This is a genomic window from Pseudomonas sp. B12(2026) (assembly GCF_057767015.1).
Genome location: NZ_CM173430.1, coordinates 3,387,636 through 3,442,696, shown reverse-complemented (window position 1 = coordinate 3,442,696; position 55,061 = coordinate 3,387,636). Strand labels below are relative to the sequence as shown.

The 55,061-nt window shown below is 66.5% G+C and carries 53 protein-coding genes (2 of these 53 cut by a window edge); 36 read left to right on the top strand and 17 right to left on the bottom strand.

Annotated features, from left to right (window positions below; genetic code table 11):
• The 3 genes from AC3B6A_RS16035 to AC3B6A_RS16025 form a co-directional block, all read left to right on the top strand.
• Positions 1-1,319, top strand: partial view of a glycoside hydrolase family 15 protein gene (locus AC3B6A_RS16035; protein WP_488398196.1) — the 3' portion only. Its footprint begins 481 nt before the window's first position; only the last 1,319 of its 1,800 coding nucleotides appear in the window; its start codon lies off the left edge, out of view; its stop codon occupies positions 1,317-1,319.
• Positions 1,301-2,713, top strand: a complete 1,413-nt coding sequence (otsA, locus tag AC3B6A_RS16030; protein ID WP_488398195.1) for an alpha,alpha-trehalose-phosphate synthase (UDP-forming) — start codon at positions 1,301-1,303, stop codon at positions 2,711-2,713. The genes AC3B6A_RS16035 and otsA overlap by 19 nt, the downstream gene beginning before the upstream one ends.
• Positions 2,714-4,061: 1,348 nt before the next feature.
• Positions 4,062-4,271 carry a cold-shock protein gene (locus tag AC3B6A_RS16025; RefSeq protein WP_017518411.1) on the top strand — a complete coding sequence of 70 codons (210 nt, stop codon included), beginning with the start codon at positions 4,062-4,064 and terminating at the stop codon, positions 4,269-4,271.
• 65 nt (positions 4,272-4,336) lie between these two features.
• On the opposite strand, the gene AC3B6A_RS16020 is transcribed toward AC3B6A_RS16025, so the two are convergent.
• Entirely contained in the window at positions 4,337-5,857 is a 1,521-nt protein-coding gene (locus AC3B6A_RS16020; protein WP_488398194.1) for a sensor domain-containing diguanylate cyclase, read from the bottom strand.
• Positions 5,858-6,256: 399 nt separating this feature from the next.
• Here AC3B6A_RS16020 and AC3B6A_RS16015 point away from each other — a divergent pair, with 399 nt between their 5' ends.
• Both AC3B6A_RS16015 and AC3B6A_RS16010 read left to right on the top strand, forming a co-directional pair.
• The gene (locus AC3B6A_RS16015; protein WP_488398193.1) at positions 6,257-6,877 is read left to right on the top strand and encodes an FMN-binding negative transcriptional regulator; all 621 of its coding nucleotides are present in this window, start codon (positions 6,257-6,259) and stop codon (positions 6,875-6,877) included.
• Between the two features lie 350 nt (positions 6,878-7,227).
• On the top strand, positions 7,228-8,157 hold the full coding sequence (locus AC3B6A_RS16010; protein ID WP_488398192.1) for an IS110 family RNA-guided transposase: 930 nt from the start codon (positions 7,228-7,230) through the stop codon (positions 8,155-8,157).
• Positions 8,158-8,243: 86 nt separating this feature from the next.
• On the opposite strand, the gene AC3B6A_RS16005 is transcribed toward AC3B6A_RS16010, so the two are convergent.
• Together AC3B6A_RS16005 and AC3B6A_RS16000 are read right to left on the bottom strand one after the other, a co-directional pair.
• Positions 8,244-8,645, bottom strand: coding sequence for a hypothetical protein (locus tag AC3B6A_RS16005; protein WP_488398191.1), 402 nt, complete (start codon positions 8,643-8,645; stop codon positions 8,244-8,246).
• Positions 8,646-8,796: 151 nt separating this feature from the next.
• Entirely contained in the window at positions 8,797-10,800 is a 2,004-nt protein-coding gene (locus tag AC3B6A_RS16000; RefSeq protein WP_488398190.1) for a peptidase U32 family protein, read from the bottom strand.
• 366 nt (positions 10,801-11,166) lie between these two features.
• Here AC3B6A_RS16000 and AC3B6A_RS15995 point away from each other — a divergent pair, with 366 nt between their 5' ends.
• From AC3B6A_RS15995 to AC3B6A_RS15980, 4 genes are all read left to right on the top strand, one after another.
• Positions 11,167-11,823 carry a hydrolase gene (locus AC3B6A_RS15995; RefSeq protein WP_488398189.1) on the top strand — a complete coding sequence of 219 codons (657 nt, stop codon included), beginning with the start codon at positions 11,167-11,169 and terminating at the stop codon, positions 11,821-11,823.
• A gap of 64 nt (positions 11,824-11,887) precedes the next feature.
• A complete protein-coding gene (locus AC3B6A_RS15990; protein WP_488398188.1) occupies positions 11,888-12,442 on the top strand; it encodes an antibiotic biosynthesis monooxygenase in 555 nt (184 codons plus the stop codon).
• Positions 12,443-12,460: 18 nt separating this feature from the next.
• A complete protein-coding gene (locus AC3B6A_RS15985; RefSeq protein ID WP_488398187.1) occupies positions 12,461-14,299 on the top strand; it encodes an amidohydrolase in 1,839 nt (612 codons plus the stop codon).
• Between the two features lie 57 nt (positions 14,300-14,356).
• A complete protein-coding gene (locus AC3B6A_RS15980; protein WP_488398186.1) occupies positions 14,357-15,637 on the top strand; it encodes an OprD family porin in 1,281 nt (426 codons plus the stop codon).
• 146 nt (positions 15,638-15,783) lie between these two features.
• On the opposite strand, the gene AC3B6A_RS15975 is transcribed toward AC3B6A_RS15980, so the two are convergent.
• The 3 genes from AC3B6A_RS15975 to AC3B6A_RS15965 form a co-directional block, all read right to left on the bottom strand.
• The gene (locus AC3B6A_RS15975; RefSeq protein WP_488398185.1) at positions 15,784-16,710 is read right to left on the bottom strand and encodes a LysR family transcriptional regulator; all 927 of its coding nucleotides are present in this window, start codon (positions 16,708-16,710) and stop codon (positions 15,784-15,786) included.
• A gap of 24 nt (positions 16,711-16,734) precedes the next feature.
• Positions 16,735-17,262: a cysteine hydrolase family protein gene (locus AC3B6A_RS15970; RefSeq protein WP_488398184.1), complete on the bottom strand. Its 528-nt coding sequence runs from the start codon at positions 17,260-17,262 to the stop codon at positions 16,735-16,737.
• Between the two features lie 135 nt (positions 17,263-17,397).
• Positions 17,398-18,156 carry an SDR family NAD(P)-dependent oxidoreductase gene (locus AC3B6A_RS15965; protein WP_488398183.1) on the bottom strand — a complete coding sequence of 253 codons (759 nt, stop codon included), beginning with the start codon at positions 18,154-18,156 and terminating at the stop codon, positions 17,398-17,400.
• 117 nt (positions 18,157-18,273) lie between these two features.
• Between AC3B6A_RS15965 and AC3B6A_RS15960 the strand changes: the two genes are divergently transcribed.
• Entirely contained in the window at positions 18,274-19,197 is a 924-nt protein-coding gene (locus AC3B6A_RS15960; protein WP_488398182.1) for a LysR family transcriptional regulator, read from the top strand.
• On the opposite strand, the gene AC3B6A_RS15955 is transcribed toward AC3B6A_RS15960, so the two are convergent.
• Positions 19,194-19,835, bottom strand: a complete 642-nt coding sequence (locus tag AC3B6A_RS15955; protein WP_488398181.1) for an HD domain-containing protein — start codon at positions 19,833-19,835, stop codon at positions 19,194-19,196. The two genes, AC3B6A_RS15960 and AC3B6A_RS15955, sit on opposite strands and share 4 nt — an antisense overlap.
• A 280-nt stretch (positions 19,836-20,115) precedes the next feature.
• On the opposite strand from AC3B6A_RS15955, the gene AC3B6A_RS15950 reads away from it, so the two are divergent.
• Positions 20,116-20,616 carry a VOC family protein gene (locus AC3B6A_RS15950; protein WP_488398180.1) on the top strand — a complete coding sequence of 167 codons (501 nt, stop codon included), beginning with the start codon at positions 20,116-20,118 and terminating at the stop codon, positions 20,614-20,616.
• Between the two features lie 115 nt (positions 20,617-20,731).
• Positions 20,732-21,121, top strand: coding sequence for a VOC family protein (locus AC3B6A_RS15945; RefSeq protein WP_488398179.1), 390 nt, complete (start codon positions 20,732-20,734; stop codon positions 21,119-21,121).
• Between the two features lie 43 nt (positions 21,122-21,164).
• Here AC3B6A_RS15945 and AC3B6A_RS15940 read toward each other — a convergent pair whose 3' ends face one another.
• The 3 genes from AC3B6A_RS15940 to AC3B6A_RS15930 all read right to left on the bottom strand — a co-directional run bounded on the left by AC3B6A_RS15940 (position 21,165) and on the right by AC3B6A_RS15930 (position 23,334).
• Positions 21,165-21,833 carry a TIGR04211 family SH3 domain-containing protein gene (locus AC3B6A_RS15940; RefSeq protein WP_488398178.1) on the bottom strand — a complete coding sequence of 223 codons (669 nt, stop codon included), beginning with the start codon at positions 21,831-21,833 and terminating at the stop codon, positions 21,165-21,167.
• A 247-nt stretch (positions 21,834-22,080) separates the two neighbouring features.
• Positions 22,081-22,593 (bottom strand): thioredoxin family protein, encoded by a 513-nt coding sequence (locus tag AC3B6A_RS15935; RefSeq protein WP_488398177.1) that lies wholly within the window; start codon positions 22,591-22,593, stop codon positions 22,081-22,083.
• Positions 22,594-22,671: 78 nt separating this feature from the next.
• Positions 22,672-23,334 (bottom strand): glutathione S-transferase family protein, encoded by a 663-nt coding sequence (locus tag AC3B6A_RS15930; protein WP_488398176.1) that lies wholly within the window; start codon positions 23,332-23,334, stop codon positions 22,672-22,674.
• Positions 23,335-23,571: 237 nt separating this feature from the next.
• Here AC3B6A_RS15930 and AC3B6A_RS15925 point away from each other — a divergent pair, with 237 nt between their 5' ends.
• Complete coding sequence (locus AC3B6A_RS15925; protein ID WP_488398175.1) at positions 23,572-24,393, top strand: alpha/beta fold hydrolase; 822 nt, start codon at positions 23,572-23,574, stop codon at positions 24,391-24,393.
• A gap of 86 nt (positions 24,394-24,479) precedes the next feature.
• Here AC3B6A_RS15925 and AC3B6A_RS15920 read toward each other — a convergent pair whose 3' ends face one another.
• Complete coding sequence (locus AC3B6A_RS15920) at positions 24,480-24,947, bottom strand: YbaK/EbsC family protein (RefSeq protein WP_488398174.1); 468 nt, start codon at positions 24,945-24,947, stop codon at positions 24,480-24,482.
• A 223-nt stretch (positions 24,948-25,170) separates the two neighbouring features.
• On the opposite strand from AC3B6A_RS15920, the gene AC3B6A_RS15915 reads away from it, so the two are divergent.
• Together AC3B6A_RS15915 and AC3B6A_RS15910 are read left to right on the top strand one after the other, a co-directional pair.
• Complete coding sequence (locus tag AC3B6A_RS15915) at positions 25,171-25,596, top strand: YciI family protein (RefSeq protein ID WP_488398173.1); 426 nt, start codon at positions 25,171-25,173, stop codon at positions 25,594-25,596.
• Positions 25,597-25,613: 17 nt separating this feature from the next.
• A complete protein-coding gene (locus tag AC3B6A_RS15910; protein WP_488398172.1) occupies positions 25,614-26,030 on the top strand; it encodes a VOC family protein in 417 nt (138 codons plus the stop codon).
• A 72-nt stretch (positions 26,031-26,102) separates the two neighbouring features.
• Here the strand turns inward: AC3B6A_RS15910 and AC3B6A_RS15905 are convergent, their stop codons facing one another.
• Positions 26,103-27,152 (bottom strand): AraC family transcriptional regulator ligand-binding domain-containing protein, encoded by a 1,050-nt coding sequence (locus AC3B6A_RS15905; protein WP_488398171.1) that lies wholly within the window; start codon positions 27,150-27,152, stop codon positions 26,103-26,105.
• 107 nt (positions 27,153-27,259) lie between these two features.
• Here AC3B6A_RS15905 and AC3B6A_RS15900 point away from each other — a divergent pair, with 107 nt between their 5' ends.
• Together AC3B6A_RS15900 and AC3B6A_RS15895 are read left to right on the top strand one after the other, a co-directional pair.
• Entirely contained in the window at positions 27,260-29,023 is a 1,764-nt protein-coding gene (locus AC3B6A_RS15900; RefSeq protein WP_488398170.1) for an amidohydrolase, read from the top strand.
• Entirely contained in the window at positions 29,020-29,955 is a 936-nt protein-coding gene (locus tag AC3B6A_RS15895) for a CobW family GTP-binding protein (RefSeq protein WP_488398169.1), read from the top strand. Before AC3B6A_RS15900 ends, AC3B6A_RS15895 begins: the two co-directional genes overlap by 4 nt.
• Positions 29,956-30,146: 191 nt before the next feature.
• On the opposite strand, the gene ppnP is transcribed toward AC3B6A_RS15895, so the two are convergent.
• Positions 30,147-30,428: a pyrimidine/purine nucleoside phosphorylase gene (gene ppnP, locus AC3B6A_RS15890; protein ID WP_488398168.1), complete on the bottom strand. Its 282-nt coding sequence runs from the start codon at positions 30,426-30,428 to the stop codon at positions 30,147-30,149.
• Positions 30,429-30,538: 110 nt separating this feature from the next.
• Positions 30,539-31,090 carry a 3'-5' exonuclease gene (locus tag AC3B6A_RS15885; protein ID WP_488398167.1) on the bottom strand — a complete coding sequence of 184 codons (552 nt, stop codon included), beginning with the start codon at positions 31,088-31,090 and terminating at the stop codon, positions 30,539-30,541.
• A gap of 103 nt (positions 31,091-31,193) precedes the next feature.
• Between AC3B6A_RS15885 and AC3B6A_RS15880 the strand changes: the two genes are divergently transcribed.
• Complete coding sequence (locus tag AC3B6A_RS15880) at positions 31,194-32,072, top strand: NAD(P)-dependent oxidoreductase (RefSeq protein WP_488398166.1); 879 nt, start codon at positions 31,194-31,196, stop codon at positions 32,070-32,072.
• A gap of 25 nt (positions 32,073-32,097) precedes the next feature.
• Here the strand turns inward: AC3B6A_RS15880 and AC3B6A_RS15875 are convergent, their stop codons facing one another.
• Positions 32,098-32,439, bottom strand: coding sequence for a DMT family protein (locus tag AC3B6A_RS15875; protein ID WP_488398165.1), 342 nt, complete (start codon positions 32,437-32,439; stop codon positions 32,098-32,100).
• A gap of 182 nt (positions 32,440-32,621) precedes the next feature.
• Here AC3B6A_RS15875 and AC3B6A_RS15870 point away from each other — a divergent pair, with 182 nt between their 5' ends.
• Both AC3B6A_RS15870 and AC3B6A_RS15865 read left to right on the top strand, forming a co-directional pair.
• On the top strand, positions 32,622-32,876 hold the full coding sequence (locus AC3B6A_RS15870) for a YkgJ family cysteine cluster protein (RefSeq protein WP_488398164.1): 255 nt from the start codon (positions 32,622-32,624) through the stop codon (positions 32,874-32,876).
• A 113-nt stretch (positions 32,877-32,989) separates the two neighbouring features.
• Entirely contained in the window at positions 32,990-33,598 is a 609-nt protein-coding gene (locus AC3B6A_RS15865) for an START domain-containing protein (protein WP_488398163.1), read from the top strand.
• A gap of 183 nt (positions 33,599-33,781) precedes the next feature.
• Here the strand turns inward: AC3B6A_RS15865 and gltA are convergent, their stop codons facing one another.
• Positions 33,782-35,068 carry a citrate synthase gene (gltA, locus tag AC3B6A_RS15860; protein ID WP_488398162.1) on the bottom strand — a complete coding sequence of 429 codons (1,287 nt, stop codon included), beginning with the start codon at positions 35,066-35,068 and terminating at the stop codon, positions 33,782-33,784.
• Positions 35,069-35,420: 352 nt separating this feature from the next.
• On the opposite strand from gltA, the gene sdhC reads away from it, so the two are divergent.
• The 11 genes from sdhC (at position 35,421) to AC3B6A_RS15805 (ending at position 49,447) form a co-directional block, all read left to right on the top strand.
• Positions 35,421-35,807: a succinate dehydrogenase, cytochrome b556 subunit gene (sdhC, locus tag AC3B6A_RS15855; RefSeq protein ID WP_488398161.1), complete on the top strand. Its 387-nt coding sequence runs from the start codon at positions 35,421-35,423 to the stop codon at positions 35,805-35,807.
• Entirely contained in the window at positions 35,801-36,169 is a 369-nt protein-coding gene (gene sdhD, locus AC3B6A_RS15850) for a succinate dehydrogenase, hydrophobic membrane anchor protein (RefSeq protein ID WP_488398160.1), read from the top strand. Before sdhC ends, sdhD begins: the two co-directional genes overlap by 7 nt.
• 3 nt (positions 36,170-36,172) lie before the next feature.
• Positions 36,173-37,945 carry a succinate dehydrogenase flavoprotein subunit gene (gene sdhA / locus AC3B6A_RS15845; RefSeq protein WP_488398159.1) on the top strand — a complete coding sequence of 591 codons (1,773 nt, stop codon included), beginning with the start codon at positions 36,173-36,175 and terminating at the stop codon, positions 37,943-37,945.
• Positions 37,946-37,956: 11 nt separating this feature from the next.
• Complete coding sequence (locus tag AC3B6A_RS15840) at positions 37,957-38,664, top strand: succinate dehydrogenase iron-sulfur subunit (RefSeq protein ID WP_488398158.1); 708 nt, start codon at positions 37,957-37,959, stop codon at positions 38,662-38,664.
• A 239-nt stretch (positions 38,665-38,903) separates the two neighbouring features.
• Positions 38,904-41,735 (top strand): 2-oxoglutarate dehydrogenase E1 component, encoded by a 2,832-nt coding sequence (locus AC3B6A_RS15835; RefSeq protein WP_488398157.1) that lies wholly within the window; start codon positions 38,904-38,906, stop codon positions 41,733-41,735.
• A 42-nt stretch (positions 41,736-41,777) separates the two neighbouring features.
• On the top strand, positions 41,778-43,007 hold the full coding sequence (odhB, locus tag AC3B6A_RS15830) for a 2-oxoglutarate dehydrogenase complex dihydrolipoyllysine-residue succinyltransferase (RefSeq protein ID WP_488398156.1): 1,230 nt from the start codon (positions 41,778-41,780) through the stop codon (positions 43,005-43,007).
• A gap of 81 nt (positions 43,008-43,088) precedes the next feature.
• Positions 43,089-44,525: a dihydrolipoyl dehydrogenase gene (lpdA, locus tag AC3B6A_RS15825; RefSeq protein WP_488398155.1), complete on the top strand. Its 1,437-nt coding sequence runs from the start codon at positions 43,089-43,091 to the stop codon at positions 44,523-44,525.
• Between the two features lie 160 nt (positions 44,526-44,685).
• Positions 44,686-45,852: an ADP-forming succinate--CoA ligase subunit beta gene (sucC, locus tag AC3B6A_RS15820; RefSeq protein ID WP_488398154.1), complete on the top strand. Its 1,167-nt coding sequence runs from the start codon at positions 44,686-44,688 to the stop codon at positions 45,850-45,852.
• Positions 45,852-46,733, top strand: a complete 882-nt coding sequence (gene sucD, locus AC3B6A_RS15815) for a succinate--CoA ligase subunit alpha (RefSeq protein WP_015477515.1) — start codon at positions 45,852-45,854, stop codon at positions 46,731-46,733. Before sucC ends, sucD begins: the two co-directional genes overlap by 1 nt.
• Before the next feature lie 480 nt (positions 46,734-47,213).
• Positions 47,214-48,527 carry a branched-chain amino acid transport system II carrier protein gene (brnQ, locus tag AC3B6A_RS15810; protein WP_488398153.1) on the top strand — a complete coding sequence of 438 codons (1,314 nt, stop codon included), beginning with the start codon at positions 47,214-47,216 and terminating at the stop codon, positions 48,525-48,527.
• A gap of 161 nt (positions 48,528-48,688) precedes the next feature.
• Positions 48,689-49,447, top strand: coding sequence for a DUF599 domain-containing protein (locus AC3B6A_RS15805; protein WP_488398152.1), 759 nt, complete (start codon positions 48,689-48,691; stop codon positions 49,445-49,447).
• A gap of 64 nt (positions 49,448-49,511) precedes the next feature.
• Here the strand turns inward: AC3B6A_RS15805 and AC3B6A_RS15800 are convergent, their stop codons facing one another.
• A complete protein-coding gene (locus AC3B6A_RS15800; protein ID WP_488398151.1) occupies positions 49,512-49,736 on the bottom strand; it encodes a hypothetical protein in 225 nt (74 codons plus the stop codon).
• A 160-nt stretch (positions 49,737-49,896) separates the two neighbouring features.
• Here AC3B6A_RS15800 and AC3B6A_RS15795 point away from each other — a divergent pair, with 160 nt between their 5' ends.
• The 5 genes from AC3B6A_RS15795 to AC3B6A_RS15775 all read left to right on the top strand — a co-directional run.
• Positions 49,897-50,373 (top strand): PaaI family thioesterase, encoded by a 477-nt coding sequence (locus AC3B6A_RS15795; RefSeq protein ID WP_488398150.1) that lies wholly within the window; start codon positions 49,897-49,899, stop codon positions 50,371-50,373.
• Entirely contained in the window at positions 50,370-50,816 is a 447-nt protein-coding gene (locus AC3B6A_RS15790; protein WP_488398149.1) for a PaaI family thioesterase, read from the top strand. Before AC3B6A_RS15795 ends, AC3B6A_RS15790 begins: the two co-directional genes overlap by 4 nt.
• The gene (locus AC3B6A_RS15785) at positions 50,817-52,064 is read left to right on the top strand and encodes an MFS transporter (protein WP_488398148.1); all 1,248 of its coding nucleotides are present in this window, start codon (positions 50,817-50,819) and stop codon (positions 52,062-52,064) included.
• A 96-nt stretch (positions 52,065-52,160) separates the two neighbouring features.
• Complete coding sequence (gene htpG / locus AC3B6A_RS15780) at positions 52,161-54,065, top strand: molecular chaperone HtpG (RefSeq protein ID WP_488398147.1); 1,905 nt, start codon at positions 52,161-52,163, stop codon at positions 54,063-54,065.
• 171 nt (positions 54,066-54,236) lie between these two features.
• Positions 54,237-55,061, top strand: partial view of an SMI1/KNR4 family protein gene (locus AC3B6A_RS15775; RefSeq protein ID WP_488398146.1) — the 5' portion only. It continues 246 nt past the right edge of the window; the window shows 825 of its 1,071 coding nt (coding positions 1-825); its start codon is at positions 54,237-54,239; its stop codon lies off the right edge, out of view.

Sequence of the window (55,061 nt, the reverse complement as noted above, 5' to 3'; positions counted from 1 at the left end):
CGCCGCTGTCCTACCTGCTCAACGAAACCCGCTTCGCCCTGCGCCACCCGGTGAGCATGGTGATCGGCATGGACGAGCCGCTGGACAACGCCCCTGGCGACGTCGTGCGCGACTTCCTCAAGCGCACCCAGGACCACTGGCACGACTGGGTGCGCGGCCTGGCGATCTCCTTCGAGTGGCAGCAGGTGGTGATCCGCTCGGCCATCACCCTCAAGCTGTGCAACTTCGAGGAAACCGGCGCGATCATCGCCGCCGCCACCACCTCGATCCCCGAGGCGCCCGGCTCCCAGCGCAACTGGGACTACCGCTACTGCTGGCTGCGCGATGCCTACTTCGTCATCCTCGCCCTCAACCGCCTGGGCGCCACCCGCACCATGGAGGGCTACATCGACTTCATCACCACCGTGGCCAGCGGCGACGCCGAGCTCAAGCCGCTGTACGGCATCGTCCCCGACATGGACCTCACCGAGCGCAGCGAGCCGGACCTCGCCGGCTTCCTCCACCACGCCCCGGTGCGCGTCGGCAACCAGGCGGTGGAACAGAACCAGCACGACGTGTTCGGCTCCGTGGTGCTCGCCGTGCTGCAGAGCTTCGTCGACGACCGCCTGCCCAGCCCCAGCAGCGACGGCATGCTGCAACTGCTCGAATCCCTCGCCGCCAAGGCCGTGTACGCCGCCTTCAAGCCCGACGCCGGCATCTGGGAATACCGCGGCCGGCAGCGCATCCACACCCATTCCGCGCTGCTCTGCTGGGTCGCCTGCGACCGCGTCGGGCGGCTCTGCGGGCGGCTCGGGCGCAAGAACGCCGCGCGCGACTGGATGGACAGGGCCGCGGACCTGCGCGAGCGCATCCTCCGCGAGGCCTGGAGCGAGAAGAAGCAGTGCTTCACCGGCAGCTTCGGCCTCGACGACCTCGACGCCAGCGTGCTGCTGATGAATGAGCTGGGCATCATCGAAGCCGACGACCCGCGCTTCGTCGCCACCGTCGACTGCATCGGCCGCGAACTCAACGTCAACGGCCACCTGCTGCGCTATGCCGCGCCGGATGACTTCGGCGTGCCGGAAACCGCCTTCCTGGTGGTCAAGTTCTGGTACCTCGACGCGCTCGCCGCCATCGGCCGCCGCGACGAGGCGCGCGCGCTGTTCGAGGAGCTGATCGCCGCGCGCAACCGCTACGGCCTGCTCTCCGAAGACCTGCACCCGCACACCGGCGAACTCTGGGGCAACATCCCGCAGACCTACTCCATGGCCGGGCTGATCAACTCGGCCATGCGTCTCTCCATCGGCTGGGAGGAAGGTCTATGTCGCGCCTCGTGGTGATCTCCAACCGGGTCATGGTGCCCGACGAAGCCCACCCGGCCGCGCCCGGCGGCCTCGCCGTCGCGGTGGAGGCCGCCATGCGCCAGCGCGAAGGCCTCTGGTTCGGCTGGAGCGGGCAGGTGGCCGAGGAACCGGGCCCGCTCACCACCCTCGAACGCGGCAACCTCACCTACATCCTCACCGACCTGCACCCGCAGGACTTCGACGAGTACTACAACGGCTTCGCCAACCGCGTGCTCTGGCCGATCCTCCACTATCGCGTCGACCTCGCCGAATTCAGCGAGGCCGACTTCGGCGGCTACCGGCGCGTCAACGAATTCTTCGCCGAGCGCCTGAGCCCGCTGCTGGAGCCGGACGACGTGCTCTGGGTGCACGACTACCACCTGATCCCGCTCGCCCTGGCCCTGCGCGCCCGCGGGCACGCCAACCGCATCGGCTTCTTCCTGCACATCCCCATGCCGCCGGCGGACCTGCTCACCGCGATACCGCATCACGCCGAACTGATCCGCGCGCTCACCGAATACAACCTGATCGGCTTCCAGACCGAGAACGACGCCAGCAACTTCGCCCGCTACCTCACCCGCGTGGTCGGCGCCGCCACCCCCGACGGCCGCCGCTACCACCTGGAGGACCAGCACTTCCGCGTCGGCGTGTTCCCCGTGGGCGTGGACGCCGCCGGCTTCCGCAAGCTGGCCGAGGAAGCCTCGCAGAGCCCGGCCGCCGACGACCTGCGCGAAAGCCTCGGCGGCCGCGCGCTGATGGTCGGCGTGGACCGCCTCGACTACTCCAAGGGCATCGTCAACCGCCTGGACGGCTACGAGCGCTTCCTGGAGCGCTACCCCGAGTGGCACAACCGCGTGACCTGCCTGCAGATATCCCCCGGCAGCCGCCAGGACATTCCCGAATACGCCGACATCGACGCCGCCGTCAGCGCCCGGGTCGGGCACATCAACGGCCGCTTCGGCGCCGTGGCCTGGGTGCCGCTGCGCTACGTCGGGCGCAACCACCGCCGCGAGGACATCGCCATGGTCATGCGCCACGCGCGCATCGGCCTGGTGACGCCGCTGCGCGACGGCATGAACCTGGTAGCCAAGGAATTCGTCGCCGCGCAGGACCCGGACGACCCCGGCGTGCTCATCCTCTCCCAGTTCGCCGGCGCCGCCGCCGAGCTGGGCGGCGCGCTGATCATCAACCCCCACGACCGCGACGCCCTGGCCGACGCCATCAACACCGCCCTGCGCATGCCGCTGGGCGAACGCCGGGCGCGCCACCGCGACATGTACGCGGTGCTGCAGGCCAACGACATACGGTTCTGGGGGCCGAGCTTCATCGATGCCTTGACGAGGCCGGGGAGGGCGCTGAACTGGTTGTCGAGCCATTACCTCAGCCACTGACACTCCTGCGCTTTGGTGCACACTCCTGTAGGAGCGAGCTTGCTCGCGAACCCGCTCGACGCCGGCCCTGCCGGCGGATCGCGGACAAGGTCCGCTCCTACGCCTGCGAGGTGCACCGCTTTCGTAGGAGCGGAGCTTCTCCGCGATGCTTTTTGTCTTTCGGGGTTGGGTGTTTCTGCGCCGCTTCGGCGTGTGCTGAGAGATTTGGTTTCGCCCTCCCGGGCGAGTCCCTTTTGGCGTCCCAAAAGGAACCAAAAGGACTCGTCCCGACATCCGGGTCTTCGCTTCGCTCAGACTTCCCTCCTTCCGGTATTGCTCCGAGGGTCGGCTTGCAAGGGCCATCCATGGCCCTTCAAGCCTCTCGCGGCATCCATGCCGCTCGCCCCTCTGCGCAATACCTCCACTCGGCCTCCTGACGGGACTCTGCGCGCGCCTGCGATTTCGGTGTGACAGGCAGAGCAGCGGCTGAAGGATTTGCACGTCGTAGGATGGCGTGGAGCGAAGCGATGCCCATCGACAATCTGCGCTGAGATGCTTTTCGTAGGAGCGGACCTTGTCCGCGATCAGCCCCGCTCAAGAGCTTCGCGGACAAGGTCCGCTCCTACGAGAGCAGGCCCCGAGTGCGCTGGGCTTTGGGCTTTGGCTCTTGAAGACTTCCAGAGAAACATCCGCGCGCGCCGGAGCGCCCCTTCAGGAGGCCGAGTGGAATCGGAGTTTCAGGGGTCGAGCGGCATGGATGCCGCGAGAGCGTTGTCGGGCCAGGGATGGCCCGTCAACGCGGGCCCCTGAAACTTCGATGGAGCGAGGGAATTTTTCGCCTAGGCGAAAAACCGGATGCAGGGGCACAGACCTTTGCCTACTTTGGGGCACTTGCCAAAGGAGGTCGCCCGAGGGGGCGAAACAAAATCTCCCCGAACACACCGAAGCGGCGCAGAAACACCCACCCCAAAAAATCGACGAATACCCCCAGAAGCATCACTTACCCCCATTCCCGGCGGGATCTAGCCGGTTTCCACGGCAACAACCCCCACCTGCGACACTTCGTTCGAATAACATCGATTCAACCCGGCCAAAGCGCGCAAACCCGCTGAAACCGGGCCTTTGCACAGTCCCAGGCCCCACCCCGACACCCCGACCGCCCGTCAAATACCCCCACTTGAGTGAAAAAAAACTACCAATTCCGCGCGCCCCATGTATTCTGCTCGCGCTGCCTGCCCGGTAAAGCGCCGCGACTTGATGTTCTGTCTATTCGATGTTCCATCTCCTCGGCACCTCTTCACTACGCATTCAGCTCATGGTCGGTCGGTGTTCGGCCGGCCCTTAGCAATCAATATCTGGAGACAACATCATGTCCGATCGTCAAAACGGCATCGTCAAGTGGTTCAACGCTGAGAAAGGCTTCGGCTTCATCACCCCGGAAAGCGGCCCGGACGTATTCGTTCACTTCCGTCAGATCGAAGGCAACGGCTACAAGTCCCTCGACGAAGGCCAGAAGGTCAGCTTCGTTGTGACCGCCGGCCAGAAAGGCCCGCAAGCCGAGCAAGTACGCGCCGTCTAATCGACGCCACTTGTAGAAAAAGCCCCGCATTCGCGGGGCTTTTTCATTCCGGCGGCAAATGTCCGTCAGACACCGCCCTCATGGCCCGGCGCGCTGTCCAGGCGGTTGCGGCCGGCGGCCTTGGCGCGGTACAGGGCCTGGTCGGCGGCGGCGATCAGGTCGCTGGCGGCGATGTCCGAGCCGGCGGGCAGGGTGGCGACGCCGATGCTGACGGTCACCCGGCCGAGCGGGCTGCCGACGTGGGGCAGGTTGCTCTGCCAGAGGCGCAGCAGGATGTGCTCGGCCACGGCCTGGGCGCCGTCGCTGTCGGTGTTGGGCAGGATCACCGCGAGTTCCTCGCCGCCGTAGCGCGCCGTCAGGTCGCCGGGGCGGCGCACGTTGTCGGCCAGCAACTGGCCGATGCTGCGCAGGCAGTCGTCGCCGGCGGGGTGGCCGTAGGTGTCGTTGAAGCGCTTGAAGTAGTCGACGTCGATCAGCAGCAGGCCCAGCGGGGTCCGCTCGCGGTGGGCGCGGCGCAGTTCGGCGGCGAGGTGGTCGTCGAAGCTGCGGCGGTTGCGCAGGCCGGTGAGCGGGTCGCGCGAGGCGAGCACTTCGAGCTGGCGGTTGGCCCTGAGCAGCTCTTCGCGGGCGGTCAGCAGCAGGCCTTCGGTGCCGATGCGGCGCTTGATCGCGAGGATCATCAGGCTGCCGATGACGACGATCACCGCCAGCAGGCCGAGGGCGATGCTGACCGTGCGCAGGGCGTCGGTGCGCCACGCGGCCAGTGTTTCCTCCTTGCCCAGGGCGACCGCGGTCACCAGCGGGTAGCGCTCGTTCCGGCGGAAGGCGTAGATGCGCTCGATGCCGTCCAGCGAGGAGTTGAAGGTGGCGGTGCCGGCCGGGGTGTTGTCCAGGTAGCCGCTGAAGATCGGCGAGTGCGACAGCACGCGGCCCATGTCGCCCTGGCGGAAGGGGTAGCGCACCAGCACCTGGCCGTTGCGGGTGGTGACGCCGATGGCGCCGTGGCGGCCGACGTCGATCTTGCCGAACAGCCGGAGGAAGTTTTCCACGTCCAGGGTGGCGGAGATGACGCCGGCGAACCGGCCGTCGGGGTGGTTGTAGCGGCGGCTGACGGTGATCACCCACTTGCCGCTGCTGCGGCTGCGGATCGGCTCGCCGATGTGGGCGTCCGGCGATGGATCGTCGCGGTGGTGGATGAAGAAGGCGCGGTCGGCGCTGTTGGCGCCGGGCGGGATGTCGCCGTTGGAGGTCATCAGCCAGGCGCCGGTGGCGTCCTGGATGATGACGCCGTCGAGCTGGCCGAGCAGGGTTTGCTGGCGCTGCGCCAGGCGGCGCAGGCGCTCCAGTTGCGCGGGGCCGGTGCCGTCGAGTTCCAGGCGCTCGGCCAGGCCCAGGAGCAGCATGGAGCTCTGGGTGACGATGCCTTCGACGTAGGTGTCCAGCGCCTGGGTCAGGTTGAGGTTGTGGGTGTAGGCGTCGTCGAGGGTGCGCTCGCGGGCGGCCCACAGCTCCCAGGCGGTGGCCACGGTCACGGTCAGGCTGATGATCGACAGCAGGAGTACGGCAAGGCGTATGTCGCGCTTCACATGGGCCTCGTTGGAGATTTCTCGCCACATGGCGTGTGGACGGCCCGGACGGCCTGCGGGGGCGCCGGGTGGGGGAGCGGTTGCGGTGCCGCCAGGGTCAGGTCGAGGTTCGCGGCTTGTCCGGCGTCACGCGGGCACGGTCGTCCGGTGCGGTGCGGCGGGGTTGGCGCGCGGAGGCCGGGAGCGGAGGGCGGTGCTGGAGTGGGGAAGTGGGGTGCATCGTGTTTGCCGTCCTGGGCGAATGCTGGCCGGAGGCTAGATTAGGGGGACGACCCGGGCTCCGTCCACTGTGGAGCGGCTGGCGGGTGGAATGGTCCAGTCGATGTCGCTGCCAATGGATCTTTATGAGGTGCCAATGCGCCGGCATGATGGACGCCTCACGACGCTATCGAGGCCCGCATGTACATCCCATCGCATTTCCAGGAAACCCGCCCGGACGAGCTGCACCGGCTGATCCGCGAGTATCCGCTGGGCATTCTGGTGACCGGCCATGCCGGCGTGCTGGACGCCAACCACATTCCCTTCGAACTGGAACTGGCCAGTGACCGGCCGCTGCTGCGCGCCCACGTCGCCCGCGCCAACCCGGTGTGGCAGGAGGCCGACGGCGAGGAGGTGCTGGTGATCTTCCGTGGCGAGCATGCCTACATCTCGCCCAACTGGTACCCGAGCAAGCACGAGGAGCACCGCCAGGTGCCGACCTGGAACTACCAGGTGGTGCACGTGCGCGGCCGCCTGCGGGTGATGGACGAGGAGCGCTTCGTGCGCGGCGTGGTCGGGCGCCTGACCCGCGCCCATGAGGCGGGCGAGCGGCAGCCGTGGAAGATGAGCGACTCCACGCCGGAGTTCATCAGCGGGATGCTGGCGAATATCGTCGGGATCGAGGTGGAGATCGGCGAGATCGTCGGTAAGTCCAAGCTCAGCCAGAACAAGGAAGACCGCGATCGCCTGGGGGCCGCGGGGGAGCTGGAGACGCGCGGGAGTTCGGTGCTGGCTGGGGAGATGCGGGCGGCGAAGGAGTAGCGCGGCCTGTTTGCCCGCGATGTCGCTTGGGGCCGGCCTGGCGGGAGTCCGCTCCTACGGTTTCCGGGGCTGCTACCGCTCTCGTAGGAGCGGAGCTTCTCCGCGATGCTCTTTGGCGGGGCTGACATTTCGCGGACAAGGTCCGCTTGTGTCTGCTGACTTCGATAGGATCGAAGGTGAGAGCGGCGGGAAGCAAGCTGCAGGTCCGCAGTGTTAGTAGCACGAGTAGGAGCCCAAGCTGCCTCCCGCCGTCCTCTGACCAAAGCCCGAACAGTTGAACGAGCACAACCTCGAACCACAAGCGTGGGCAGTCAGAGCGCTCTCGCCATGCAGTTTACGAGGGTTGAAGCATGACGTGTTGGATCGGTATCGATGTTGCCAAGGACTCACTGGCCGTATGGTTCCGCCCACAGGGCAGGAGCTTGAGCGTTTCCAATGACGAAGCGGGACATCAGCAGTTAGTGACGCTCTTCGCCGAGGAGAAGCCCGGCCGCATTGTGCTGGAGGCTACCGGTGGATATGAGCGAGGCGTCCTGCATGCCTTGTCCCGAGCCGGCCACGCAGTCTCTCGCTTGAATCCCACACGGGTTCGGGCGTTTGCTACCGCCATGGGCAAGTTGGCCAAGACCGACCCCATCGATGCGGCCGTCCTGGCGCATCTGGCCCAAACGCTGGAGGAAGCCCCCAGTACGGTTCTTTCGCCGGAGCGCCAGCGGCTGCGAGAGCTGGTGCAACGTCGCGAGCAACTGGTTGGGCAGCGCGATGATGAGCGCCGGCGCCTGCAACAGGCCAACGACCCCTTTGTCCGCCAATGCCTGGAGGACGCCATCAAGGCCTTGAAGGCCAGAATTTGCAGCTATGACGAGCAAATCGCCGAGGCCATGGCTGCGGTGGACTCCGAGCAGGTCCAGCAACTCAGTCAGGTCAAGGGTGTAGGCCCGGTAACCGTCGCAGGATTACTGGCTTACCTGCCAGAACTGGGACAACTCAACCGTCGCCAGATCGCCGCCCTGGTCGGCTTGGCCCCTTACAACAGCGACAGCGGCCAGAAGTCGGGGCAACGCCGTATCCGCGGAGGGCGCGGCATGATTCGACGCATCCTCTACATGGCAACCTGGTCGGTCATTCGTTACCAGAAGAGCTTCGCTCTTCGTTATCACGGCCTACGCGAAAACGGCCGATGCGCCAAAGTCGCGTTGGTGGCCTGCATGCGAGTTCTGATCGTACGGCTCAATGCGATGGTCCGGGACGGCACTTGCTGGAGAACTGACTTCGAGTAAAAGACAGTTGCTCCTACAAGAGCTCGCCCTTTGGGAGCGGGGGATGCTGCCAGGGCCGGGGCCCTGGCTCCCGCGATGGTGGCGGTTCAGAGCCCTCCCAGCAGGTCGTGGGAATCCAGCAGGCGCCAGGCGATCTCCGGGTTCTTCTCCAGGCCCCGGCGGATCGCGGCGGGGATGGCCTGGCGGGTCTTGCGGCAGAGGCCGGGCTGCTCGTCGAAGTCGAACTCGATGCCGCGCATGGTGCGCACTTCGTTGAAACCGGGGGCGATGCGCAGGCGGATGCCGAGCTGATCGAAGAGCTTCTGCTGCATGCGCTGCAGGTCGGCGAGGTCTTTCAGGTTCTCCAGGCGCTCCAGCAGGCGCTGCTCCTCGTGCCGGGTCAGCAGCAGGATGCGCAGGTCGGCGCCGGGGTTCTCCAGCAGCCGCTCGCGGTGGCAGTCGCAGGCGCCGGGCGGGCATTGCTGGCGGAGCGGGGGAGTGGCGGTCATGTTCCCGATCATAGCGGGGGATCGGGGAATTGCGCAGGGGGAGCGGATCGGCGTTTGGCTGTCGTAGGAGCGAGCTTGCTCGCGAACAAACCCCGCTGCGGGGCCAGGGTTCGCGAGCAAGGACTGGGCGTCCCCCTCGTTCCTACAGGTTTCAGTGCGCCGGCTTGCGAATGGTCTTGAGCAGGTCTTCCGGGCTGATCTGCCCGACGATGTTGCTCACGCCGTCGCTGCCGGGCGTCGGCAGGCCGAGGATGTGGCCCTTGATCTTGCCGATCACGTGCATCTCGCAGGGCTTGCAGTCGAACTTCAGGGTCAGCACCTCGTCGCCGTGGATCAGCTGCATCGGCTGCACCTTGGTGCGCACGCCGGTGACGCCCTTGGCCTGTTTCGGGCAGAGGTTGAAGGAGAAGCGCAGGCAGTGCTTGGTGATCATCACCGGCACTTCGCCGGTTTCCTCGTGGGCCTCGAAGGCGGCGTCGATCAGTTGCACGCCGTGGCGGTGGTAGAAATCGCGGGCCTTCTGGTTGTAGACGTTGAACAGGAAGGACAGGTGCGACTCCGGGTACACCGGCGGCGGGTTGCTCTCGGCCTTGCGGGCGCCGCGCGGGTGGGCCTGCACGCGGGCTTCGGTGAGCGCCTCGATGGCCTCGCGGCGCAGGGCCTTGAGCTGGGAGTTGGGGATGAAGAACGCCTGCGGGGCGTCCAGCTCGATGCGGTCGGCGTGGTACTGGGTGGTGCCCAGTTGGCCGAGCAGGTCGTGCAGCTGGTCCAGCGCCTGTTCCGGCTTGTTGGCGGCGCCGAACGGGCCGTCCAGGGCGACGCTGACGCTGACGCCTTCCTCGCTGGTGGCGGTCAGTTCCAGGCGCTCTTCGCGCAGCCTGGCGACCCACGACAGGCCGACGCGGCGCTCGGCGGACGTCTTCTGCAGCGCCTGCTGCCAGTTGTGGTCGAGGTTGCGCGACAGCGGGTGGTTCGGGCGCAGGCGGTAGAGGCCCTCGGGCATCTCGTTGGGCTCGACGCGGTAGCGGTAGCGCTTCTCGCCGTCTTCCTCGAACTCACCTTTCGGCTCGGCGATGTTGGCGCGGAAGCCGACCACTTCGCGCTTGACCAGCACGTTGAGGCCGTCGCCGTTGGACAGCGGCTCCCGGGTCACCACCAGCAGGTCGCGCTTGCCGACCTTTTCCACGATGCCCACCGGCAGGCCGGTGAAGGTCGGCGAGTCGAAGGCGCCGATGTCGATCTTGCGCTCGCTGACGAAGTAGTCGGTGCTGCCGCGGTGGAAGGTCTTGTCCGGATCGGGCACGAAGAAGTGGTCGGTGCGGCCGCTGGAGGCGCGGGCCAGGTCCGGGCGCTCGGCGAGGATGCCGTCCAGGCGCTGGCGGTAATAGGCGGTGATGTTCTTCACGTAGCCCATGTCCTTGTAGCGCCCTTCGATCTTGAAGGAGCGCACGCCGGCGTCGACCAGCGCGCTGAGGTTGGCGCTCTGGTTGTTGTCCTTCATCGACAGCAGGTGCTTCTCGAAGGCCACCACGCGGCCCTGGTCGTCCTTGAGGGTGTAGGGCAGGCGGCAGGCCTGGGAGCAGTCGCCGCGGTTGGCGCTGCGGCCGGTCTGGGCGTGGGAGATGTTGCACTGGCCGGAGAAGGCCACGCACAGCGCGCCGTGGATGAAGAACTCGATGGCCGCGTCGGTCTGGTCGGCGATGGCGCGGATTTCCGCAAGGTTCAGCTCGCGGGCCAGCACCAGCTGGGAGAAGCCGGCCTGATCGAGGAATTTCGCCCGCTCCAGGGTGCGGATGTCGGTCTGGGTGCTGGCGTGCAGCTCGATCGGCGGGATGTCCAGCTCCATGATGCCCAGGTCCTGCACGATCAGCGCGTCGACGCCGGCGTCGTAGAGCTGGTGGATCAGCGCGCGGGCCGGCTCCAGCTCGTTGTCGTGGAGGATGGTGTTGATCGTGGTGAACACCCGCGCGTGGTAGCGATGGGCGAACTCCACCAGCTGGGCGATCTCGCTCACCTCGTTGCAGGCGTTGTGCCGCGCGCCGAAGCTCGGGCCGCCGATGTAGACGGCGTCGGCGCCATGCAGGATGGCCTCGCGGGCGATGGCGACATCGCGGGCGGGGCTGAGCAGTTCCAGATGGTGTTTGGGCAGGGACATGGTTTCTTCTTTATCAGGCGCGGCACGGGCAATCGCGCATTGTACCGGCCAAACGCCGCGCCGGCATCCGCGGCAGGCCGGGCGGCATGCAAGGCGAAGGGGCTGATCGGGTAGGAGCGAGCTTGCTCGCGAACGCACTGCACCGGATGGCCCGGCGTCAGGCAGGGTTCGCGAGCAAGCTCGCTCCTACGAAAAGCCTCTCCCAACGCCCGTTGCAAAACTGCAAAACGCCCCTGCAACCCTGTCTGTTCCGCGCTTCCGGGTGATCGGCAAAGATGGCTCCACGGTTCGGCACCACCCGCGAATCCGCCGAAACCGATCGATACCAAGACCCACCCACTCATGCAACGAAGAAGGAAATCCATCATGACCGCAACCGCCAAAGCCGCTCCGGGCAAGACCCTGCTGAACCCGACCGACCACACCCTGATCATGATCGACCACCAGTCGCAAATGTCCTTCGCCACCAAGTCCATCGACGCGGTGACCCTGCGCAACAACGCCGCCCTGGTGGCCAAGGCGGCCAAGGAGTTCAACGTCTCCACCATCCTCACCACCGTTGCCGAGAAGAGCTTCTCCGGGCCGATCTTCAGCGAAATCAAATCGGTGTTCCCCGAGCACAACGTCATCGACCGTACCAGTATGAATACCTGGGAAGACCCGCGAATCGCGGTCGAGGTGAACAAGTTCGGCAAGCAGAAGATCGTCCTCGCCGGCCTCTGGACCTCGGTGTGCATCGTTGGTCCGGCGCTGTCGGCGCTGGACCAGGGCTTCGAGGTCTACGTGATCGCCGACGCCTGTGGCGACGTGTCCACCGAGGCCCATGAAATGGCCATGCAGCGCATGATCCAGCTCGGAGCGCGGCCGATGACCTCCCTGCAATACCTGCTCGAACTGCAACGCGACTGGGCCCGTGGCGAGACCTACGACCAGACCGTGAAGACCTCCATCGAGCACGGCGGCGCCTACGGCCTGGGCCTGATCTACGCCAAGACCATGTTCAACGCCAGCGAAGGCCATTGATCGGGTCCCTTGCAGCAAGCCCTCCCTCGCTCCGGCGGGGGAGGTCACCCCAGGAGGCAGAGCCATGAACAGCCCAGTCGATCGAGAGTCCGTGACACTGATCATCCGCCACCGCGCCAGGCCCGGCCGAGTGGCGGACTACGAAGCCATCCTGCGCGAACTGACCCACGCCGCCAGCGAGTTCCCCGGACACCTGGGCGTGGACGTGATGCGCCAGGGCGACGACTTCACCTCCGTGCTGCGCTTCGCCAGCGCCAGCGAACTGCAGGTCTGGCTGGACTCCACGCAGCGCCGCGAGCTGATCGAACGCGCCACGCCGCTGCTGACGGACGGCGACCAGCAGGAACTGCACAGCGACCACGAATTCTGGTTCACCCCCCAGGCAGACGACCATCGGCAGCCGCCGCGCTGGAAGCAGGCGGCGGTCTCCTACCTGGTGATCCTGCCGCTGGTGATGCTGGTGCCGCAGCTCTGGCAGCCGCTGTTTACCCGGGTGCCGCTGCTGGGCGGCTTCGTCCCGGCCAACATGCTGATCACCATCACCATCGTGTTGCTGGTGGTCTACGTTTTCATGCCACCGGCCACGCGCCTGTTCTCCGCCTGGCTCAACGCCCGCTGACCCCCGAGGACCTTTTCCATGAATGCCGACCTGATCCTGACCAACGGCCGCTTCCACACGGTCGACCGCGAGAAGCCCAACGCCACCGCCGTGGCCATCGCCGACGGCAAGTTCATCGCCGTGGGCAGCGAAGCCGAGGTGATGGCCCTGCGTGGCGGCGCCACCCGCGTCATCGACCTGAAGGGGCGCACGGCGATCCCCGGTCTCAACGACTCGCACCTGCACCTGATCCGTGGCGGCCTCAACTACAACCTGGAGCTGCGCTGGGAGGGCGTGCCGTCGCTGGCCGACGCCCTGCGCATGCTCAAGGAACAGGCGCTGCGCACGCCCTCGCCGCAATGGGTGCGGGTGGTGGGTGGCTGGAACGAATTCCAGTTCGCCGAACGCCGCATGCCGACGATCGAAGAACTGAACCAGGCGGCGCCGGACACCCCGGTATTCGTCCTCCACCTGTATGACCGCGCGCTGCTCAACCGCGCCGCGTTGCGCGTCGTCGGCTACACGAAAGACACCCCGAACCCGCCCGGCGGCGAGATCGTCCGCGACGGCAACGGCGAACCCACCGGCATGCTGATCGCCCGGCCCAACGCGATGATCCTCTACGCGACCCTGGCCAAGGGACCAAAGCTGCCGCTGGAGTACCAGGTCAACTCCACCCGCCAGTTCATGCGCGAACTCAACCGCCTGGGCATCACCAGCGCCATCGATGCCGGCGGCGGTTTCCAGAATTACCCGGACGACTACCAGGTGATCGAGCAGCTGGAGAAGGACGACCAGCTCACCGTGCGCATCGCCTACAACCTGTTCACCCAGCGGCCCAAGGAAGAGCTGGCGGATTTCAGGAACTGGACCGGCAGCGTCAAGTACGGCCAGGGCAGCGACTTCCTCCGGCACAACGGCGCCGGCGAGATGCTGGTGTTCTCCGCCGCCGACTTCGAGGACTTCCTCGAACCGCGTCCGGACCTGCCATCGAACATGGAGGCGGACCTGGAGCCGGTGGTGCGCCATCTGGTCGAGCAGCGCTGGCCGTTCCGCCTGCACGCGACCTACGACGAGTCCATCTCGCGCATGCTCGACGTGTTCGAGAAGGTCAACCGGGATGTGCCGTTCAACGGCCTGCACTGGTTCTTCGACCACTGCGAAACCATCTCGCCGAAGAACATCGAGCGGGTGCGGGCGCTGGGCGGCGGCATCGCCATCCAGGACCGCATGGCGTTCCAGGGCGAATACTTCGTCGACCGCTACGGCAAGCAGGCCGCCGAGGCCACGCCGCCGATCAAGCGCATGTTGTCCGAGGGCGTGCCGGTGGGCGCCGGCACCGATGCCACCCGCGTCTCCAGCTACAACCCCTGGACCTCGCTGTACTGGATGGTCAGCGGCAGAACCGTCGGCGGCCTGGAGCTGTACCCGGAGGGCCTGTCCCGCGCCACCGCGCTGGAGCTGTTCACCCACGGCAGCGCCTGGTTCTCCAACGAGCAGGGCAAGAAGGGCATGATCAAGGTGGGCCAGCTGGCCGACGTCGCGGTGCTCTCGGCGGACTACTTCAGCGTGCCGGAGGAGGAGATCAAGGTCATCGAATCGGTGCTGACCGTGGTGGACGGCCGGGTGGTGTTCGGCAGCGGCGACTTCGAGCGCCAGGCGCCGACCGCGCTGCCGGTGCTGCCGGACTGGTCGCCGGTGGCCAAGGTGCCGGGGCACTGGCGCCCGCAGGCGCCGCTGGCACAGGCGGTGCACCAGTGCGCCGGGGCCTGCACGGTACACGGCCACGGCCACGAGCGGGCGCGGCAGTCGAGCGTGCCGGTGAGTGACTTCCAGGGCTTCTGGGGCGCCTTCGGCTGTTCCTGCTTCGCCTTCTGAAGACGCTGCGCGGGCCTCAGGGCCCGCGCTTTCTTTCCCTCCGGACGGAGAAACGCCATGTCCCGGCCCGCCCTGCGTTCCGCGTCCGTTCCGCTGCTGGCGCTGGCCGGCGCGACCGCCGGCGCTGCGCCCCACGACGGCCTGCTGGAGAACGCCAACTGGTCGCTGCTCAGCCGCAACTATTTCCTGCAGACCGACTACCGCACCGATCCCTCGCCCAGCGGGCAGAGCTACCGCCAGGAATGGGCACAGGGCTTCATCGCCAATATCGAGTCGGGTTTCACCCCGGGGACCATCGGCCTGGGCGTCGACGCCCACGCCTTCCTCGGCCTCAAGCTCGACGGCGGCCGTGGCCATGCCGGCACCGGCCTGCTGCCGCGTGACGCCGAGGGGCGCGCGGAGGACGACTACTCCTCCGCTGGCGGCGCGCTGAAGCTCGACCTGTCGCAAACCACGCTGAAATTCGGCGAAATGACCGTGGAAACCCCGGTGTTCGACACCGCCGACAAGCGCCTGCAGCCCGAATACGCCAGCGGCACCCTGATCGACTCCCGCGAACTGGACGGCGTGCGCTTCCAGGCCGGGCGCTTCACCGCCTTCAAGAACCAGGACCACAGCACCCGCCGTGGCGACTTCGACGGCTACGGCGCCACCACCCGCAATAGCGCGGTGAGCTTCGCCGGCGCGGATTTCACCCCGTCCGAGCGCTACGGCGGCTCGCTGTTCGCCGGCCAGCTCGACGACACCTGGCGCCAGTACTACCTAAACCTGCACTACCTCGACGGTGGCCTGTGGCTGGACGGCAACCTCTACCGCACCCGCGACGAGGGCCAGGCCCGCGCCGGCGCCATCGACACCCGCGCCTGGAGCCTGGCGGCGCGCTACCGTTTTGGTGCGCAGGGCGTGCTGCTCGGCTACCAGAAGATCGAGGGCGACACGCCGTTCGATTTCGTCGGCGGCGACTCCATCTACCTCGCCAACTCGATCAAGTACGCCGACTTCAACGGTCCAGGGGAACACTCCTGGCAGTTGCGCTACGACCTCGACCTGGGCGTGTTCGGCGTGCCCGGCCTGAGCTTCATGACCCGCTACGTGCGCGGCAGCGGCATCGACGGCAGCCACGCGCCGGCCGCTGGCGCCTACGCCGGGCAGTACGGCTCCGACGGCCGCCACTGGGAGCGCGACAGCGAGCTGCGCTACGTGGTCCAGACCGGGCCGGCCAAGGACCTTTCGCTGCACTTCTCCCAGGTCAGCCACCGCGGCAACGACGAGCAGCCCGGCGCCGACATCGACCGGATCTACGTGATCGTCGAGTACCCCATCAAGGGCATCTTCTAGGTTCCGTACGAGAAGTGTCTGCGCATCGGCGATGCGTCGTTAGAACTCGGTTCGGACTGCTCATTTACAACACGTAAACTCCGCGTCCTCACCGATTTCTGCCTGGCCTCACCTTCGCTCGACGACTCCTCGCACAGACCCGGGCGCTAGCGGCGGGTCGGCTGGAACGGCGCGCAGCCGAGCTCGCGGCAGGTCAGGTTCTCGCCGCTGAACTGCGTGGCGTCCTGGTCGAAGATGTCGCGCAGCCAGTCGCTCACCGCCTGGAAGCGGCCGATGCGCCCGGCGTCGCGGTGGCTGAGCAACCAGATTTCCCGCGCCACCACCGGGCCGGTGAGGCGCACCAGGCCGTTGCGCTCGCCGAGGATGCACGGCAGCAGGGCCATGCCCAGGCCGGTTTCGCAGGCGTGGGTGAGGGTGGTCACGCTGCTGGCACGCAGGGCGTAGCCGGCCTCGGGGGCGAAGTTGCGCAGCCACTGCATTTCCGGGGTGTCGTCCAGTTCCTCGCCGTAGGCCAGCCAGGGTTGCTGCGGCCAGTCCTGCGGCGGCAGTTCGGCGAAGGCGGTGGCGGCGTACACCGCGAAACCGATGTCGGCGACCTTGCGCATCACCAGCGCGGCGTCCTCCTGCGGGCGCGCCAGGCGCAGGGCGAAGTCGGCCTCGCGGCGGGTGAAGGACAGCGAGCAGTTGGCCGGGATCAGTTGCAGCTGCAGGTTCGGGTAGGTGCGCGACAGCTGCGGCATGTGCTGCACCAGCCAGTGGCTGAAGAGGAAGTCGATCGCCGTCAGGCGCACCGAGCCGGTGATCGCGCTGGCCTCGTTGCGGGTCTCCAGCAGCATGCTCTGCACGTCGCCGAGGATGCGCTCGCCATAGGTAAGGAAGGCTTCGCCGGCGTCGGTGGGCTTGTAGCCGGCGTTGTCGCGGATGAACAGGCGGGTCTGCAACGCCGATTCGGCCGCCACCAGGCGCCGGCTCATGGTCGAGGGATCGACGCCGAGCGCGCGGCCGGCGGCGCTCATGCTGCCGTGGCGGGCCAGGGCGAGGAGGATCGGGATGTCGTTCCAGTCGAAGTTCATGGCGTTCTCCTCGTGGATCGGTGATCAGAAACGCACGTCGGCGGCGGCGATGACCCTGGCGCGCTGGCCGAAGCTGCTGATGCTGCCGAGCACCGCGTTGTGGTGGGCGCTGATCTGCGCGGCGCCGAGCACGGCGTTGTCCACCGTGGAGTGGGCGTCGCCCGCCAGGGTCACCGCGTAGCCCAGGGCGAGGGCGCGGCGGGTGGTGGTGTCGACGCAATAGTCGCTCTGCAGGCCGCAGATCACCAGATGGTCGATGCCGCGCGCCTGCAGCAGCTCGGCGAGGTCGGTGCGCAGGAAGGAGTCCGGGGTGGTCTTGCGCACCCGGAGGTCATCGGCGTCGGTCAGCAGGCGCGGTTCCAGCTGCCAGGCGTCGCTCTGGTAGGGCATGTCGCCGTCCTCGTGCTGGATCAGCAGCACCGGCACGCCGGCCGCGCGCGCGGCGCGGCCCATGGCGTTGATGCGTTGCAGGACGTTGTCGATGTCGAAGCAGGGGTTGCTGCCGGAGCAGAGGTCGGACTGGACGTCGATGATCAGCAGGGCGGTGCGCATGGCGGGAATCCTGGGGCGTTCGAGGTGCGGAGCGCAGGATGGTAGCCGCCCGCGCCGGCCGGGCCAATGCTGGCGAATGCCCCGCGGAGATTCCCGAGGCGCTCGCTCCCGCGCCGGGCGGGAGCGAGGGGCCTGTCAGAGGAACATGCCGCCCGAGGCTTCGACGCGCTGGCCGTTGATCCAGCGGCTGCCGTCGGCGAACAGCGCGGCGATGGCGCCGCCAATGTCGTCCGGCAGGCCGACGCGGCCCAGCGCGGTGTTGCTGGCGATCTGCTGGTTGATCTCGGCGTTGTCGCGCACCACGCCGCCGCCGAAGTCGGTCTCGATGGCGCCGGGGGCGATGATGTTCACGCCGATGCCGCGCGCGCCCAGTTCCTTCGCCTGGTAGCGGGTCAGCACTTCCATCGCGCCTTTCATCGCCGCGTAGGCGGCGTAGCCGGGCAGGGCGAAGCGGGTCAGGCCGCTGGAAACGTTGAGGATGCGCCCGCCGTCGGCGATCAGCGGCAGCAGCTTCTGGGTGAGGAAGAACGGGCCCTTGAGCTGGATGTTCAGCAACTGGTCGAACTGCGCCTCGGTGGTTTCGGCGAAGGTGGCGTGGATGCCGATGCCGGCGTTGTTCAGCAGGAAGTCGAAGCGCTCGCGGCCGAAGGTGCTGCGCAGGGCGTCGCGGACCTGGTCGGCGAAGGTGTCGAAGCTGGCGCTGTCGGCGACGTCCAGCGGCAGCATCAGGGCGCGGCCGCCGTGCCGTTCGATCTCGGCGGCCACCGTGCGGGCCTCGTCGGCCTGGCTGCGGTAGGTGCCGATGATGTCGATGCCTGCGGCGGCGAGGTGCAGGGCGGCGTTGCGGCCGAGGCCGCGGCTGGCGCCGGTGATGAGGGCGATCTTGCGGGTCATGGCGAAGCTCCTGTTCAGGTGGGATTGAGGGGAAGCTTATTGTTCGATGGCTTCGTGATAAATCTGCCAATTTCGGAAATACTGGTCGGCGTATCCGAACAATAGCGATCCGCCGCCATGCTCCGTCCCGACCTCCTGCGCACCTTCGTCCGCGTCACCGAACTGGCCAGTTTCACCCAGGCCGGCGAGCAGCTCGGCCTGCCGCGCTCCACCGTGTCCGAACACGTCCAGGCGCTGGAGGAGCTGCTCGGCACGCGCCTGCTGCAGCGCACCACGCGGCGCGTCACCGCGACCCAGGACGGCCTGGTGCTCTACGAGCGCAGCAAGGACATGCTGGCCCAGCTCGACGAATTGCAGGGCCTGTTCCGACAGGACGCCGAGGCGCTGGGCGGGCGCCTGCGGGTGGACATGCCGACGGTGATGGCGCGCAAGCTGGTGATGCCGCGCCTGGGCGAGTTCCTCGCGCGGCACCCGGCGCTGGAGCTGGAGGTGAGCTGCACCGACCGCCGCGTCGATCTGGTGCGCGAGGGCTTCGATTGCGTGGTGCGGGTCGGCGCGGTGAGCGATGCGTCGGTGGTGGCGCGCACGCTGGGGCAGTTTCCCCAGGTCACCTGCGCCAGCCCGGCCTATCTGGCCGAACACGGCGTGCCGCAGACCCTGGACGACCTCGCCGGGCACCGGCTGATCCACTACGTGAGCGTGCTGGGCGCGCGGCCGCTGGGCTTCGAGTACCTGCACCACGGGCAGACGCGCTACCTGCCGATGGACGGGGCGCTGTCGGTGAACAACGCCGAGGCCTACGAGAGCGCGGCCATGGGCGGCCTGGGGATCATCCAGGTGCCGGTGCACGGCGTGCTCGATGACCTGGAGGCGGGGCGGCTGGTGCAGGTGCTGCGGGACGTGCCGCTGCCGCCCATGGAAATCTCCCTGCTCTACGCCCATCGCCGCCTGCCGCAGCGGGTGCGGGTGTTCATGCAGTGGCTGGCGCAGTTGCTGGGCGAGCCCGGTGTACTGGGCCCGCCTTTATCCGCGCGGGGTTAGCTGTCCCAGGCGGAATTCAGGATCACCTCGCAGAAGTTGCCGCGCTGGAAGTCCGGGTCCTTCATTTCCAGCACGTCCGCTTTCACGTTGCCGAAGGTGGTCTCTGGCTTGCCTTTGATGCCGTCGTAGAAGGCCTGCAGGATGTCCTGCTTGAACTGCCCGCCGCGCGGATGGGCGGCGACCACGGCGTTGCGCTGGGCGTCGGGGAACTGGTCGTGGGCGATGCCCAGCACGTCCATTTCCACGCCGGCGGTGACCAGCGCGATCTCCGCCTTCATGTGCTGCGGGATGCCCGGTGTGGTGTGCAGGGCGATGGCGGTCCAGACGGTGTCGATATCGTCCTGGGCGATGCCGTGGCCGCGCAGGAACTCGGCGGCGCAGTCGGCGCCGTCCACTTCGAAGCGCTCGCAGCGGCTGCAGTAGCGCGGCATCAGGCCCATGTCGTGGAACATGGCGCCGGCGTAGAGCAGCTCGGCGTCGTACTTCAGGTCCTTGCGCGCGCCGGTCAGCGCGCCCCAGTAGTAGACGCGCGAGGAGTGGTGGAAGAGCAGGGGCGTGGCGTTGTCGCGGACCATCTCGGTGATGGCGCGGGCGAGGGTGCTGTCGGGGACTTTCACGCCGTTCAGGTCGAGGCTCATGGTGGGCTCCGGGGGCTGGCTTCTCAGGAAGCGGCGCGGGGTGCGCCGCGGTCCCGGTCATTGGAAATCCGTGGCCGGGCGGCGACAACGAGGGCGAGGGAGCGAATCCGGACAGGTGTCGTTCGTTTGCTGCCAGGGCCTGCCGAACGGGCCGCCATGCCGCTCGACCGGCCGTCCGGCGCCGCGGGAAAGTCCGCCTAGACTTGTCGATTCCGTCGTCGCCCAGGCGACCAGGCGGCATGCCGGTCATGCCGACCGCGCGAACATCAGGAGACTCACCATGTCCAGCCTGCAACGCATCAGCCCCTGCCTCTGGTTCGACGGCAAGGCCAGCGAGGCCGCCGAGTTCTACACCGGCATCTTCCCCAATTCGCGGATCGTCCAGACCAGCTATTACCCCGAGGCGGAAAAGGACCGCCACGGCGGCGTGCCCGGCTCGGTGCTGACGGTGGAGTTCGTGCTCGATGGCCAGACCTTCATCGCCCTGAACGGCGGGCCGGCCTTCACCTTCAACGAGGCGATCTCGCTGCAGGTGTTCTGCGACAGCCAGAAGGAGATCGACCACTTCTGGGACAAGCTCTCCGCCGGCGGGCCGGAGGAGGCGCAGATGTGCGGCTGGCTGAAGGATCGCTTCGGGGTGTCCTGGCAAATCTGCCCGCGGCATGTCGGCGACATGGTGGCCGACCCTGACCCGGCGAGGGCCTCGCGCACCCTGCAGGCGGTGATGGGGATGAAGAAGCTCGACATGGCGGCCATCGAGCGCGCCCACGCCGGCAACTGACGTCCGTCCGGGCGCCGCCGATGCGGGCGGGCGCGCGGCTATAGTTCAGGACGGGGCCGTGAGTCAGCGGGCTGCGCGGGCGACCGGCACGGCAGGGCGGAGCGAGGATTCAGCGATGTTCAGCCACATCACCGTTGGCACCGCGGACCTGCCGCGGGCCATCGCGTTCTACCAGCGAATCCTCGAACCCCTGGGCATCGGCCTGCTGGCGCACCGCCACAACCCGGAGCGCGCGGTGTTCACCCATCCGGACAGCGACATCGCCTTCTGCGTCTACCTGCCCATCGACGGCCTTCCGGCCAGTGCCGGCAATGGCAGCCTGGTGGCCTTCGAGGCGCGCACCCGGGCGCAGGTCGACGCCTTCCACCGGCGCGCACTGGAGCTCGGTGGCGCCGACGAAGGCGCGCCGGGGCTGCGGCTGAATTACTCGCCCACCTACTACGGCGCCTATGTGCGCGACCTGGACGGCAACAAGCTGTGTTGCGTCTGCCACCTGGAGGAGTGAACGCCGGCGCTGAACCGCCGGCCGTTCAGCCGCCGTGCCCGGCTCAGACCCACTGGTCGTTGCGCTTGCGGCGCACGCGCAGCAGGGTCGGCAGGATCAGGCCGGCGAGCAGACCGGCGCCGGCGATGCTGCCGCCGTAGGCCATGTAGCGCATCAGCACGCGCTTGTTCTCGTCGCCCAGTTGCGCCTGCGCCGAACGCAGGTCGGCGCGCGCCTGGCTCAGTTCGTTGTCCAGCTTGGTGCGCGCGGCCTGCAGCTCGTCGATCAGCTTCTTGCGCGCGTCGAGGGTTTCCTGCATGCCCTGCACGCGGGTCTTCCAGCTGTCGTTGATGCCGTCGAGCTGGCTGCTCAGCTCGGTCACCTTCTGCTCCAGCTGCGGCAGGCGCTCGGCCTGGCCGGGCTTGTCCTGCAGGTCGCGGCTGGGAATCCATACCGTGCTGCCGCTGTCGCTGCGCACCTGGCTGTAGTCGCCCTGGGTGCTCAGCAGCTCGACCTTCTGCCCGGAGATGAGGGTGCCGACGATGCGGTAGCCGTCGGTCGGGCCGCTGCGCACATAGGTGGTCAGGCTGTCGTTCACCCAGCGGGCGTTACCGGGCGCCTCCTCGGCCTGGGCCGGCAGCGTGGCCGCCAGCAGGCCACCGAGCAGGCAGGCACCCAGGGCGCGGGTCTGGAGGGAGGAAACACGGGGAGCAGGCTGGCGGGATAGGGACATGGGTCATCTTCACATGCTGATAGGAACAAACCCGGCAAGCGGGAGCGAAATAGCCGGCCCGGCGAATTGTTGTGAACCGGACGGGAACTGGCGCGATCAGGCGCCAAATGGCGAAATGCCATGCACCCGGTCCGGGTGGGCCGACAGCTGACAGACAGCCGACAGGCGGCAGGAGTTCACTGGTCGGCGAGATGGGGGATGGGCGGCTGTCCGCGGGCGGGACAGCCGGGAGGTGGGAGGCGCCGGATCAGGCGCGGCCTTCCGCGGCCTCGATGATCTCCAGCAGGTCGGTCAGGGTGTCTTCCAGGTACTGCCCGGCGCGGTAGTCCGGCTTCAGCGCATCGCCGCCGGCGACCACCACCCGCGGGCGCTCGACGAAACGGCCGACCAGCTCGAAGCGCTCGTCCAGCACGGCCACCACCGGGATCGCGATGCGCTCCAGCGCCAGGCGTTCGCGCAGGTCGTCCTCGGCGCGGCCGCGGGTGATCAGCGCCAGGTCGATGTTCGGCTGGGCTTGCCGGAGGAAGTCCAGCACGGTGACGTTGATCTGGCAGTCCGGGCACCACATCTCGCCGGCCACCAGCAGGTGGTAGCGCCGCTCGACGGCCTGGATGCGTTGGTGGGTGGCGGCGCCGACGGTCTCCGGCCTGGCCAGCCGGTGCTGGACCCTGCGCACGGCGGCGATCTCGTCCGGCAGGCCGTGGGCGACGAAGGTGTCGAAGCTGTCACCGATGGCGAAGAGTTCTTCGTAGGAGGCCATGGGCGTTTCTCTTGCGGCGGGGGATACCGGCATCCCAGCAGAATTGCCGGGCGAGGGCAACCGCGTGGCGGCTGGCCGTCAGTCCCGGTCCGGCGCGCCGAGCGGGAACAGCGGGCGGAAGGGGCGCGCCTCGTCGACGGCGCGGGCGAACGAGGGGCGCGCCAGCAGGCGCGCGCGGTACGCCCGCAGCACCGGGTAGGCGTCGTCGATGCGGTGGGTCCAGTCGGCGTAGAACAGCGCCGGCGCCGCCGCGCAGTCGGCGAGGGTGAAGTCGTCGCCGTTCGCCCAGGGCTCGCTGGCGGCCAGGTGGGCTTCCAGCCAGCCGTAGGCGCTTTCCAGCTTCCGCGTGGCGACGGCCAGGCCATCCTGGCGCTTGCCCGCATCGCCGGTCATCGCCGCGGACACCGCGTGCTGCACCGGGCTCATCACATGCAGGTCGAAGAAGCGGTCGAGGAAGCGCACCTGCAGGGCCGCCATCGGCTCGTCGGGCAGCCAGCGCTGCGGGCCGCCTTGGGTGAGCTGCAGGTATTCGATGATGATGCTCGACTCGGCGATGCTGCGTTCGCCGTCGACCAGCACTGGGAACTGGGCCAGCGGCCACAGGCGCAGCCATTGCGCCGAGTGCTCGGGGGTGTCCGGGCTGATGCAGCGGAACTCGAAGGGCGTGCCGTTCTCGTAGAGCGCGATCAGGACCTTCTGGGTATAGGAAGAAAACGGGTGACCATAGAGCGCGAGGGACATGGCGGGACCACCCGCGGTTTCGCGGCGTGGGTTGCGGGTGGTTTCACCCTAGTTGCCTGCGGGGTGCGCGGCAAGGCGTCCACCGATTGCCGGACGGCGCCCGCGCTCGTCGGATTTCGCTGGGCGCGGCAGGTCCGGTTTTCCCGGCCCATCTATGCTCAGCGCCGCCGTGAGCGGTTCGCTGTCGCTGGATTCGCGGCGTTTCTTTTCAACCCACCCATGAAGGAAACGACCCAAATGAGCATCGTGAAAGCGAAAGATGGCACCGAGATCTTCTACAAGGATTGGGGCAGCGGCCAACCGGTGGTGTTCTCCCATGGCTGGCCGTTGAACGGCGATGCCTGGGACGCGCAGATGTTGTTCCTGCTGCAGCGCGGCTACCGCGTCATCGCCCACGACAGGCGCGGGCATGGGCGCTCGGGCCAGCCGTCCGCGGGCAACGACATGGATACCTATGCCGACGACCTGGCGGCGCTGATCGACGCGCTGGACCTCAAGGAGGCGACGCTGGTCGGCCACTCCACCGGCGGTGGCGAGGTGACGCGCTACATCGGCCGCCACGGTACGCGGCGCCTGGCTGCCGCGGTGCTGATCGGCGCGGTGCCGCCGCTGATGCTCAAGACCGAAGCCAACCCCGACGGGCTGCCGAAGGAGGTGTTCGACGGCATCCGCAAGGGCGTGACGGACGACCGTTCGCAGTTCTACAAGGACCTGGCGCTGCCGTTCTACGGCTACAACCGGCCGGGCGCCAGGCCGTCCCAGGGGGTGATCGACAACTTCTGGCTGCAGGGCATGAGCGGCGGGATTCACGGCCAGTACCTGTGCATTCGCGAATTCTCCGAGGTGGACTACACCGAGGACCTGAAGAAGATCGACGTGCCGACCCTGATCCTTCACGGCGACGACGACCAGATCGTGCCCATCGGCGCCGCCGGCCGGCGTTCGGTGGAGTTCGTCCGCAACGGCGAGCTGAAGGTCTATCCGGGCGGATCGCACGGCATCTGCACCACCCAGCCGGATCTGATCAACGCGGACCTGCTGGCTTTCCTCAATCGCTGACGGCTGTTGTCCGGACGGTTCGCGAGCACGCTCGCGAACCCCGGCGCATGTGCTCCGCCGGGCCGAGCAGGACGAAGTAGCGGACGTCAGGCCGGTTCCTGGCAGACGTCGATCCAGTTGGCCTCGACCAGTTGGGCCAGGCGCTGCGGCCCGATCCTCACGGCACTGTGCACCGCGCCGGCCGCCGGCAGCACTTCGTCGAAGGCCTGCAGCGACACGTCACAGTAGACCGGCAACGGTGTCGCCAGGCCGAAGGGGCAGACCCCGCCGACCGGATGGCCGGTCAGCTCCACCACGTCTTCGGCGCCGAGCATCCTGGCCTTGCCGCCGAAGGCTTCCTTGAGCTTGCGGTTGTCCAGCCGCGCATCGCCGCGGGCGACCACCAGCACCGTGCGCTCGCCGACGCGCAGGGACAGGGTCTTGGCGATCCGTCCCGGCTCCACGCCGTGGGCCTCGGCGGCCAGGGCGACGGTGGCGGTGCTGGTCTCCAGCTCGATGATGGCGATGTCGGGGGCCTTTTCGGCGAAGAAGGCGCGAACCGATTCCAGGCTCATGGGCAGGCTTCCTGTACAGGGAAAGCGCTCCAATCTAGGGAGCGCGGGAGAGCCTGTCCAGTCACCGGGCCGGGCCGTGCGCCGTGGCCTATGCTCAGACGTCCCGCCTGCGCGGCGAAAAAATTTCCGGGTCGTTGTCGATTTCGCCCCGTGCCCATCGACTACTCGCCAGGAACCGGGAATGCCCGGCCGCCACGATGACCATTACAAGAGGAGAAGGACCATGCGTTTCATGGTGATAGTCAAGGCCACCGCCGAATCCGAAGCTGGCGTGATGCCCAAGGAGGAGCTGCTCGCGGCGATGGGGGCGTTCAACGAGGAACTCGCCAAAGCCGGCGTGATGCTCGCCGGTGAAGGGCTGCAGCCCAGCTCCAAGGGCGCGCGGATTCGCTTCGACGGCGCCTCGCGGACGGTCATCGACGGCCCCTTCGCCGAAACCAGGGAGCTGATCGCCGGCTTCTGGATCCTGCAGACCGCCTCGCTGCAGGAGTGCATCGACTGGGTCAAGCGTTCGCCCAATCCGTTCGAGGGGCAGTCGGAGATCGAAATCCGGCAGATCTTCGAGGCCGAGGACTTCGGCGCCGAATTCACCCCGGAGCTGCGCGAGCAGGAAGAGCGCATCCGCGAGCAGATCACCCGCAAACCCTGAAACAGGAGGAAGCCGCCATGTTGATGAATGCCTATCTGACCTTCGACGGCAACTGCGAAGAAGCCTTCCGTCATTACGCCGAGGTGCTGCACGGCGAGCTGCCGCGCCTGATGCGCTTCGCCGATGCACCGGGCTGCGAGGACATGCCGGCCGAGATGAAGAACCGTGTCATCCACGTGCGCCTGGAGGTGGACGGCCACGTGCTGATGGGTTCGGACACCTCGCCGCAGTGTGGCCAGTACGAGGGGGTGAAGGGCGTGTCGATCACCCTCAACGTCGACACCAAGGCAGAAGCCCGGCGCATCTTCGAGGCGCTGAGCAAGGGCGGCAAGGTCACCATGCCGCTGGAGCAGACCTTCTGGGCCGAGCTGTTCGGCGCGCTGGAGGATCGCTTCGGGGTGCCGTGGATGATCAATTGCGAGAAGGAAGCATGAGTTGATCGCGGACGGAGTCCGCTCCTGCGCCGGGCAGTGGCTCCCGCAGGAGCGGGCTGCGTCCGCGATGCTTCACCCGTCCGACCTTCCGCCCGTTGCGCGAAAGCGCTCCGGCGTCGTCCCGGTGAACCGCTGGAACGCCCGGTGGAAACTGGTGACGTGCTCGTAGCCGAGCAGGAAGGCGATCTCCTGCAATGCCATGCGGCTGGCCAGCAGGTAACGCTGGGCCAGCGCCATGCGCACCTCCAGCACGATGCCCTTGAAGGTCAGCCCGTCCGCCCGCAGCCGCCGCTGCAGGGTGTGCGGCGGCATGCGCAGCCAGGCGGCGGTCTGCTCCAGGTCGGGCAGCGGGATGCGGGCGTTCTGCAGCAGGTAGAAGCGCACGTCGTCGGGCAGCGCCTGGCCGCGTTCGAAGCTGGCCAGGGTCGCCGCGCCCTGGGCCTGGCACAGGCGCGTCACGGTCGGATTGGCGGTGGAGAAGGGGCGGTCGTGGAATTCCCGGGGAATCCACAGTTCCGCCTGCTCGGCGTTGAACCGGCACGGCCCGGGGAACAGTTCCCGGTAGACCTGCGCATGGGTCGGCGGCGGGTAGGGCAGGTGAATCCGCATGCCGGCGCAGTCTTCCAGTTCCGGCAGCCGCTGGCACAGCCAGCGCCAGGTGCTGCTCAGCCACTCCTCGCACAGCGCGTTGCGCTCCACCTCGCTGAACGGCGGCAGTTGCAGGGTCAGACGGATGTGCTCGCCGACTTCCTCACGGCGGGTGTGGATCGGGTGCGGCATCAGGCTCGACGGCTGGCCGAGGGAGATGTCCCAGGAGCGCCGCAGGTTGGCCGCGCTGATCAGCGCGTAGCCGATCACGCCCAGGTCGTAGAGGTTGTAGCGCTGGCCCAGGCGCAGGAAGAAGTCGCCCGGGCCGAGCAGCCCGGCGGCCTGTTGCAGCAGGCGGTAGTAGCGGGCGAAATTCATTTCGGCGGCGGCCGCTTCGCCGCTGCCCGGCAACCCCAGGCCGCCGAGCAGCGGCGCCAGCGCCGGCAGGGCGGGGCGCGCCCGCCATTCGTCGAGGAAGTGGCGGAACAGCTGGCGGGCGGCGTAATCGATGTCGAACGAGGCGGCGGTGGCCATGCGGGAGAACTGTCGTCTGCTGCTAGCGAGTTGTCATCTTATGCTAGCCGATGGGCAAAATCCGCGCCCTATACTGCGGCCACGGACAAGAACAACAAGGCCTTCCCATGACCGCTCCGGACCGCTTCCGCTCCTCCAATTCGCCCACCGGGCGTTTTGCCGAACTGCTGCTGCACAACGGCCGCTTCTACACCCTCGACCCCGCCCAGCCCTGGGCCGAGGCAGTGGCCATCCGCGACGGGCGGCTGCTGGCGGTGGGGCGCCGCGCGGAGATGGCGCACCTGGTCGGCCCGGACACCCTGGTGCGCGACCTCGAAGGCGCCTTCTGCATGCCCGGCCTGCACGACATGCACACCCACCCGGACCTCGCCCTGGCGCCGCGCTACGCCGACGACCTCGACGTCGGCATCGAGGACCCGACCCCGGAGCAGCTGGCGAACGCGATCCGCGACTATGCCGCCAGCCACCCCGGCGACGGCTGGGTCTACGGCCAGTACTGGGTCCGCTACACCTTCCGCGAGGCCGGGCTGAAGCCGGGGCGCGAGTGGCTCGACAGCGTCCTGCCGGACCGCCCGGTGGCGCTGCTCGACCGCATGTGGGGCACCATGATGGTCAACTCCCGCGCGCTGGAACTGGCCGGTATCGACTCCGGCACGCCCGATCCGCGCAACGGCTACCTGGAGCGCGACGAGCTGACCGGCGAGCCCAACGGCCTGCTGATCGACGGCGCCTACGCGCTGATCCACGCCGCCATGCCGCCGACCCCGGCGAAGGTGCTGCAACGCGCCTACCGCGATGGCGTGCGCTTCCAGAGCTCGCGCGGGGTGACCGCGGCCAAGTACGTGCACGTCTGCGAGAACCGCCTGGCGGCGCTCAAGCACCTGGACGACGCCGGCGAGCTGACGCTGCGGGTGGAAGCGGCGATCAGCTGGCAGGACGATATCTTCCCGGTGCGCCGGCGCTGGGAGCTGCTCAGCGGCGAGCGCCACTATTACCGCAGCGCGCGGCTGTCGGCGAACGCGGTGAAGTTCCACTTCGACGGCACCGTCGAGCCGCGCTCGTCCTTCCTTATTACACCCTGGCCAGGTGAAGACGGGCCGGGCGAGGACGCCTGGCGCGGCAAGCTCAACCTGACGCCCGAGCACATCACCGACATGGTGGTGGACATGGACCGCCGGGGCATCCGCGTCATCGCCCACTGCACGGGCGATGCGGCGTCCGACGTGTTCCTCGACGCGGTGGCCGAGGCGCGCCGGCGCAATGGCTTCAGCGGCGTGCGCCACCAGTGCGCGCACAGCACCCTCCTGCATCCGGGCAACCTCCGGCGCTTCCGCGAGCTGGAGGTGATCGCCGAGTTCTCCCCGGCGGCCTGGTACCCGACGCCCTTCGCCAGCGGCGCGCGCTCCGGCTACGGCGCCGAGCGCCTGAAGCGCATCTACGACTTCAAGGGCGTGCTGGCCGCCGGCGGCATCGCGGTGTTCGGCACCGACTGGCCGGTGGCGTCCATCGACCCCTGGCTGGCGCTGGAAACCCTGGTCACCCGGCAAAACCCGTGGAACGACGACCCGGCCTGCTTCGGCGAGCCGATCAGCCTGGAGCAGGCGCTGCGCGTGGCGACCCTCAACGGCGCCTGCGCGATGGGCCTGGAGCGGCTGACCGGTAGCCTGGAGGCGGGCAAGTCGGCGGACTTCATCGTCCTCGACCGCGACCTGTTCGCGCAGCCGGCGCGCAACTACCTCCACCGCACCGAGGTGCAGCTGACCTTCGTCGAGGGCCGGCCGGTATACGACCGCCTCGGTCAGTTCGCCGATACGCCGCTGGCGGCGGTGTGGCAGGGCGAGCCGCCGCGCATCGGGGGCGTCAACGCATGAGCGCGGCGAGCATCCCGGTGACGGTGGTGGCGGGCTTTCTCGGCGCCGGCAAGACTACGCTGCTGCGCAACCTGCTGGAGCGCTGCGAGGGCCGGCGGCTGGCGGTGATCGTCAACGACTTCGGCGAGCTGAACATCGACGCCGGGATGCTCGCCGAGCAGAGCGAGGCGGTGTACAGCCTGGAGAACGGCTGCATTTGCTGCAGCGTGCAGGACGACCTGCTGGCGCAGCTGGAGCGCCTGGCGAACATGAACCCGCCGCTGGAGCAGGTGGTGATCGAATGCAGCGGCGTGTCCGACCCGCAGCGCATCGTGCAGACCCTGGGTTACCCGAAGCTGCGCCGGCGCCTGCACCTGGACGCGGTGCTCACGGTGGTCGACGCCGCCCGCCGCGAACCGCTGCAAGGCGAGTACGCCCGCCTGGAACGCATGCAGGCGGCAGCCGCCGACCTGCTGCTGCTGAACAAGTGCGACCTGCTGGACGCCGCAACGCTGGCGGCGCAGCGCGAGCGCTTCGGCCGTGGCGCGCGGCTGCTGGAAACCGTCCAGGCGCAGGTTCCCGATGAGCTGCTGCTGGGCGAGCCGTCGCGCAGGCTGCGGCCGCATGGGCAGGCGGGCATCGACCATGGCGACCTGTTCGAGAGCTGGAGCTGGAGCTGGAGCTGGCAGGGCGAGGCGACCTTCGACGGGGCGCGCCTGAAGCGCTGGCTGGAAGCCTTGCCGCAGGGGCTGCTGCGGCTCAAGGGGCTGATCCGCCTGGGTGGGCAGGACGAGGCGCGGTGGCTGCAATACGTGGGCGGGCGCTACCAGCTCCGCCCGGCGACGGCGGCGGAAGCGGCGCAGGGGGCGCGGCTGGTGTTCATCGCGGAGAAGGATGCCGGGTTGCGGGCGGAGCTGGAGACCGGCCTGCAAGCCTGCCTTGGCTCTTCGTAGGAGCGAGCTTGCTCGCGAACATTTCCCCGGCTGCTCCGGAGCCGGGCTTTTCGTAGGAGCGGACTTCGTCCGCGATCGGTTCCGCGCGGGATTTATCGCGGACGGAGTCCGCTCCTGCAAGAGCCGTCGCCCACCGAGCGGGCAATAAAAAACCGGCCACCAGGGCCGGTTTTTTCATGATGCGCCGGAACTCAGCGGTATTCGCAGAGGTAGGCGGTGTCCTGGGCGACCTTCAGCTGGAACTTGCTGTTGGCCGGCACGGTGAACTGGCTGCCGGCGGCGAAGGTTTCCCAGGCGTCGCTGCCCGGCAGCTTGACGGTCAGCGCGCCGGCGACGACGTGCATCACCTCCAGCTGGCCGGTGCCGAATTCGTATTCGCCGGGCGCCATCACGCCGATGGTGGCTGGGCCTGCGGTCATGTCGAAGGCGATGGATTTGACGGTGCCGTCGAAGTACTCGTTGACCTTGAACATGGGCTTCTCCTGCTAGAGGGGTGAAAAGGGCCGGCCAGTATGCCCAAGGGCGCTGGCGTCGTCACTAGAGGCGGAGCGGGGACAGGGCGGTCAGCGCCGAAACCCGGGGTTCAGCTGGTGACCGGCAGGGCGAGCGGCAGCAGGCGGGCGGTGTTGCGGGCGTCTTCGAGGGCGCGGTGCTGTTGTCCCTGGAAGTGCAGCCCGGCCAGGTGCAGCGCGGCGTTCAGGCCGACCGGGCGTTTCAGCTGGCGGGCTTCGGCGAAGCGCTGCTTGAGGTTGATGTGCGGCACCTGGGCGAGCTGGCTGTCCAGGTGCTGGCGGCTCCATTCGATTTCCAGCTGGCGGCGGTCGTAGTCGCCCCAGCTGGTCCAGCCGGCCAGGCGCGGGCTGTGCTGCGCGAGCCAGCGCTCGAACTGCGGCCAGACCTCGCGCAGGGGCGCCGCCGCGTCGACGTTGGCCTGGCTGATGTGGGTGAGCTCGCGGCAGAAGCTGGTCAGCAGCGGCCGGCGCTGCGGCCGGACGAAGCGCTGGAAGTGATCCAACTCGCGGCCGTCGGCCTGGGCGACGAGGGTCGCGCCGATTTCGATGATTTCCATTTCCTCGACCGGCCAGCCGCCTTCCTCGGTGGTGGCCTCCAGGTCGATCACCAGCCAGTGGGGCATAGTGGATGCTCGCGGATGACGTTCTCCGGAGTATGGAAGGGCTTTTCGGGACCGGCAAACCGCTGTGCTAGGCTCTGCGGCTTTCGACGGCGAGGGAACTGGCATGGCAAGAGTCGCTTTCATCGGCCTGGGCGTGATGGGTTTCCCCATGGCGGGCCACCTGCAGCGCGCGGGGCACGAGGTGTGCGTGTACAACCGCACGGCGGCGCGGGCGGCGCGCTGGGTCGAGCAGTTCGGCGGCCGCTCGGCGGCAACCCCGCGCGAGGCGGTGCAGGGGGCCGAGCTGGTGATGTGCTGCGTGGGCAACGACGACGACCTGCGCAGCGTGACCCTGGGTGAGCACGGCGCGCTGGCGGGCATGCAGCCGGGCGCGGTGCTGGTCGACCACACCACGGCGTCGGCGCAGGTCGCCCGCGAGCTGGCGCTGCTGGCGGCGGAGCGCGAGCTGGGTTTCCTCGACGCGCCGGTGTCCGGCGGCCAGGCGGGAGCGGAGGGCGGTGCGCTGACGGTGATGGTCGGCGGCGACCCGCTGATCTTCAGTCGTGCCGAACCGGTGATCGCCAGCTACGCGCGGATGGTGCGGCTGATGGGCCCGGCGGGCGCCGGCCAGTTGACCAAGATGGTCAACCAGATCTGCATCGGCGGCCTGCTCCAGGGGCTCTCGGAAGCCCTGCATTTCGCCCGCAGCGCCGGGCTGGACGGGATGGCGGCGATGGAGGTGATCAGCAAGGGCGCGGCACAGTCCTGGCAACTGGAGAACCGCCACCAGAGCATGCTGGAAGAGCGCTTCGACTTCGGCTTCGCGGTCGACTGGATGCGCAAGGACCTGGGCATCGTGCTCGACGAAGCGCGGCGCAACGGCGCGCAACTGCCGGTGACGGCGCTGGTGGACCAGTTCTACGCCGAGGTGCAGGCCGCCGGTGGCGGGCGCTGGGATACCTCCAGCCTGATCACCCGCCTCAAGGACGGTTCGTCGTCCTGATCGGGGAGGGCGCCACTGCCGGGGCTCAGGCGCGGAAGATGAAGTACACCGCGCCGAGCAGGCAGAGGCCGGCCCACAGGTAGTCGAGCTTCAGCGGCTGCTGCATGAAGTACACGCTGAAGGGGACGAACACCGCCAGGGTGATCACCTCCTGCATGATCTTCAGCTGCCCGACCGGCATCGCCGTGAAGCCGATGCGGTTGGCCGGTACCTGCAGCAGGTACTCGAACAGCGCGATCCCCCAGCTGATCAGCGCGGCGATTATCCACGGCTTGTTGTGGAGCGTCTTCAGATGGCCGTACCAGGCGAAGGTCATGAACAGGTTGGAGCACATCAGGAGAAAGGCGGTTTGCAGCCAGACCGGCATGGGGGCGGGTTCCATCTGGGAAGTGTGCGAAGCCTAATGGAAGCGCGCTGAGACAGAAAGGGCCGGCCCCGCCGATCCGGGCGGCTTGGCGGGAGGCGCGGCGGGCTATATCCTCGGCGGCCGGCTTCTTCCGGCCATCCCGTGCGAGCGGGAAATCCTCCCTCCGACCCGAGAATCCCTCAATGCAGTGCCGTATCGGCTGTGGCGCCTGCTGCATCGCGCCGTCGATTTCCTCGCCCATTCCCGGCATGCCCGATGGCAAGCCGGCGGGCGTGCGCTGTGTGCAATTGGACGAGCGCAACCTCTGCCGGCTGTTCGGCGATGCGCGGCGGCCGGCCGTCTGCTCCGCCTTCGAGGCCGATCCCGAGGCCTGCGGCCAGAGCGACGAACAGGCGCTGCGGATCCTCACCGAATGGGAGCGGATCACCGCTGCCTGAGTGACTTGGAAGTCACGATTTCAGGGCCCATACTGACGTCCGTCCCGCTCAAGACCGCGGATCACGACGGGCCTTCCGTGCCCGGCAAACCAAGAATAAAGAGAGGTAAGACGATGCGTGGCGTATTGCGTATGACCCTGTTGGCCGCTGCCGTGATGGGGCTGACCGGGACCGCGATGGCGGAAGACTGGCAGCTGGCCAAGGACGAGGATGGCGTCAAGGTCTATCTGAGCAGTGTGCCGGGCTCCAAGTACAAGGCCTACCGTGGCGTCGTCGACATCAAGGCCGACGTGGCGACCATCAATGCCCTGCAGGAAGACGCCAAGGGCTCCTGCAAGTGGATCCACGCCTGCGCCGAGATGCGCGTGCTGAAGAGCGAAGGCGCCGACACCTGGACCTACTCGAAGATCGACATGCCCTGGCCGGTGACCGGTCGCGACGTGGTGATCCACGTGACCACCGAGAAGACCGCCGATGGCGGCATGATCCGCCACCTGACGGCCGAGCCGGGCTACATCCCGGAAGAGAAGGGCGAAATCCGCGTGCCGAAGCTGGTCGGCGAGTGGAAACTGGTGCCCAAGGGCGCCGGCGTGACCGAGGTGACCTACCAGGTGCAGACCGAGCCGGGCGGCAGCATTCCGTCCTGGCTGGCCAACAGCTTCGTGGTCGATGCGCCGATGAATACCCTGAAGGGGTTACGCAGCGTCGCCGAGAAGAAGTAAGCGCCGTTACCCCCGATGAAAAAAGAGGCCGCCTTCGGGCGGCCTTTTTATTCGCTCTTCGTAGGAGCGAGCTTGCTCGCGAACCGCCCCGGCGTTGACGCTGCCGGCTTGCGCGGGACTTGGCGTCCTTCGCAGGCAATAAAAAAGGCTGCCGAAGCAGCCTTTTTCATCACGCCGTGACGCTTATGCGCGGTCCTTGAGGGACACGAAGTCGCGCTGGGCGCTGCCGGTGTACAGCTGGCGCGGACGGCCGATCTTGTATGGGCCGGAGAGCATTTCCTGCCAGTGCGAGATCCAGCCGACGGTACGTGCCAGGGCGAAGATCACGGTGAACATGCTGGTCGGAATGCCGATGGCCTTCAGGATGATGCCGGAGTAGAAGTCCACGTTCGGGTAGAGGTTGCGCTCCACGAAGTAGGGGTCGTGGCGGGCGATCTCTTCCAGCTTCATGGCCAGTTCCAGCTGCGGGTCGTTGATGCCCAGCTCCTGGAGAACCTCGTCGCAGGTCTGCTTCATGACCTTGGCGCGCGGGTCGAAGTTCTTGTAGACGCGGTGACCGAAGCCCATCAGCTTGAACGGGTCGTTCTTGTCCTTGGCCTTGGCGACGAACTTCTCGATGTTCGACACGTCACCGATCTCGTCCAGCATGCGCAGTACGGCTTCGTTCGCACCGCCGTGGGCTGGGCCCCACAGGGCGGCGATGCCGGAGGCGATGCAGGCGAACGGGTTGGCACCCGAGGAGCCTGCCAGGCGCACGGTGGAGGTGGAGGCGTTCTGCTCGTGGTCGGCGTGCAGGATGAAGATGCGATCCATGGCCTTGGCCAGCACGGGGCTGATCGGCTTGGTCTCGCAGGGGGTGTTGAACATCATATGCAGGAAGTTTTCTGCATAGTTCAGGTCGTTGCGCGGATACATCATCGGCTCGCCCTTGGAGTACTTGTACACCATGGCGGCGATGGTCGGCATCTTGGCGATCAGGCGATGCGCCGAGACTTCCCGGTGCTTCGGATTATTGATGTCCAGGGAGTCGTGATAGAAGGCGGAGAGGGCACCGATCACGCCGCACATCACGGCCATCGGATGCGCGTCGCGGCGGAAGCCGTTGAAGAAGGTCTTCAGCTGCTCATGAACCATGGTGTGGTTCTTGATGGTGCCGACGAACTTTTCCTTCTGCTCGGCGGTCGGAAGTTCGCCGTTCAGCAGCAGGTAGCAGGTTTCCAGGTAGTCGGACTTCTCGGCGAGCTGTTCGATCGGGTAGCCACGGTGCAGCAGTACACCTTTGTCACCATCGATGAAGGTGATCTTCGACTCGCAGGAGGCGGTGGACATGAAGCCGGGGTCGAAAGTGAAGTGACCCGTGGAGGTCAGGCCTCGCACGTCGACGACATCGGGACCCAGCGTGCCGGAGAGGACAGGCAGTTCGACGGGGGCTGCGCCCTCGATGATCAACTGCGCTTTTTTGTCAGCCATGATGGCCTCCTATTTATGCTTGAAATCATCTGTACGACCCCCCACGCAGGGCCCGCACCACTATAGAGAGATAAATCCGAATGTCAATTTGCTCAATCGAGCCTGATCGGCTCCTCCAAGCCGCTGTTTTGACGAAAAAAATTGCCTGTTTACGCGTTTTGGAGGGGTGCGGCAATTAGTCCTTAGGTGAAGGTCTTTCCGTTGTCATTAGGGGCCTAACTGTCTATACTCGGCGACCAGCCGCCAAGGGCCGTCCGGCCTCGCTTCATTGGTGGTTGTCACTCCCGAAGGTGATGGGTACCTGACAAGTGCACCTCCCGACAACTAGCCCTGCTCCTTAAGGGCTCTCAGTGTGAAAAAAGCCGTGAATAGCAAACGACCTGTAAACCTAGACCTAAGGACCATCCAACTCCCTGTCACTGCTTACACGTCCATTCTCCACCGCATCTCTGGCGTCATCCTGTTCCTGGGCATTGCCGTGCTGCTGTTCGCGCTCGACAAGTCCCTGGCATCGGAAGAAAGCTTCGAGCAGGTGAAGGCGTGTCTGGCCAATCCATTGGCCAAGCTTGTGATCTGGGGCCTGCTGTCTGCGCTGCTGTACCACCTGGTAGCCGGCATCCGCCACCTCGTCATGGACGCAGGTATCGGTGAAACGCTGGAAGGCGGTAAGCGTGGTTCGAAAATCGTCATCGCCATCGCTGTGGTGCTGATCGTTCTGGCGGGGGTCTGGGTATGGTAACTAACGTCACTAACTTCTCGCGTTCCGGCCTCTATGACTGGATGGCTCAACGCGTTTCCGCGGTCGTTCTCGCGGCTTATGTTCTGTTCCTGCTGGGTTACCTGATCGCGCATCCGAATGTGTCGTACGCGGAGTGGCATGGTCTGTTCTCTCACAGCCTGATGAAGATCTTCAGTCTGATGACGCTGGTTGCCCTGAGCGTGCACGCGTGGGTCGGCATGTGGACCATCACTACCGACTACCTGACTCCGATGGCTCTCGGCAAGGCCGCGACCGTCGTGCGTTTCCTCGTCCAGGCGGTATGCGGCATGGCCATGTTCGCATTCTTCGTCTGGGGTGTGCAGATTCTCTGGGGTAACTGATCCATGGCAAGCATTCGTACTCTTTCCTTCGACGCCATCATCATTGGCGGCGGCGGCGCCGGCATGCGTGCCGCGCTGCAACTGGCCCAGGGCGGTCACAAGACTGCCGTGGTGACCAAGGTCTTCCCGACCCGTTCGCACACCGTTTCCGCCCAGGGCGGCATCACCTGCGCCATCGCTTCGGCCGACCCGAACGACGATTGGCGCTGGCACATGTACGACACCGTCAAGGGCTCCGACTACATCGGTGACCAGGACGCCATCGAATACATGTGCTCCGTTGGCCCGGAAGCCGTGTTCGAACTGGAACACATGGGTCTGCCGTTCTCCCGTACCGAGCAGGGCCGCATCTACCAGCGTCCGTTCGGTGGTCAGTCCAAGGACTTCGGCAAGGGCGGTCAGGCTGCCCGTACCTGTGCCGCGGCCGACCGTACCGGTCACGCGCTGCTGCACACCCTCTATCAGGCCAACCTGAAGAACGGTACTTCCTTCCTTAATGAGTGGTACGCGGTCGATCTGGTGAAGAACCAGGACGGTCATGTGGTTGGCGTCATCGCCATCGACATCGAAACCGGCAACACCGTTTATATCCGCTCCAAGGCCGTGGTCCTGGCCACTGGCGGTGCCGGCCGTATCTACGCCTCCACCACCAACGCCCTGATCAACACCGGCGACGGCGTGGGCATGGCCCTGCGTGCCGGCGTGCCGGTGCAGGACATCGAAATGTGGCAGTTCCACCCGACCGGCATCGCCGGCGCCGGTGTGCTGGTCACCGAAGGCTGCCGTGGCGAGGGTGGTTACCTGATCAACGCCCATGGCGAGCGCTTCATGGAGCGTTACGCTCCGAACGCCAAGGACCTGGCCGGCCGCGACGTGGTCGCCCGTTCCATGGTCAAGGAAGTGATCGCCGGCAACGGCGTGGGCCCGAACAAGGACCACGTGCTGCTGAAGCTCGACCACCTCGGCGAGGAAGTTCTGCACAGCCGCCTGCCCGGCATCTGCGAACTGTCCAAGACCTTCGCCCACGTCGACCCGGTCGTCGCTCCGATCCCGGTCATCCCGACCTGCCACTACATGATGGGCGGCGTTGCCACCAACATCCACGGCCAGGCCCTGACCATGGATGCGAACGGCAACGAGCAGATCGTCGAAGGCCTGTTCGCAGTCGGTGAAGTCGCCTGCGTATCGGTGCACGGCGCCAACCGCCTGGGCGGCAACTCGCTGCTCGACCTGGTGGTGTTCGGTCGTGCGACCGGTCTGCACCTGGAAAAGGCCCTGAAAGAGGGCATCGAGCACCGCGGTGCTTCCGAGTCCGACCTGGAATCCGCTTTCAATCGCCTGAACGGCGTGAACGAGCGCACCAGCGGCGAAGAAGTCGCTCCGCTCAAGCGCGAGCTGCAATCGTGCATGCAGAACTACTTCGGTGTATTCCGTACCGGCGAATACATGCAGAAGGGTATCGCTCAGCTGGCTGACCTGCGCGAGCGTATCGCCACCGTCAAGATCAACGACAAGAGCCAGGCATTCAACACGGCGCGTATCGAAGCGCTGGAACTGCAGAACCTCCTCGAAGTGGCCGAAGCCACCGCGATTGCGGCCGAGCATCGCAAAGAGTCCCGCGGCGCCCATGCCCGTGAAGACTTCGAGGAGCGCGATGACGAGAACTGGCTGTGCCACACCCTGTACTTCCCGGGTGAGAAGCGCGTTGCCAAGCGTGCCGTCAACTTCGCGCCGAAGACTGTTCCGGCATTCGAACCCAAGGTTCGTACTTACTAAGGGTGCCCGTCATGTTGCAAGTGAGTGTTTATCGTTACAACCCTGAGAAGGATGCTGCACCCTACATGCAGGACTTCCAGGTCAATACCGACGGCAAGGACATCATGGTCCTGGACGTGCTGGCGCTGATCAAGGAACAGGACGAGGGCTTCTCCTACCGTCGTTCCTGCCGTGAAGGCGTCTGCGGTTCCGATGGCATGAACATCAACGGCAAGAACGGCCTGGCCTGCATCACTCCGCTGTCGGCCGCCGGCCTGAAAGGCGGCAAGCTGGTGCTGCGTCCGCTGCCGGGCCTGCCGGTGATCCGTGACCTGGTCGTCGACATGCGCATCTTCTACAAGCAGTACGAGAGCGTGAAGCCGTTCCTGCAGAACAAGTACGCCGCACCGGCGATCGAGCGTCTGCAGAGCCCGGAAGAGCGCGAGAAGCTGGACGGTCTGTACGAGTGCATCCTGTGCGCCTGCTGCTCGACCTCCTGCCCGTCGTTCTGGTGGAACCCCGACAAGTTCCTCGGCCCCGCTGCGCTGCTGCAGGCCTACCGCTTCCTGGCCGACAGCCGTGACACCGAGACCCAGTCGCGTCTGGCGAGCCTGGACGACCCGTTCAGCGTATTCCGTTGCCGCGGGATCATGAACTGCGTGAACGTTTGCCCGAAGGGTCTGAACCCGACCAAGGCGATCGGTCACATCCGTAACATGCTGCTGCAAAGCGGCACCTGATTCGCGGCCCAGGCCACGAGTCATTGCAAGGGCAATACCTGCGCCGCCGGAACAATCCGGCGGTGCAGTCCCTACGGACCACAGCCCACAAAGCAGTGGTCTGATTTGAAAATCATATATATGACCAGCAGGGGCATCCGGGCTGGTACCCGGACTATCTGCGGGAATCGGTGGCTTGAAGTCGCTCTTCGGGCCAGAGGTTCCATCAGGTGGAGTCCCCTTACCGAGGGTGACCAAGCATGCACGAAAGCGTAATGCAGCGGATGTGGAACAGTGCCCATCTATCCGGTGGTAACGCTGCCTACGTCGAAGAGCTCTACGAGCTCTACCTGCACGACCCGAACGCTGTGCCAGAAGAGTGGCGCACGTACTTCCAGAAGCTCCCCGCCGACGGCAATTCCGCTCCCGACGTCTCGCATTCCTCCATCCGTGATCATTTCGTACTCCTGGCCAAGAACCAGCGCCGTGCCGCGCCGGCATCCGCCGGCAGCGTAAGCACCGAGCACGAGAAGAAGCAGGTCGAAGTCCTGCGCCTGATCCTGGCATACCGCCTGCGTGGCCATCAGGCAGCGACGCTCGATCCGCTGGGTCTCTGGGTGCGTACCGCTCCCGCGGACCTCTCGATCGATCACTACGGCCTGACTGCCGCCGACCTCGACACCACCTTCCGCACCGGTGAGCTCTACATCGGCAAGGAAGAGGCGACCCTGCGCGAAATCCTCGACGCCCTGAAGCAGACCTACTGCAGCACCATCGGTGCCGAGTTCATGCACATCGTCGATTCCGAGCAGCGCCACTGGTTCGCCCAGCGCCTGGAAGGCGTGCGTGGTCGTCCGGCTTACTCCGCCGACGCCCGTTCGCACCTGCTCGAGCGCCTGACCGCCGCCGAGGGCCTGGAGAAGTACCTGGGCACCAAGTACCCGGGCACCAAGCGTTTCGGCCTGGAAGGTGGCGAGAGCCTGATCCCGATGGTCGACGAGATCATCCAGCGCTCCGGCTCCTACGGCGTCAAGGAAATCGTCATCGGCATGGCCCACCGCGGCCGCCTGAACGTCCTGGTCAACACCCTCGGCAAGAACCCGCGCGAGCTCTTCGACGAGTTCGAAGGCAAGAAACTGGTCGAGCTGGGTTCCGGCGATGTGAAGTACCACCAGGGCTTCTCCTCCAACGTCATGACCAGCGGTGGCGAAGTCCACCTGGCCCTGGCGTTCAACCCCTCGCACCTGGAAATCGTTTCCCCGGTGGTCGAGGGTTCGGTACGCGCCCGCCAGGACCGTCGCAAGGACGGCAGTGGCGACAAGGTCGTGCCGATCTCCATCCACGGCGATGCCGCCTTCGCGGGGCAGGGCGTGGTCATGGAGACCTTCCAGATGTCGCAGACCCGTGCTTACAAGACGGGCGGCACCATCCACATCGTGATCAACAACCAGGTGGGCTTCACCACCAGCCGCCAGGACGATGCTCGTTCCACCGAGTACGCGACCGACGTGGCCAAGATGATCCAGGCGCCGATCCTCCATGTGAACGGCGACGATCCGGAAGCGGTCCTGTTCGTGACCCAGCTGGCCGTCGACTACCGCATGCAGTTCAAGCGTGACGTGGTCATCGACCTGCTCTGCTACCGTCGCCGTGGCCACAACGAGGCCGACGAGCCGAGCGGCACCCAGCCGCTGATGTACCAGCAGATCGGCAAGCAGCGCACCACCCGCGACCTGTATGCCGATGCGCTGATCGCTGCCGGCGTGCAGACCGCCGAGCAGGCCCAGGCGAAGGTCGACGACTACCGCGACGCCCTGGACAACGGCCTGCACGTGGTGAAGAGCCTGGTCAAGGAGCCCAACAAGGAGCTCTTCGTCGACTGGCGTCCCTACGTCGGCCATGCCTGGACCGCGCGTCACGACACCCGCTTCGATCTGAAGACCCTGCAGGAACTGTCCGGCAAGCTGCTGGAGACTCCCGACGGCTTCGTCATGCAGCGTCAGGTACAGAAGATCTACGAAGACCGCGCCAAGATGGCGGCCGGTGGCATGCCGATCAACTGGGGCTTCGCCGAGAACCTGGCCTACGCCACCCTGCTGTTCGAAGGTCACCCGGTGCGCATGACCGGTCAGGACGTCGGCCGCGGCACCTTCTCGCACCGCCACGCGGCGCTGCACAACCAGAAGGACGACTCGGTCTACATCCCGCTGGCTCATCTGTTCGACACCCAGCCGCGCGTCAGCCTGTACGACTCCTACCTCTCGGAAGAAGCCGTGCTGGCCTTCGAATACGGCTACGCCACCACCACGCCGAACGCGCTGGTGATCTGGGAAGCCCAGTTCGGTGACTTTGCCAACGGTGCGCAGGTCGTGATCGACCAGTTCATCACCAGCGGAGAGACCAAGTGGCAGCGCCTCTGCGGCCTGACCATGCTGCTGCCGCACGGCTACGAAGGCCAGGGTCCGGAGCACTCCTCCGCGCGCCTGGAGCGTTACCTGCAGCTGTGCGCCGAGCAGAACATCCAGGTCTGCGTGCCGACCACTCCGGCTCAGGTCTACCACATGCTGCGCCGCCAGGTGATCCGTCCGCTGCGCAAGCCGCTGATCGTGATGACTCCCAAGTCGCTGCTGCGTCACAAGCTGGCCATCTCGACCCTGGAAGATCTGGCCAACGGCTCGTTCCAGACCGTCATCAACGAGATCGACAACCTGGATCCGAAGAAGGTCGACCGCATCGTGCTGTGCAGCGGCAAGGTGTACTACGACCTGCTGGAGAAGCGTCGTGCCGAGGGCCGCGACAACATCGCCATCGTTCGCCTGGAGCAGCTCTACCCGTTCCCGGAAGACGACCTGGCCGACGTTCTGTCGCAGTACAAGAACCTCAAGCACATCGTCTGGTGCCAGGAAGAGCCGATGAACCAGGGTGCCTGGTTCTGCTCGCAGCACCACATGCGCCGTGTCATCGCTGCACACAAGAAAGGCCTCAACCTGGAATACGCCGGCCGCGATGGCTCGGCAGCTCCGGCTTGCGGCTACGCTTCGATGCACGCCGAGCAGCAGGAAAAACTTCTGCTGGACGCCTTCACCGTTTAACGCCAACGCGCAGTTGATACCGAATTTAAGGAAACACACATAATGGCTATCGAAATCAAAGCCCCAACCTTCCCGGAATCGGTTGCCGACGGCACCGTCGCAACCTGGCACAAGAAGGTCGGTGACGTCGTCAAGCGTGACGAGCTGATCGTCGACATCGAGACCGACAAGGTCGTGATCGAAGTGCTCGCCGAGGCTGATGGCGTGCTGGCTGAGATCGTCAAGAACGAAGGCGACACCGTTCTCTCCGCCGAACTGCTGGGCAAGCTGAGCGAAGGCGGTGCCGCCGCTGCCGCTCCGGCCGCTGCCGCCGCAGCTCCGGCTGCCGCACCGGCCGCCGCTGCCCCGGCTGCTGCCGCTGACGACAACATCCTGTCGCCGGCCGCCCGCAAGCTCGCCGAAGAAAACGGCATCGACCCGAACAGCCTGACCGGCACCGGCAAGGGCGGTCGTGTCACCAAGGAAGACGTGGTGGCCGCCGTTGAAGCCAAGAAGTCCGCTCCGGCCGCGGCTCCTGCCGCCAAGCCCGCCGCTCCGGCTGCCGAGGCGCCGATCTTCGCCGCCGGCGATCGCGTCGAGAAGCGCGTACCGATGACCCGCCTGCGCGCCAAGGTCGCCGAGCGCCTGGTCGAAGCCCAGTCCTCCATGGCCATGCTGACTACCTTCAACGAAGTCAACATGAAGCCGATCATGGACCTGCGCAACAAGTACAAGGACCTGTTCGAGAAGAAGCACAACGGCGTGCGCCTGGGCTTCATGTCCTTCTTCGTCAAAGCCGCCACCGAAGCCCTGAAGCGCTTCCCGGGCGTCAACGCCTCGATCGACGGCAACGATATCGTCTACCACGGCTACCAGGACATCGGTGTGGCAGTTTCCAGCGACCGCGGTCTGGTCGTACCGGTACTGCGCAACGCCGAGTTCATGAGCCTGGCCGAGATCGAGAACGGCATCGCCACCTTCGGCAAGAAGGCCAAAGACGGCAAGCTGTCCATCGAAGACATGACCGGTGGTACTTTCACCATTTCCAACGGTGGCGTATTCGGTTCCCTGCTGTCGACTCCGATCGTCAACCCGCCGCAGACCGCCATCCTCGGCATGCACAAGATCCAGGAGCGCCCGATGGCCGTTAACGGCCAGGTGGTGATCCTGCCGATGATGTACCTGGCGCTGTCCTACGATCACCGGATGATCGACGGCAAGGAGGCTGTAAGCTTCCTGGTCACCATGAAGGATCTGCTGGAAGATCCGGCTCGCCTGCTGCTGGACGTCTGATTCGTCAATTCACACGACGGCCCCGTACTACACGACGGCCCCGAGAGGGGCCGTCCGCTTCACCGGAATAAGGATTGAGATATGAGCCAGAAATTCGACGTGGTTGTGATTGGTGCTGGCCCTGGCGGTTACGTAGCTGCCATCCGTGCCGCCCAGCTCGGCCTGAAGACCGCCTGCATCGAGAAGTACATCGGCAAGGAGGGCAAGGTCGCCCTCGGCGGTACCTGCCTGAACGTAGGCTGCATTCCGTCCAAGGCGCTGCTGGACAGCTCCTACAAGTACCATGAAGCCAAAGAGGCCTTCGCGGTCCACGGTATCGAAGCCAAGGGCGTCACCATCGACGTGCCGGCGATGGTTGCCCGCAAGGCCAACATCGTGAAGAACCTGACCGGCGGCATCGCCACCCTGTTCAAGGCCAACGGCGTGACCTCCTTCGAAGGCCACGGCAAGGTCCTGGCCAACAAGCAGGTCGAAGTGACCGGCCTGGACGGCAAGACCCAGGTCCTGGAAGCCGAGAACATCATCATCGCCTCCGGCTCCAAGCCGGTCGAAATCCCGCCGGCGCCGCTGACCGACGACATCATCGTCGACTCCACCGGCGCCCTGGAATTCCAGAGCGTACCGAAGAAGCTGGGCGTGATCGGCGCCGGCGTCATCGGCCTGGAGCTGGGTTCGGTCTGGGCCCGCCTGGGTGCCGAAGTGACCGTCCTGGAAGCCCTGGACAAGTTCCTCCCGGCTGCCGACGAGCAGATCGCCAAGGAAGCCCTGAAGGTCCTGACCAAGCAGGGTCTGAACATCCGCCTGGGCGCTCGCGTCACCGGCTCGGATGTGAAGAAGAAGCAGGTCACCGTGACCTTCACCGACGCCAACGGCGAGCAGAAGGAAACCTTCGACAAGCTGATCGTGGCCGTGGGCCGTCGCCCGGTGACCACCGACCTGCTGGCCGCCGACAGCGGCGTGACCCTGGACGAGCGCGGCTTCATCTACGTCGACGACCACTGCAACACCAGCGTTCCGGGCGTCTACGCCATCGGTGACGTGGTCCGCGGCGCGATGCTGGCGCACAAGGCCTCGGAAGAGGGCGTGATGGTTGCCGAGCGCATCGCCGGCCACAAGGCCCAGATGAACTACGACCTGATTCCGGCGGTGATCTACACCCACCCGGAAATCGCATGGGTCGGCAAGTCCGAGCAGACCCTGAAGGCCGAAGGCGTTGAAGTCAACGTCGGCACCTTCCCGTTCGCCGCCAGCGGCCGCGCCATGGCTGCCAACGACACCACCGGCCTGGTCAAGGTCATCGCCGATGCCAAGACCGACCGCGTCCTGGGCGTCCACGTGATCGGCCCGAGCGCCGCCGAGCTGGTTCAGCAGGGCGCGATCGGCATGGAATTCGGCACCAGTGCCGAAGACCTGGGCATGATGGTCTTCTCCCACCCGACTCTGTCCGAAGCGCTGCACGAAGCGGCCCTGGCAGTGAATGGCCACGCCATCCACATCGCCAACCGCAAGAAGCGCTAAGGAACGGGACCACGGCGGGGAGGGCGGCAGTCTTTTTGCGAGGGGCTGCCCCCGGCTCGCCGGATCGTTTCTCCCCTGAGGGGGAAGCGGTCACAGGTGGCGCGGTGCCACGAGCGCCGCGCCTTATGCGCAATACCCAAGACGAAAACGGTAGACAAGCATGAATCTCCACGAATATCAGGGTAAGCAGCTGTTCGCTGAGTACGGCCTGCCCGTATCCAAGGGCTTCGCCGTCGACACACCCGAAGAGGCCGCAGAAGCCTGTGAAAAGATCGGTGGTACCGAGTGGGTCGTTAAGGCCCAGGTACATGCCGGTGGCCGCGGTAAAGCGGGCGGTGTGAAGCTGGTCAAGAGCAAAGAGGACGCCAAGGCGTTCGCCGCCAACTGGCTGGGCAAGCGTCTGGTGACCTACCAGACTGACGCCAACGGCCAGCCGGTCAGCAAGATCCTGGTGGAATCCTGCACCGACATCGACAAGGAGCTGTACCTCGGCGCCGTTGTCGACCGTTCCAGCCGTCGCATCGTCTTCATGGCCTCCACCGAAGGTGGCGTGGACATCGAGAAGGTCGCTCACGACACTCCCGAGAAGATTCTCAAGGCTACCATCGACCCGCTGGTCGGCGCCCAGCCCTACCAGGGCCGCGAGCTGGCCTTCCAGCTGGGCCTGAAAGGCGACCAGATCAAGCAGTTCACCCACATCTTCGTCGGCCTGGCCAAGCTGTTCCAGGACTACGACCTGGCACTGCTGGAAGTGAACCCGCTGGTGATCAAGAAAGACGGCAACCTGCACTGCCTGGACGCCAAGATCAACATCGACTCCAACGCCATGTACCGTCAGCCCAAGCTGCGCGCCATGCACGACCCGTCCCAGGACGACGCCCGTGAAGCCCATGCGCAGAAGTGGGAACTGAACTACGTCGCGCTGGAAGGCAACATCGGCTGCATGGTCAACGGCGCCGGCCTGGCCATGGGCACCATGGACATCGTCAACCTCCACGGCGGCAAGCCGGCCAACTTCCTCGACGTTGGCGGCGGTGCGACCAAGGAGCGCGTGACCGAAGCGTTCAAGATCATCCTCTCCGACAGCAACGTCGCTGCCGTTCTGGTGAACATCTTCGGCGGCATCGTGCGTTGCGACATGATCGCCGAAGGCATCATCGGCGCAGTGAAAGAAGTCGGCGTGAAAATCCCGGTTGTCGTCCGCCTGGAAGGCAACAACGCCGATCTCGGCGCCAAGGTCCTGGCCGAAAGCGGTCTGAACATCATCGCGGCGACCAGCCTGACCGACGCTGCCCAGCAAGTCGTCAAGGCCGCGGAGGGTAAGTAATGAGCGTCCTGATCAATAAAGACACCAAAGTCATCTGCCAGGGCTTCACCGGCTCGCAGGGCACCTTCCACTCCGAACAGGCCATCGCCTACGGCACCAAGATGGTTGGCGGCGTGACCCCCGGCAAGGGCGGCACCACCCACCTGGGCCTGCCGGTGTTCAACACCGTCAAGGAAGCCGTGGAAGCCACCGGCGCTGACGCATCGGTCATCTACGTTCCGGCTCCGTTCTGCAAGGACTCGATCCTGGAAGCTGCCTTCGGCGGCATCAAGCTGATCGTCTGCATCACCGAAGGCATCCCGACCATCGACATGCTGGAAGCCAAGGTCAAGTGCGACGAGCTGGGCGTACGCCTGATCGGCCCGAACTGCCCGGGCGTGATCACTCCCGGCGAGTGCAAGATCGGCATCATGCCGGGTCACATCCACCTGCCGGGCAAGGTAGGCATCGTGTCGCGTTCCGGCACCCTGACCTACGAAGCCGTGAAGCAGACCACCGACGCCGGCTTCGGCCAGTCCACCTGCGTGGGCATCGGCGGTGACCCGATCCCGGGCTCCAACTTCATCGACATCCTGAAGCTGTTCCAGGAAGACCCGAAAACCGAAGCCATCGTCATGATCGGCGAGATCGGTGGTTCGGCCGAAGAAGAAGCGGCTGCCTACATCAAGGCCAACGTGACCAAGCCGGTGGTGTCCTACATCGCCGGTGTTACCGCACCGCCCGGCAAGCGCATGGGCCACGCGGGCGCCATCATCTCCGGTGGCAAGGGCACTGCGGACGAGAAGTTCGCCGCCCTGCAGGACGCTGGTGTGAAAACCGTGCGTTCCCTGGCCGACATCGGCAAGGCCCTGGCCGAGCTGACCGGCTGGACGGTCAAGTAAGCGTTTCGCTTACCGACCGTCAGCAACGCAGGGGCCACCTTCGGGTGGCCTCTGCCGTTGTAGTCCCGCCCCGGGAGTGTCGCTCAGGCGACACTCCTGTTCATTCCGCGGACGACCTGACGGGTGTCAGTGCAGTTCGTCGGAATGCTTCGTTAGGCTAGCAACTATCTGAAGCGTTGCGTTCCCCACAAGGGAAGGCTCGCTCACCGTCATCTCCTACCCCGAGTGACGGCGATTCCTGACCGTCACGGATGGCGCGTCACCAGCATGCAGGAGCAGCCGGGCCACGAGCCCATGGAAAACCTCTGCTATCGGACTTCCAAGAACAAATCTCCGTACCGATGACAGCAGCATCACAGGATGCGCAGGCTCGCCCCCGGTGAGTCGGCCGATCCCGTTCGATGCGGCTTTGTCACGTCCGTACGGTCGTTGCGTCTTGGCGGACCACGAAACCGTTTCAGCACTGTGGTATTTCCCTTCATGAACGTTTTGAAAGGCCAGGACATCCTGGCGCTTGGTTTTATGACTTTTGCCCTGTTCGTCGGGGCCGGCAACATCATCTTCCCGCCCATCGTCGGCCTGCAGTCCGGACCGCACGTGTGGATGGCGGCGCTGGGCTTCCTGATCACCGCGGTCGGTCTGCCGGTGATCACCGTGGTCGCGCTGGCCAAGGTCGGCGGGGCGATGGACACCCTCAGCCACCCCATCGGCCGTGTCGCCGGCGGACTGCTCGCAGCCGTCTGCTACCTGTCGGTCGGCCCGCTGTTCGCCACCCCGCGCACCGCCACCGTGTCCTTCGAAGTGGGCCTGGCGCCGCTGGTCGGGGAGGGCGCATTGCCGCTGTTCCTCTACAGCCTGGTGTACTTCCTGGTGGTGCTGGTGATCTCGCTGTACCCGGGCAAGCTGCTCGATACCGTCGGCCGCTTCCTCGCGCCGCTGAAGATCATCGCCCTGGCGATCCTTGGCACTGCCGCCTTCATGCTGCCCGCCGGCCCCATCGGCACCGCGGAGCCGGCCTATGAGGCTGCGGCGTTCTCCCAGGGCTTCGTCAATGGCTACCTGACCATGGACACCCTCGGCGCGCTGGTCTTCGGCATCGTCATCGTCAACGCGATCCGTTCCCGGGGCGTGCAGTCGCCGCGCCTGATCACCCGCTATGCCATCGTCGCCGGGCTGATCGCCGGGGTGGGCCTGGCGCTGGTCTACATCAGCCTGTTCCGCCTGGGCGCCGGCAGCCACGACATCGCCGCCGGGGCCAGCAACGGCGCCGCCGTCCTGCATGCCTACGTGCAGCACACCTTCGGCTCGCCGGGCAGCGCCTTCCTCGCCGTGCTGATCGCGCTGGCCTGCCTGGTCACCGCCGTCGGCCTGACCTGCGCCTGCGCCGAGTACTTCTGCCGCATCGTGCCGCTGTCCTACCGCAGCCTGGTGATCATCCTCGCGGCGTTCTCGCTGCTGGTGTCGAACCTGGGCCTGACCAAGCTGATCCAGTTCTCCATCCCGGTGCTGACCGCCATCTACCCGCCGTGCATCGTGCTGGTGGCGCTGAGCTTCTGCGCCAGCCTGTGGCGTTCGCAGACCCGCATCGTCGCCCCGGTGATGGCGATCTCCTTCGTCTTCGGCCTCATCGACGCTCTCAAGGGGACCGTACTGGGCGCCTGGATGCCGGACTGGATGGCGCACCTGCCGCTGGCCGAACAGGGCCTCGCCTGGCTGATCCCGTCGGTGGCCACGCTGGCGGTGATGGCGGTGGTCGACCGCCTGCTGGGCAAGCCGCAGGAAGCGATGGCCTGACCCCAGCCGCGCAAACGAAGAAAGGCCGCCCACAAGGCGGCCTTTTTCATGCTCGGTCGCGGCTCCTGCGGAAAGTCATTCGACCGTGTCTTTCTCCGCGCATCTGGCGTCTATCCGCCGCGTATTCCCACAATTTCGCATCGACCCGCGCAAGGACAAGCATGACCGACGTCGTCGACCTGTTCGATATCCAGTACCTGTGGAACCTGTTCGCCATCCTCTGGTTCCTCGTCTGCTGGATCGGCTACACCCGCTACGCCAAGGCCAAGGCCCGCGATACCGCCTGCCTGGCCAGCGTGCTGCACCTCTACCGCCAGGACTGGATGCGGCGCCTGCTGCTGCGTGACAACCGCGTGGCGGACGCCAGCGTGATCGGCAACCTGGAGCGCAATGCCTCGTTCTTCGCCTCCAGCACCCTGATCATCCTCGCCGGCATCCTGACCCTGCTGGGGTCCGCCGAGCGCACGATCTCGGTGCTCGCCGACCTGCCGTTCGTGACCTCGCCGAGCCGTGGCCTGTCGGAGCTGAAGCTGCTCTGCCTGGCGGTGGTCTTCGTGTACGCCTTCTTCACCTTCAGCTGGTGCATGCGCCAGTACAACTTCGCCGCGGTGCTGGTGGGTTCCGCGCCGATGGTGGGGGAACGCAGCGTGGGCGAGCAGGAGCGCAAGCTGTTCGCCGAGCGCGCGGCGCGGGTGGTGTCGCTGGCGGCGCACCAGTTCAACCAGGGCCTGCGTTCCTATTACTTCGGACTGGCGATGCTGGCCTGGTTCATCAATCCGCTGATCTTCGCGCTGGTGACCGCCGGCGTGGTGGGGGTGCTGTATCAGCGCGAATTCCATTCCCGCGTGCTGCATGTGATGGTCTACACGCCGACACCGCAGGCGGACGCGCCGCGCGAGATCGACGACATCCCGGCCTGAGCCGGCGCCGGATGCGACAAGGCCCGCGAAAGCGGGCCTTGTGCTGTACAGCGCGAGAAGCGGCTTACTGCTGCTTCTGCTCTTCGCCGGCAGGCTCCTGCGGCGCGGTGGCGGGGGCCGCCGGAGTAGCCGGAGCGGCTTCAGGTGCCGGCGGAGTCGTCGGCGCCGGGGTGGCCGGCTGCTCGGTAGCGGCGGGCGCGGCCGGCGCTTTGGGCTCTTCTTTCTTATCGCAGGCGGCAAGGCCGAGACCGGCGATCAGCATCAGAGCGAGGGGAAGGGTTTTTTTCATGTGGAGCCTCCATGTGCGGCTTTCCTAGTGTTAGCCCTTTGAGCGAGCGTCTCTCGCAGAAGTTCAATGAATATTCGTACAGCGTAGTAGCTCATCACTGTAGGTGTAGCTTTGTGCGGGGTATGATGCGGGCCCGTGCAGTCATCCAGTGCCCGCTCCCATGAGTGAAAACCCCATCCTTGAGCGCGCCGAGCGCTTTCTCTCGGCGCTGCGCCACTGCCAGTTGCTGGGCATCTGCGCGCACGCCGCCGACGCCTCTGGACTGACGCTGCGCCTGCCGTACAGCCAGGCCATCGTCGGCAATCCGGAAACCGGCGTGATCCACGGCGGCGCGATCACCACGCTGATGGACACCACCTGCGGCATCTCCACCGTCTGCGTGCTGCCGCAGTTCGAGATCTGCCCGACCCTGGACCTGCGCATCGACTACATGCACCCGGCCGAGCCCGGCAAGGATGTGTTCGGTTTCGCCGAGTGCTACCGCGTCACGCCGAACATCATCTTCACCCGTGGCATCGCCTACCAGGACGATCCCTCCGAGCCCATCGCCCATGTGGTCGGCACCTTCATGCGCATGGGCAAGGCGGTCTCCGCCGGCGGCGTGAAGCGCAGCGTCGACGGGGAGGCCGGCGCATGAGCACCCCGAGCATCGAGCAACTGGTGCGTGCAGCCCACGAGAGCAAGAACTACGACGGGCTGATCGACTCGATCCCCTACGCCCGGCTGATCGGCATCCGCTGCCTGCGCCTGGGCGACGACGCGGTGTTCCACCTGCCGGCCAACCCCGACAACATCGGCAACCCGACCCTGCCGGCGCTGCATGGCGGGGTGGTCGCCGGCTTCATGGAGCACGCGGCGCTGCTGCACCTGCTGATGTTCATGGGCATTCCGCACATGCCCAAGATCATCGACTTCTCCATCGACTACCTGCGCGCCGGGCATTTCCGCGATACCTACGCGCAGTGCCAGGTCTGGCGCCAGGGACGGCGGGTGGCCAACGTGGCGATCACCGCCTGGCAGACCACCCGCGCCGAGCCCATCGCCACCGCGCGGGCGCACTTCAAGGTCGACGGTGCCTGAATGGACACGCTGCTGATCCTGCTCGGCCTGCTGCTGATCCTCGCCGGCTATGTCTGGCTGATCAGCCAGGCGTTCAGCCGCAGCCTGTTCTGGGGGATCTCCAGCCTGGTGCCGCCGCTGGCGCTGGCGTTCGTCCTGCGCCACTGGCTGCGCGCGCGCCGCGCCGTGTCGCTGATCGGGCTGGGCTGCATTCCACTGGTGGTCGGCCTGACGCTGCTGGCCACCCACGACAGCGCGCGCCTGGAGGCGATCCTGCGCCTCGACTGGCTGCGCTCCGAGCCGGTCGCCAGGCCGGAGCTGGCGATCCAGTTGCGCGGCGAGCTGAACGGCAAGCCGTTCGCACCCGAGCAGGCCGAGCTGATCGACGGGGTGCTGAGCCTGCGCGAAGGGCAGGACTTCTACGCGCACCGCGAAGTGCAGATTCGCCTGCCCGCGCCGGTCCAGGGACCGCTGCGGCTGAACGTGCTGCCTGACGATCCGGGTCAGCTGCCGACCATCGAGATCAGCTGGCTGGCGCCCGGCCAGGACCTGCCCGAGGCGGTCCGCCTGACGCGCGGCTACAGCCTGCACCTGGACCTCCAGCCGGAGGCGCCCAACCGCATGATCGGGGCCTTCCACCTGGTGCTCCCGGCGCAGATGCGGACCACCCTGAGCGGCCAGGTCGAGCTGTACACCGATCGCCTGCGCTATCGCGACGGGCAGGTCGACACCCGCTTCGACTCCCGCGACACCCTGGTCTACGTGGTGCGCGACTACCTGCAGCGGCGCTTCGCCCGGCGCGATGTCGAGCTGACTGCGCTGCCCAGGCTGGACACCCTGCGCCCGAGGTTGGAGGTCACGGCGGACTTCAGCGTCGCCGGCGAGCCGCAGACGCTGCCGCTCACCCTGATCCGGAGCGAGACCCACGGCTGGAGCGTCAGGGGCGACAAATACCCGCGCCTGGCCGACAACCCGCCGCCGGCACCGGCGCTGCCATCGACGCAGCCCGTCGACGCGGCAGCGGGCCAGCCATTGGCAGCGCCGGAAAACGGGGTGATCCCGCTGCAGCGCCTGCAGGCCGCGCCCGAGCGTTTCGCCAATCGCGGCATGCGGGTGCAGACCGAGCGCGGGCGCACGGCCGAAGGGATTTTCGTCGGCCTGGACGCCAACGGCCGCCTGGTCATTCGCCACAGCCTGAGCGGCGCGGGGGAGGCCAGCTACATCCTGCGTCCCAGCGAAGTGATCAGCATCGAATTGCTCTCGCGCTGAGTCTTCGGGGCAACCCCTTGAATTCGTTCAGGAAGCCCCCATCTCGCTGACATCGGCCGCATGACGCGGCATTTGTCATCCTCGGAGCGAGAAACAATGAGCGCGGAGACTCAAAAAGAAACACTGGGCTTCCAGACCGAAGTGAAGCAGCTGCTTCACCTGATGATCCATTCCCTGTATTCGAACAAGGAAATCTTCCTTCGCGAACTGATTTCCAACGCCTCCGACGCCGCCGACAAGCTGCGCTTCGAGGCCCTGGCCAAGCCCGAACTGCTCGAAGGCGGCGCCGAGCTGAAGATCCGCGTCAGCTTCGACAAGGACGCCAGGACCGTCACCCTGGAAGACAACGGCATCGGCATGAGCCGCGAGGACGTCATCGCGCACCTCGGCACCATCGCCAAGTCCGGTACCGCCGACTTCCTGAAGAACCTTTCGGGCGACCAGAAGAAGGATTCCCACCTGATCGGCCAGTTCGGCGTGGGCTTCTACAGCGCCTTCATCGTCGCCGACAAGGTCGACGTGTTCAGCCGCCGCGCCGGCGCGCCGGCCAGCGAGGGCGTGCACTGGTCGTCGAAGGGCGAGGGCGAGTTCGAAGTCGCCATCGTCGAGAAGGCTGGCCGCGGCACCCGCATCGTCCTGCACCTGAAGGACGGCGAAGAGGAATTCGCCGATGGCTGGCGCCTGCGCAACATCGTCAAGAAATACTCCGACCACATCGCCCTGCCCATCGAACTGCCCAAGGAACACCACGGTGAGGAGGCCGACAAGCCGGCCGAAGCCGAGTGGGAAGTGGTCAACCGCGCCAGCGCCCTGTGGACCCGTCCGCGCACCGAGGTGAAGGACGAGGAATACCAGGAGTTCTACAAGCACATCGCCCACGATTTCGAGGACCCGCTGACCTGGAGCCACAACAAGGTCGAGGGCAAGCTCGAATACACCTCGCTGCTCTACGTCCCGGCCCGCGCGCCGTTCGACCTGTACCACCGCGAGGCCCCGCGCGGCCTGAAGCTGTACGTGCAGCGCGTGTTCATCATGGACCAGGCCGACCAGTTCCTGCCGCTGTACCTGCGCTTCATCAAGGGCGTGGTGGACTCCAACGACCTGTCGCTGAACGTCTCCCGCGAAATCCTGCAGTCCGGCCCCATCGTCGACTCGATGAAGTCGGCGCTGACCAAGCGTTCCCTGGACATGCTGGAAAAGCTGGCGGGCAACGACGCCGAAGCCTACAAGGGCTTCTGGAAGAACTTCGGCCAGGTGCTGAAGGAAGGTCCGGCCGAGGACTTCGCCAACAAGGACAAGATCGCCGGTCTGCTGCGCTTCTCCTCCACCGGCGACGACAGCGGCGAGCAGAGCGTTTCCCTGGCCGACTACATCGGCCGGATGAAGGAAGGCCAGGACAAGCTCTACTACCTCACCGGCGAGAGCTTCGCCCAGGTGAAGAACAGCCCGCACCTGGAAGTCTTCCGCAAGAAAGGCATCGAAGTGCTGCTGCTCACCGACCGCATCGACGAGTGGCTGATGAGCTACCTGCCGGAGTTCGACGGCAAGCAGTTCGTCGATGTCGCCCGTGGCGACCTGGACCTGGGCAGCCTGGACTCGGAAGAGGACAAGAAGGCCCAGGAAGAAGTCGCCAAGGCCAAAGAGGGCCTGGCCGAGCGCCTGAAGGCCGCGCTGGGCGATGAAGTCGCCGAGGTGCGCGTGTCGCATCGCCTGACCGACTCGCCGGCGATCCTCGCCATCGGCGAACAGGACCTGGGCCTGCAGATGCGCCAGATCCTCGAAGCCAGCGGGCAGAAGGTGCCGGACTCCAAGCCGATCTTCGAATTCAACCCGGCCCACCCGCTGATCGAGAAGCTGGATGCCGAGCCCGACGAAGACCGCTTCGGCGAGCTGACGCACATCCTCTTCGACCAGGCCGCGCTGGCGGCCGGCGACAGCCTGAAGGACCCGGCGGCCTATGTGCGCCGCCTGAACAAACTGCTGGTGGAGCTTTCCGCCTAAGCCCTGTCAGGGCTGGAGCAAACGCCACGATTTCAGTGCTGAAATCGTGGCGTTTTTCATTGGGCTGGCATGTGCACATCCCAGTGCAAGGACAAGCCGATGCCAACCATCGACGGCTCGGCAAGCTGATTCGGCGCGGACAAGGGCTTCCGTGCCCCAAGGGAGAATGGAATGACGCACGCTGTCGGGAGAACCACGGGCGCCTTCGAAGGCTTCGATCCTGAAGGCTTCTGGGACGAAGGCGACTATTCGGCCAGCCATTACACCGAGCCGGCGCCCAGTGACGAGCTGATTGCGCAGATCGAGGCGGAGTGCGGCTACCGGTTGCCAGATGCCTATGTGGAGCTGGCGCGCCTGCGCAATGGAGGCGGTGTCGAGCGTTGCTGCTACCCGATGAGTGAGCCGACGTGCTGGGCCGAGGACCACATCGCGATTACCGGCATCTATGCCATCGGACGCACGGCGACCTACTCGCTGTGTGGTGATCTCGGGTCGGCTTTCATGCGCGCCGAGTGGGGCTATCCCGATATCGGGATCGGTATCGCCAACACGCCCAGCGCCGGACACGAGATGATCATGCTCGACTACCGCCAGTGCGGGCCGCAGGGCGAGCCACGGGTGGTGCATGTCGACCAGGAGGCCGACTACGCGATCACCGAGGTCGCACCGGACTTCGCGACCTTCATCCGCGGGCTGGTCAGCGAGGACGAGTTCAACGACGACGCCGAAACCTTCGAGGCCGACCTCGCCACGGTGCAGCGCGGCACGCTGTCGCCCATCCTGCGCCGCGCCCTGGATGCAGCGGCAGCCGAACTGCCCGATGGCGAACGCCACATCCGCCGCCTGGCCGAGCGAATCGTGCGCGCCAAGGGCTTCTTCGCCCTGCATGCCGACGCGGATTCTCATCGGATGTACGACGCGATGTTCTGGCTGTTCTCCCAGCTCAAGACCGCCGAGTCGTACGAAGACTTCCACGACTGCTCCAGTGAGCAGAGC

Excerpts from the sequence above, each read along its gene's own strand:
- AC3B6A_RS16000 (WP_488398190.1), bottom strand. The coding sequence starts at position 10,800 with ATGTCCCTGCCCAAACACCATCTGGAACTGCTCAGCCCCGCCCGCGAT.
- AC3B6A_RS15930 (WP_488398176.1), bottom strand. The coding sequence starts at position 23,334 with ATGTCCCTCGCGCTCTATGGTCACCCGTTTTCTTCCTATACCCAGAAG.
- AC3B6A_RS15880 (WP_488398166.1), top strand. The coding sequence starts at position 31,194 with ATGGCAAGAGTCGCTTTCATCGGCCTGGGCGTGATGGGTTTCCCCATG.
- AC3B6A_RS15920 (WP_488398174.1), bottom strand. The coding sequence starts at position 24,947 with ATGAGCCTGGAATCGGTTCGCGCCTTCTTCGCCGAAAAGGCCCCCGAC.
- AC3B6A_RS15800 (WP_488398151.1), bottom strand. The coding sequence starts at position 49,736 with ATGAAAAAAACCCTTCCCCTCGCTCTGATGCTGATCGCCGGTCTCGGC.
- AC3B6A_RS15970 (WP_488398184.1), bottom strand. The coding sequence starts at position 17,262 with ATGCGCACCGCCCTGCTGATCATCGACGTCCAGTCCGACCTCTGCTCC.
- AC3B6A_RS15940 (WP_488398178.1), bottom strand. The coding sequence starts at position 21,833 with ATGTCCCTATCCCGCCAGCCTGCTCCCCGTGTTTCCTCCCTCCAGACC.
- AC3B6A_RS16025 (WP_017518411.1), top strand. The coding sequence starts at position 4,062 with ATGTCCGATCGTCAAAACGGCATCGTCAAGTGGTTCAACGCTGAGAAA.
- AC3B6A_RS16010 (WP_488398192.1), top strand. The coding sequence starts at position 7,228 with ATGACGTGTTGGATCGGTATCGATGTTGCCAAGGACTCACTGGCCGTA.
- AC3B6A_RS15995 (WP_488398189.1), top strand. The coding sequence starts at position 11,167 with ATGACCGCAACCGCCAAAGCCGCTCCGGGCAAGACCCTGCTGAACCCG.
- AC3B6A_RS15925 (WP_488398175.1), top strand. The coding sequence starts at position 23,572 with ATGAGCATCGTGAAAGCGAAAGATGGCACCGAGATCTTCTACAAGGAT.
- AC3B6A_RS15910 (WP_488398172.1), top strand. The coding sequence starts at position 25,614 with ATGTTGATGAATGCCTATCTGACCTTCGACGGCAACTGCGAAGAAGCC.
- sucD (WP_015477515.1), top strand. The coding sequence starts at position 45,852 with ATGAGCGTCCTGATCAATAAAGACACCAAAGTCATCTGCCAGGGCTTC.
- AC3B6A_RS15790 (WP_488398149.1), top strand. The coding sequence starts at position 50,370 with ATGAGCACCCCGAGCATCGAGCAACTGGTGCGTGCAGCCCACGAGAGC.
- ppnP (WP_488398168.1), bottom strand. The coding sequence starts at position 30,428 with ATGTTCAAGGTCAACGAGTACTTCGACGGCACCGTCAAATCCATCGCC.
- AC3B6A_RS15870 (WP_488398164.1), top strand. The coding sequence starts at position 32,622 with ATGCAGTGCCGTATCGGCTGTGGCGCCTGCTGCATCGCGCCGTCGATT.
- brnQ (WP_488398153.1), top strand. The coding sequence starts at position 47,214 with ATGAACGTTTTGAAAGGCCAGGACATCCTGGCGCTTGGTTTTATGACT.
- AC3B6A_RS15985 (WP_488398187.1), top strand. The coding sequence starts at position 12,461 with ATGAATGCCGACCTGATCCTGACCAACGGCCGCTTCCACACGGTCGAC.
- AC3B6A_RS15915 (WP_488398173.1), top strand. The coding sequence starts at position 25,171 with ATGCGTTTCATGGTGATAGTCAAGGCCACCGCCGAATCCGAAGCTGGC.
- AC3B6A_RS15980 (WP_488398186.1), top strand. The coding sequence starts at position 14,357 with ATGTCCCGGCCCGCCCTGCGTTCCGCGTCCGTTCCGCTGCTGGCGCTG.
- AC3B6A_RS15960 (WP_488398182.1), top strand. The coding sequence starts at position 18,274 with ATGCTCCGTCCCGACCTCCTGCGCACCTTCGTCCGCGTCACCGAACTG.
- AC3B6A_RS16015 (WP_488398193.1), top strand. The coding sequence starts at position 6,257 with ATGTACATCCCATCGCATTTCCAGGAAACCCGCCCGGACGAGCTGCAC.
- AC3B6A_RS15900 (WP_488398170.1), top strand. The coding sequence starts at position 27,260 with ATGACCGCTCCGGACCGCTTCCGCTCCTCCAATTCGCCCACCGGGCGT.
- AC3B6A_RS15895 (WP_488398169.1), top strand. The coding sequence starts at position 29,020 with ATGAGCGCGGCGAGCATCCCGGTGACGGTGGTGGCGGGCTTTCTCGGC.
- lpdA (WP_488398155.1), top strand. The coding sequence starts at position 43,089 with ATGAGCCAGAAATTCGACGTGGTTGTGATTGGTGCTGGCCCTGGCGGT.
- AC3B6A_RS15840 (WP_488398158.1), top strand. The coding sequence starts at position 37,957 with ATGTTGCAAGTGAGTGTTTATCGTTACAACCCTGAGAAGGATGCTGCA.
- AC3B6A_RS15945 (WP_488398179.1), top strand. The coding sequence starts at position 20,732 with ATGTTCAGCCACATCACCGTTGGCACCGCGGACCTGCCGCGGGCCATC.
- AC3B6A_RS15785 (WP_488398148.1), top strand. The coding sequence starts at position 50,817 with ATGGACACGCTGCTGATCCTGCTCGGCCTGCTGCTGATCCTCGCCGGC.
- AC3B6A_RS15865 (WP_488398163.1), top strand. The coding sequence starts at position 32,990 with ATGCGTGGCGTATTGCGTATGACCCTGTTGGCCGCTGCCGTGATGGGG.
- htpG (WP_488398147.1), top strand. The coding sequence starts at position 52,161 with ATGAGCGCGGAGACTCAAAAAGAAACACTGGGCTTCCAGACCGAAGTG.
- AC3B6A_RS15875 (WP_488398165.1), bottom strand. The coding sequence starts at position 32,439 with ATGCCGGTCTGGCTGCAAACCGCCTTTCTCCTGATGTGCTCCAACCTG.
- AC3B6A_RS15835 (WP_488398157.1), top strand. The coding sequence starts at position 38,904 with ATGCACGAAAGCGTAATGCAGCGGATGTGGAACAGTGCCCATCTATCC.
- AC3B6A_RS15975 (WP_488398185.1), bottom strand. The coding sequence starts at position 16,710 with ATGAACTTCGACTGGAACGACATCCCGATCCTCCTCGCCCTGGCCCGC.
- AC3B6A_RS15905 (WP_488398171.1), bottom strand. The coding sequence starts at position 27,152 with ATGGCCACCGCCGCCTCGTTCGACATCGATTACGCCGCCCGCCAGCTG.
- AC3B6A_RS15950 (WP_488398180.1), top strand. The coding sequence starts at position 20,116 with ATGTCCAGCCTGCAACGCATCAGCCCCTGCCTCTGGTTCGACGGCAAG.
- AC3B6A_RS16005 (WP_488398191.1), bottom strand. The coding sequence starts at position 8,645 with ATGACCGCCACTCCCCCGCTCCGCCAGCAATGCCCGCCCGGCGCCTGC.
- AC3B6A_RS15795 (WP_488398150.1), top strand. The coding sequence starts at position 49,897 with ATGAGTGAAAACCCCATCCTTGAGCGCGCCGAGCGCTTTCTCTCGGCG.
- AC3B6A_RS15955 (WP_488398181.1), bottom strand. The coding sequence starts at position 19,835 with ATGAGCCTCGACCTGAACGGCGTGAAAGTCCCCGACAGCACCCTCGCC.
- AC3B6A_RS15990 (WP_488398188.1), top strand. The coding sequence starts at position 11,888 with ATGAACAGCCCAGTCGATCGAGAGTCCGTGACACTGATCATCCGCCAC.
- sdhA (WP_488398159.1), top strand. The coding sequence starts at position 36,173 with ATGGCAAGCATTCGTACTCTTTCCTTCGACGCCATCATCATTGGCGGC.
- sdhD (WP_488398160.1), top strand. The coding sequence starts at position 35,801 with ATGGTAACTAACGTCACTAACTTCTCGCGTTCCGGCCTCTATGACTGG.
- AC3B6A_RS15885 (WP_488398167.1), bottom strand. The coding sequence starts at position 31,090 with ATGCCCCACTGGCTGGTGATCGACCTGGAGGCCACCACCGAGGAAGGC.
- AC3B6A_RS15805 (WP_488398152.1), top strand. The coding sequence starts at position 48,689 with ATGACCGACGTCGTCGACCTGTTCGATATCCAGTACCTGTGGAACCTG.
- odhB (WP_488398156.1), top strand. The coding sequence starts at position 41,778 with ATGGCTATCGAAATCAAAGCCCCAACCTTCCCGGAATCGGTTGCCGAC.
- otsA (WP_488398195.1), top strand. The coding sequence starts at position 1,301 with ATGTCGCGCCTCGTGGTGATCTCCAACCGGGTCATGGTGCCCGACGAA.
- AC3B6A_RS15965 (WP_488398183.1), bottom strand. The coding sequence starts at position 18,156 with ATGACCCGCAAGATCGCCCTCATCACCGGCGCCAGCCGCGGCCTCGGC.
- gltA (WP_488398162.1), bottom strand. The coding sequence starts at position 35,068 with ATGGCTGACAAAAAAGCGCAGTTGATCATCGAGGGCGCAGCCCCCGTC.
- sucC (WP_488398154.1), top strand. The coding sequence starts at position 44,686 with ATGAATCTCCACGAATATCAGGGTAAGCAGCTGTTCGCTGAGTACGGC.
- AC3B6A_RS15935 (WP_488398177.1), bottom strand. The coding sequence starts at position 22,593 with ATGGCCTCCTACGAAGAACTCTTCGCCATCGGTGACAGCTTCGACACC.